General features: G+C 66.4%; 49 protein-coding genes and 4 tRNA genes. 45 read left to right on the forward strand and 8 right to left on the reverse strand.

What is annotated here, in order from left to right:
- Positions 1 to 368: 368 nt before the first annotated feature.
- Positions 369 to 686, reverse strand: coding sequence for a hypothetical protein (locus B0684_RS06825; RefSeq protein WP_018143988.1), 318 nt, complete (start codon positions 684 to 686; stop codon positions 369 to 371).
- Between the two features lie 251 nt (positions 687 to 937).
- Here B0684_RS06825 and B0684_RS06830 point away from each other — a divergent pair, with 251 nt between their 5' ends.
- The 17 genes from B0684_RS06830 to arfB all read left to right on the forward strand — a co-directional run bounded on the left by B0684_RS06830 (position 938) and on the right by arfB (position 20,075).
- A complete protein-coding gene (locus B0684_RS06830) occupies positions 938 to 1,798 on the forward strand; it encodes a CbbQ/NirQ/NorQ/GpvN family protein (RefSeq protein WP_018168425.1) in 861 nt (286 codons plus the stop codon).
- The gene (locus tag B0684_RS06835; RefSeq protein WP_018649749.1) at positions 1,795 to 4,350 is read left to right on the forward strand and encodes a nitric oxide reductase activation protein NorD; all 2,556 of its coding nucleotides are present in this window, start codon (positions 1,795 to 1,797) and stop codon (positions 4,348 to 4,350) included. Before B0684_RS06830 ends, B0684_RS06835 begins: the two co-directional genes overlap by 4 nt.
- Positions 4,347 to 5,564: an acetoin utilization protein AcuC gene (locus B0684_RS06840; protein WP_018176080.1), complete on the forward strand. Its 1,218-nt coding sequence runs from the start codon at positions 4,347 to 4,349 to the stop codon at positions 5,562 to 5,564. The genes B0684_RS06835 and B0684_RS06840 overlap by 4 nt, the downstream gene beginning before the upstream one ends.
- 303 nt (positions 5,565 to 5,867) lie before the next feature.
- A complete protein-coding gene (locus B0684_RS06845; protein ID WP_018168428.1) occupies positions 5,868 to 6,758 on the forward strand; it encodes a PEP-CTERM domain protein in 891 nt (296 codons plus the stop codon).
- Between the two features lie 246 nt (positions 6,759 to 7,004).
- Positions 7,005 to 8,171, forward strand: coding sequence for an aldo/keto reductase (locus tag B0684_RS06850; RefSeq protein ID WP_018176078.1), 1,167 nt, complete (start codon positions 7,005 to 7,007; stop codon positions 8,169 to 8,171).
- Positions 8,172 to 8,306: 135 nt separating this feature from the next.
- A complete protein-coding gene (locus tag B0684_RS06855; protein WP_018176077.1) occupies positions 8,307 to 9,890 on the forward strand; it encodes an endonuclease MutS2 in 1,584 nt (527 codons plus the stop codon).
- A 330-nt stretch (positions 9,891 to 10,220) separates the two neighbouring features.
- Positions 10,221 to 11,939 (forward strand): biosynthetic-type acetolactate synthase large subunit, encoded by a 1,719-nt coding sequence (gene ilvB / locus B0684_RS06860; RefSeq protein ID WP_018168431.1) that lies wholly within the window; start codon positions 10,221 to 10,223, stop codon positions 11,937 to 11,939.
- A gap of 22 nt (positions 11,940 to 11,961) precedes the next feature.
- Positions 11,962 to 12,456, forward strand: coding sequence for an acetolactate synthase small subunit (ilvN, locus tag B0684_RS06865; protein WP_018143980.1), 495 nt, complete (start codon positions 11,962 to 11,964; stop codon positions 12,454 to 12,456).
- A gap of 85 nt (positions 12,457 to 12,541) precedes the next feature.
- Positions 12,542 to 13,558 carry a ketol-acid reductoisomerase gene (ilvC, locus tag B0684_RS06870; protein ID WP_018176076.1) on the forward strand — a complete coding sequence of 339 codons (1,017 nt, stop codon included), beginning with the start codon at positions 12,542 to 12,544 and terminating at the stop codon, positions 13,556 to 13,558.
- 61 nt (positions 13,559 to 13,619) lie between these two features.
- A complete protein-coding gene (locus tag B0684_RS06875) occupies positions 13,620 to 14,294 on the forward strand; it encodes a phosphatidylserine decarboxylase (RefSeq protein ID WP_018168433.1) in 675 nt (224 codons plus the stop codon).
- Positions 14,291 to 15,121 carry a CDP-diacylglycerol--serine O-phosphatidyltransferase gene (gene pssA / locus B0684_RS06880; RefSeq protein ID WP_018176075.1) on the forward strand — a complete coding sequence of 277 codons (831 nt, stop codon included), beginning with the start codon at positions 14,291 to 14,293 and terminating at the stop codon, positions 15,119 to 15,121. Before B0684_RS06875 ends, pssA begins: the two co-directional genes overlap by 4 nt.
- Positions 15,122 to 15,125: 4 nt before the next feature.
- Entirely contained in the window at positions 15,126 to 15,869 is a 744-nt protein-coding gene (locus tag B0684_RS06885) for a uracil-DNA glycosylase (RefSeq protein WP_018168435.1), read from the forward strand.
- A 91-nt stretch (positions 15,870 to 15,960) separates the two neighbouring features.
- Positions 15,961 to 16,440 carry a ribosomal protein S18-alanine N-acetyltransferase gene (gene rimI, locus B0684_RS06890; protein WP_018168436.1) on the forward strand — a complete coding sequence of 160 codons (480 nt, stop codon included), beginning with the start codon at positions 15,961 to 15,963 and terminating at the stop codon, positions 16,438 to 16,440.
- Positions 16,441 to 16,614: 174 nt separating this feature from the next.
- Positions 16,615 to 17,421 (forward strand): tetratricopeptide repeat protein, encoded by an 807-nt coding sequence (locus B0684_RS06895; RefSeq protein ID WP_038084332.1) that lies wholly within the window; start codon positions 16,615 to 16,617, stop codon positions 17,419 to 17,421.
- A 130-nt stretch (positions 17,422 to 17,551) separates the two neighbouring features.
- Positions 17,552 to 19,144: a peptide chain release factor 3 gene (locus B0684_RS06900; RefSeq protein ID WP_018143973.1), complete on the forward strand. Its 1,593-nt coding sequence runs from the start codon at positions 17,552 to 17,554 to the stop codon at positions 19,142 to 19,144.
- A 192-nt stretch (positions 19,145 to 19,336) separates the two neighbouring features.
- A complete protein-coding gene (locus B0684_RS06905) occupies positions 19,337 to 19,651 on the forward strand; it encodes a hypothetical protein (RefSeq protein WP_018143972.1) in 315 nt (104 codons plus the stop codon).
- Positions 19,652 to 19,658: 7 nt separating this feature from the next.
- Complete coding sequence (gene arfB / locus B0684_RS06910) at positions 19,659 to 20,075, forward strand: alternative ribosome rescue aminoacyl-tRNA hydrolase ArfB (protein ID WP_018143971.1); 417 nt, start codon at positions 19,659 to 19,661, stop codon at positions 20,073 to 20,075.
- A gap of 239 nt (positions 20,076 to 20,314) precedes the next feature.
- On the opposite strand, the gene B0684_RS06915 is transcribed toward arfB, so the two are convergent.
- Positions 20,315 to 22,135 carry an ABCB family ABC transporter ATP-binding protein/permease gene (locus tag B0684_RS06915; protein WP_018176074.1) on the reverse strand — a complete coding sequence of 607 codons (1,821 nt, stop codon included), beginning with the start codon at positions 22,133 to 22,135 and terminating at the stop codon, positions 20,315 to 20,317.
- Between the two features lie 246 nt (positions 22,136 to 22,381).
- On the reverse strand, positions 22,382 to 22,843 hold the full coding sequence (locus B0684_RS06920) for a c-type cytochrome (protein ID WP_018176073.1): 462 nt from the start codon (positions 22,841 to 22,843) through the stop codon (positions 22,382 to 22,384).
- 199 nt (positions 22,844 to 23,042) lie between these two features.
- Between B0684_RS06920 and recQ the strand changes: the two genes are divergently transcribed.
- Both recQ and B0684_RS06930 read left to right on the forward strand, forming a co-directional pair.
- Complete coding sequence (gene recQ, locus B0684_RS06925) at positions 23,043 to 24,932, forward strand: DNA helicase RecQ (protein WP_018176072.1); 1,890 nt, start codon at positions 23,043 to 23,045, stop codon at positions 24,930 to 24,932.
- Between the two features lie 43 nt (positions 24,933 to 24,975).
- The gene (locus B0684_RS06930; RefSeq protein WP_018168443.1) at positions 24,976 to 25,731 is read left to right on the forward strand and encodes a DUF3581 family protein; all 756 of its coding nucleotides are present in this window, start codon (positions 24,976 to 24,978) and stop codon (positions 25,729 to 25,731) included.
- A 246-nt stretch (positions 25,732 to 25,977) separates the two neighbouring features.
- On the opposite strand, the gene asd is transcribed toward B0684_RS06930, so the two are convergent.
- The gene (gene asd, locus B0684_RS06935; RefSeq protein ID WP_018176071.1) at positions 25,978 to 26,832 is read right to left on the reverse strand and encodes an archaetidylserine decarboxylase; all 855 of its coding nucleotides are present in this window, start codon (positions 26,830 to 26,832) and stop codon (positions 25,978 to 25,980) included.
- Between the two features lie 78 nt (positions 26,833 to 26,910).
- On the opposite strand from asd, the gene prmB reads away from it, so the two are divergent.
- The 22 genes from prmB to B0684_RS07045 all read left to right on the forward strand — a co-directional run bounded on the left by prmB (position 26,911) and on the right by B0684_RS07045 (position 46,615).
- Positions 26,911 to 27,807: a 50S ribosomal protein L3 N(5)-glutamine methyltransferase gene (gene prmB, locus B0684_RS06940; RefSeq protein WP_018176070.1), complete on the forward strand. Its 897-nt coding sequence runs from the start codon at positions 26,911 to 26,913 to the stop codon at positions 27,805 to 27,807.
- Between the two features lie 87 nt (positions 27,808 to 27,894).
- On the forward strand, positions 27,895 to 28,938 hold the full coding sequence (gene ruvB / locus B0684_RS06945) for a Holliday junction branch migration DNA helicase RuvB (RefSeq protein ID WP_026313016.1): 1,044 nt from the start codon (positions 27,895 to 27,897) through the stop codon (positions 28,936 to 28,938).
- A complete protein-coding gene (ybgC, locus tag B0684_RS06950) occupies positions 28,935 to 29,354 on the forward strand; it encodes a tol-pal system-associated acyl-CoA thioesterase (RefSeq protein WP_018176069.1) in 420 nt (139 codons plus the stop codon). Before ruvB ends, ybgC begins: the two co-directional genes overlap by 4 nt.
- A gap of 32 nt (positions 29,355 to 29,386) precedes the next feature.
- Entirely contained in the window at positions 29,387 to 30,061 is a 675-nt protein-coding gene (tolQ, locus tag B0684_RS06955) for a protein TolQ (protein ID WP_018168448.1), read from the forward strand.
- A 3-nt stretch (positions 30,062 to 30,064) separates the two neighbouring features.
- Positions 30,065 to 30,517, forward strand: a complete 453-nt coding sequence (gene tolR / locus B0684_RS06960) for a protein TolR (protein ID WP_018143960.1) — start codon at positions 30,065 to 30,067, stop codon at positions 30,515 to 30,517.
- A gap of 11 nt (positions 30,518 to 30,528) precedes the next feature.
- Positions 30,529 to 31,542 carry a cell envelope integrity protein TolA gene (gene tolA, locus B0684_RS06965; RefSeq protein ID WP_018176068.1) on the forward strand — a complete coding sequence of 338 codons (1,014 nt, stop codon included), beginning with the start codon at positions 30,529 to 30,531 and terminating at the stop codon, positions 31,540 to 31,542.
- 34 nt (positions 31,543 to 31,576) lie between these two features.
- Positions 31,577 to 32,863 carry a Tol-Pal system beta propeller repeat protein TolB gene (gene tolB, locus B0684_RS06970; protein WP_018168450.1) on the forward strand — a complete coding sequence of 429 codons (1,287 nt, stop codon included), beginning with the start codon at positions 31,577 to 31,579 and terminating at the stop codon, positions 32,861 to 32,863.
- A gap of 46 nt (positions 32,864 to 32,909) precedes the next feature.
- Positions 32,910 to 33,464 carry a peptidoglycan-associated lipoprotein Pal gene (gene pal / locus B0684_RS06975; RefSeq protein ID WP_018168451.1) on the forward strand — a complete coding sequence of 185 codons (555 nt, stop codon included), beginning with the start codon at positions 32,910 to 32,912 and terminating at the stop codon, positions 33,462 to 33,464.
- Positions 33,465 to 33,479: 15 nt separating this feature from the next.
- On the forward strand, positions 33,480 to 34,322 hold the full coding sequence (gene ybgF, locus B0684_RS06980; RefSeq protein ID WP_018168452.1) for a tol-pal system protein YbgF: 843 nt from the start codon (positions 33,480 to 33,482) through the stop codon (positions 34,320 to 34,322).
- Positions 34,319 to 35,014, forward strand: coding sequence for a 7-carboxy-7-deazaguanine synthase QueE (gene queE / locus B0684_RS06985; protein ID WP_018168453.1), 696 nt, complete (start codon positions 34,319 to 34,321; stop codon positions 35,012 to 35,014). The genes ybgF and queE overlap by 4 nt, the downstream gene beginning before the upstream one ends.
- Before the next feature lies 1 nt (position 35,015).
- Positions 35,016 to 35,702: a 7-cyano-7-deazaguanine synthase QueC gene (gene queC, locus B0684_RS06990; protein ID WP_018168454.1), complete on the forward strand. Its 687-nt coding sequence runs from the start codon at positions 35,016 to 35,018 to the stop codon at positions 35,700 to 35,702.
- 124 nt (positions 35,703 to 35,826) lie between these two features.
- A complete protein-coding gene (locus B0684_RS06995; RefSeq protein ID WP_026304764.1) occupies positions 35,827 to 37,095 on the forward strand; it encodes a YeeE/YedE family protein in 1,269 nt (422 codons plus the stop codon).
- A gap of 139 nt (positions 37,096 to 37,234) precedes the next feature.
- Positions 37,235 to 37,310: transfer RNA gene (locus tag B0684_RS07000), tRNA-Lys, on the forward strand.
- Positions 37,311 to 37,432: 122 nt separating this feature from the next.
- A tRNA-Leu gene (locus tag B0684_RS07005) sits at positions 37,433 to 37,519 on the forward strand.
- 82 nt (positions 37,520 to 37,601) lie between these two features.
- Positions 37,602 to 38,909: a trigger factor gene (gene tig, locus B0684_RS07010; protein WP_018168456.1), complete on the forward strand. Its 1,308-nt coding sequence runs from the start codon at positions 37,602 to 37,604 to the stop codon at positions 38,907 to 38,909.
- Positions 38,906 to 39,547: an ATP-dependent Clp endopeptidase proteolytic subunit ClpP gene (gene clpP, locus B0684_RS07015; protein WP_018143951.1), complete on the forward strand. Its 642-nt coding sequence runs from the start codon at positions 38,906 to 38,908 to the stop codon at positions 39,545 to 39,547. Before tig ends, clpP begins: the two co-directional genes overlap by 4 nt.
- A 142-nt stretch (positions 39,548 to 39,689) precedes the next feature.
- Positions 39,690 to 40,970, forward strand: coding sequence for an ATP-dependent Clp protease ATP-binding subunit ClpX (gene clpX / locus B0684_RS07020; protein WP_018168457.1), 1,281 nt, complete (start codon positions 39,690 to 39,692; stop codon positions 40,968 to 40,970).
- A gap of 82 nt (positions 40,971 to 41,052) precedes the next feature.
- Positions 41,053 to 43,518 (forward strand): endopeptidase La, encoded by a 2,466-nt coding sequence (gene lon, locus B0684_RS07025; protein ID WP_018168458.1) that lies wholly within the window; start codon positions 41,053 to 41,055, stop codon positions 43,516 to 43,518.
- A gap of 260 nt (positions 43,519 to 43,778) precedes the next feature.
- Positions 43,779 to 44,051 carry an HU family DNA-binding protein gene (locus tag B0684_RS07030; RefSeq protein WP_018143948.1) on the forward strand — a complete coding sequence of 91 codons (273 nt, stop codon included), beginning with the start codon at positions 43,779 to 43,781 and terminating at the stop codon, positions 44,049 to 44,051.
- An 11-nt stretch (positions 44,052 to 44,062) separates the two neighbouring features.
- Positions 44,063 to 44,138: transfer RNA gene (locus B0684_RS07035), tRNA-Val, on the forward strand.
- A 36-nt stretch (positions 44,139 to 44,174) separates the two neighbouring features.
- Positions 44,175 to 44,251 (forward strand) — tRNA-Asp (locus B0684_RS07040).
- Between the two features lie 474 nt (positions 44,252 to 44,725).
- Positions 44,726 to 46,615, forward strand: coding sequence for a SurA N-terminal domain-containing protein (locus B0684_RS07045; protein ID WP_018176066.1), 1,890 nt, complete (start codon positions 44,726 to 44,728; stop codon positions 46,613 to 46,615).
- Positions 46,616 to 46,735: 120 nt separating this feature from the next.
- Here B0684_RS07045 and B0684_RS07050 read toward each other — a convergent pair whose 3' ends face one another.
- Positions 46,736 to 47,536 (reverse strand): enoyl-ACP reductase FabI, encoded by an 801-nt coding sequence (locus B0684_RS07050; protein WP_018143946.1) that lies wholly within the window; start codon positions 47,534 to 47,536, stop codon positions 46,736 to 46,738.
- 253 nt (positions 47,537 to 47,789) lie between these two features.
- On the opposite strand from B0684_RS07050, the gene B0684_RS07055 reads away from it, so the two are divergent.
- The 4 genes from B0684_RS07055 to B0684_RS07070 are packed head-to-tail and all read left to right on the forward strand — an operon-like array spanning position 47,790 to position 53,956.
- Complete coding sequence (locus B0684_RS07055) at positions 47,790 to 49,649, forward strand: peptide-binding protein (protein WP_018176065.1); 1,860 nt, start codon at positions 47,790 to 47,792, stop codon at positions 49,647 to 49,649.
- A 47-nt stretch (positions 49,650 to 49,696) separates the two neighbouring features.
- On the forward strand, positions 49,697 to 51,076 hold the full coding sequence (locus tag B0684_RS07060; RefSeq protein WP_018143944.1) for an ABC transporter permease: 1,380 nt from the start codon (positions 49,697 to 49,699) through the stop codon (positions 51,074 to 51,076).
- The gene (locus B0684_RS07065) at positions 51,069 to 52,337 is read left to right on the forward strand and encodes an ABC transporter permease (protein ID WP_018649751.1); all 1,269 of its coding nucleotides are present in this window, start codon (positions 51,069 to 51,071) and stop codon (positions 52,335 to 52,337) included. Before B0684_RS07060 ends, B0684_RS07065 begins: the two co-directional genes overlap by 8 nt.
- A 2-nt stretch (positions 52,338 to 52,339) precedes the next feature.
- On the forward strand, positions 52,340 to 53,956 hold the full coding sequence (locus B0684_RS07070) for an ABC transporter ATP-binding protein (protein WP_018649752.1): 1,617 nt from the start codon (positions 52,340 to 52,342) through the stop codon (positions 53,954 to 53,956).
- 150 nt (positions 53,957 to 54,106) lie between these two features.
- Here the strand turns inward: B0684_RS07070 and mutM are convergent, their stop codons facing one another.
- From mutM to B0684_RS07085, 3 genes are read right to left on the reverse strand one after another with little or no spacing between them, the layout of a single operon-like run.
- A complete protein-coding gene (mutM, locus tag B0684_RS07075) occupies positions 54,107 to 54,922 on the reverse strand; it encodes a bifunctional DNA-formamidopyrimidine glycosylase/DNA-(apurinic or apyrimidinic site) lyase (protein ID WP_019571183.1) in 816 nt (271 codons plus the stop codon).
- Entirely contained in the window at positions 54,915 to 55,865 is a 951-nt protein-coding gene (locus B0684_RS07080; protein WP_018649754.1) for a chorismate transformation FkbO/Hyg5 family protein, read from the reverse strand. Before B0684_RS07080 ends, mutM begins: the two co-directional genes overlap by 8 nt.
- The gene (locus B0684_RS07085; protein WP_018168465.1) at positions 55,866 to 57,080 is read right to left on the reverse strand and encodes an EAL and HDOD domain-containing protein; all 1,215 of its coding nucleotides are present in this window, start codon (positions 57,078 to 57,080) and stop codon (positions 55,866 to 55,868) included.
- Positions 57,081 to 57,378: the final 298 nt, after the last annotated feature.

Consider the following 57,378-nt stretch of genomic DNA (forward strand, 5'->3'; position numbering starts at 1 on the left):
CACCTTGTCGGCATTCTCCGGTCACCATGAAGACGCCCCTCCCTCGGCATCCCGGAAACCGCGCAGCGGTTATCCGGGATCGCCACTGCTGGAGATCACCCGGACGTCCGGGGGCTCGCCCGGGAGATCCCGGCTCTCCGCTTCGCTGCGGCAGGGATGACGAGGGGATATGCGGCGGGGATGACGAGGGGGTATGCGGCCGGGGATAACGAGGGGCATGCGGCCGGGGATGACGAGGGGCGTGTGGCAGGAGATGGCAAGGGACGGTTGTGGCTGGACCCGAAACGCGAAAGGCCCCGGGCAGGTTGCCGCGGGGCCTTTCGCTGTTGCCGTCCCCGATGGAGCGGGGCCGCGCTAGCCGGACTGGATCAGCCGATCCAGGCGTGTTCCAGCACGTCGATGCGGACCTTCTCGTGGAAGGTCTCGCCATTGCCCTCGATCACCAGGTCGCCAATGCGGGTGCCGGCGGTGTCGTAGCTGAACTTGCAGTCGAAGGTGCCCGGCAGGGACACGCTGCCCTCGCACAGGGTCTCGCCTTCTACGGAGAACGAGCACTGGGCGCTGCCGGAGCCGTTCAGCACGGCCTGCAGCCGGAATTCCTCGTTGACCGGACGACGGTAGAAGTTCGGGTCGCGGTTCGGGTTGTACTGCAGGTTGTTCAGCTTGACGAGCTTGACAAGTTTCATACCGGGTCCTCTATTGAAGCGCTGAATCCGAGTGACGGGCGCATCCGCAAGACCAACCCCGCAGCCGTGGGGCGTTTGGTTCATGCAAGTGCGCAGGTTCGATAGAATAGAAACAGAGAATGATACAACAAAGCCTGCGGGAACACGATTGGCGGCCCGCCCAACGCGCAGCAGGGTAACGCCGCCCCCGCGCATACACCAGTCCCGGCCCCGCGGTCAGTCCCGACCGCGCGGTCGACATCGGAGATCCCATGAAGAACCTGATCAACCGCATCCGCGGTGTGGAACGCGACGTCATCGAGAAACCGGGGGACGCGGGCGACGCCCCGTTCTACAAGCCCCAGCGCGACGAGATCGAGATCTTCAAGGCGGCCTACTCGAAGCGCCTGCCGGTGATGCTCAAGGGGCCGACCGGTTGCGGCAAGACCCGCTTCCTGGAGCACATCGCCCACGTCCTGGGCCAGCCGCTGGTGACGGTGTCCTGCCACGAGGACCTGACCAGCTCCGACCTGGTCGGCCGCTTCCTGCTGGAGGGCGAGGAAACCGTCTGGCAGGACGGCCCGCTGACGCGCTCTGTCAAGGAGGGTGCGATCTGCTACCTCGACGAAATCGTCGAGGCGCGCACCGACACCACCGTGGTGATCCACCCGCTGACTGACCACCGCCGCCAGCTCCCGCTGGACAAGAAGTCGCAGATCATCGATGCGCACGAAGACTTCATGCTGGTGATCTCCTACAACCCGGGCTATCAGACCGTACTGAAGGACCTGAAGCCCTCGACCAAGCAGCGCTTCGTCGGTATCCACTTCGACTACCCGGAGGAGGACGTCGAGCGCGAGATCGTGGCCAAGGAATCCGGTGGGCTGGACGCCGATCGCGTGGAGAAGCTGGTCGCCGCCGGGCGCAAGGCGCGCGCGCTGAAGGACCACGGTCTGGAAGAGGCCACCTCCACCCGTGCGCTGGCCTACGCCGGCGAACTGATGCAGGCGGGCTTGAGCCCGCGTGTCGCCTGCCGCGCCGCGATGATTGCCCCGATCACCGATGACCCCGAGCTGATCCAGGCGCTGGAAGAGATCTTCGACGCCCACTTCCCCGAGTCCGAAGCCGCGTGAGTGACCCCGCGACTCAAGGCGGCGCGAAACCGGAGGCGGAAGAACTCGTCGAGATCGAGGAGATCCTCCAGCACCTGGAGGACATCAGCTTCGTCGCGCACCGCGATACGAAGGAGGCCCTGCCGGCGATCCGTCCGTTCGGGGCGACCATCGCGCGGCGCTGGATCGAGACCGCACGCGACCTGTTCTTCCATGACCGCGAGGCCGGCAAGAGCTTCATGCGCCATTCGGCCCGGCTTGCCGAGCACATGCAGACGGTGGAGCTGTGGCTGGAGCAGGCTGCGCGCTTTCAGGAGTGGGTGAACTCCAATTACGCCCTGGAAGGCTTCATGGCGCAGGCCGACCGGGTGTACGCGGAGTGGGGCGAGGCCGGCGAGCGCGAGTGGGCCGAGATCGGCCTGCGCTGGTGCGCACGCAGCCTGCCGGATGCCCGTGCCTATTTCGAGGCCCCATTCGACAAGCTCTCGGGCGGACGCGGCATCGAGGGCCTGCGCGCCCTGATCGAGCCGGCCGAAAAGCTGTTCGACGAGCGTGGCCTGACCCTGGACGCCTACCTCGAGGGTGCCCCGATCGCGCGCAACCTGGTCGGTGACGCGGGGCTGCTTTCCTGGGCGCGGCGCGGGGCGGACTTGCTGAAGGCCGGGCGCTCGCGCGGCGAGGCCTATTTCCGCCTGGAGAGCGACGAGAGTCTGAAGCTTCTGCTGGAGGCGCTGCCGGGCTTCCGTCCACGCATGAACGGGCGCTTCCTGCGCCTGGTGTTGATGGCCTGGCTGGATGCCGATATCCCGCTGGCCGATTCCAGCTGGAAGCCGGGCGAGGGCCGCCCGATGCTCGAGACCGACGGGCGTCGCCTGTTCATGCCGGCGGTGATGGATTCGCGCGAGGAGGCGATCGTCGCCACCCAGCACGCGGCCGCGCATCTCGCCTTTGATACCTACGCGCAGTCCGACGTCGAGCGTCTGTTCGAGCGCGCCGGCGCCGAACATCCGCCGCTGGACGACAAGTCGCGCATCACCTGGCGCCCGTTGTTCGCGCCTTTCGAGGCGCGCATGTTCAGCTTCCAGGTGCTGTTTGACCTGGCCGAGGATTTGCGCGTGAACGCGCGCCTGGCCCCGCGCATCCCGAACTTCCTGTCGCGCCTGGTGGAACTCGCCCGCGCCCACGAGCGTCCGGAGGGCGCCGCCGGTATCTACTACGATTTCGCCCTGCGTGCCCACGAGGCCCTGCTGCGCGGCGAACCCCAGGACCCGCGCCTGGCGCGCATGCTGGAGCCGGACGCCGATATCGTCACTGCGTGGGCCGTGGGTGAGGAACTGTTCGCCGACGATACCTTCCCGGAGATCACGATCGAGGAGCGTGCCGAGGCCTATCTGCCGGGGCTGTCGCTGAACCAGTCGCTGCCGGTCTACCCGCAGCGCAAGCGCGACGGCAGTCTGGCCGACTTCCGCGATCACGAGGCCCACGACGAGCACAAGCTCGAGCACCAGAAACAGGAAGAACAACCCCAGCAGGCCCCGGAACAGGCGCAGAAGGACCCGGACGCGGATATCCAGACCCCGCAGCAGGAGACCTCCGGCACCGGCGGGCGCATCGGCACCGGCATACCGCAGCCGGCCCAGGTGGCCAAGCGCGGCGTACCCTATACGCCACGGAAGGACGGCATCCCGTATCCCGAGTGGGACTACCGCGAACAACGCTACATCTCCGACTGGGTGAACCTCTACGAGCGTGTGCTGGACGACGAGAACCCGGAGCTGGCGGCGACCATCCTGTCGGAGAACGCCGACACCCTGAAGCGTCTGACCCGCGGTCTGGAGATGCAGCGCCCGATGCGCCTGGCGCCGCAGCGCAAGCAGCTGGACGGCGACGAGCTGGATACCGAAGCGGTGATCGACTACATCGCCGACAAGAAGGCCGGGCTCTCGCCCAAGGCCTTCATCTACCGCCGCCGCGCGGTGCAGCACCGCGACACCTCGGTGCTGATGCTGGCGGACATGTCCACCTCCATCATGGCGCGCCACCCGAGTGGGCAGGGCAAGATCGTCGACCGCATCCGCGAGGGGATGATGCTGTTCGCCGAGGCGATCGAGAAGGTCGGCGATCCCTACGCGCTCGCCGGCTTTGCCTCCAAGCAGCGTGACCAGGTCAACTACTACTGGTTGAAGGATTTCAACGAGGACTTGAACGACACCGTGCGCGCCCGCATCGCCGGGGTGTCCGGGCGCCTGGCCTCGCGCATGGGGGCGGGCATCCGTCACTCGCTGGAGGCGTTCAAGCGCAACTCTAGCCAGCGCCGCCTGTTGCTGATCCTCACCGATGGGCGCCCGGCCGACTACGACGATGGCGGTGACCAGCGCTATCTGCACGAAGACACCCGCATGGCGATGAAGGAGGCGGTGGATGCCGGTATTCACCCCTTCTGCATCACCCTGGACCCGTCCGGGTCCGAGTACCTGCCGGCCATCTTCGGGCCCGGGCACTACACCATCATCGACCACGTGGACGAGCTGCCGCGCCGTCTGCCCGAGATCTACCTGAGGCTGCGCCAGTGAATGCCACCCCCGAAGCCATCGCTCCGGCCGCCACAGCCCCGGGGTCGGAGCGCGCGCCGGCCCGGCGCCACGCGACCCTGCTGCATGCGCCGCGCTATCGCGGGCACAGCTACGGCGACAACCATCCCCTCGGTATCCCGCGTGTCTCGCTGACCATTGACCTGATCGAGGCCTATGACGCGATCACCCCCGGGGAGATGGCCGTCACGCGCCGTGCGCAGCCGGCCGAGCTCGAATGGTTCCACACCCGCGAGTACGTATCCGCGATGCAGCGCGCCGAGGCGCTGGGTAAGGTCTTCCAGCGCTACCGCGACCGCCACAACATCGGCAACTTCGAAAACCCGTTCTTCGCCGGCTTCTTCGCCACCCCGGCCACTGCCACCTTCGGCTCCATCCAGGGCGCCGAGGTCGTGCTGGGCGGGCAGATGGCCTTTAATCCGGCTGGCGGCATGCACCACGCCGCTCCCGACCAGGCGCGCGGGTTCTGCTACTTCAACGACCCCGCGCTCGCGATCCTGCGCCTGCGCCAGGCCGGCCAGCGGGTGCTCTATCTCGACATCGACGCCCACCACGGTGATGGCGTCGAGGCCGCGTTCACCGACGACCCGGATGTCCTCACCGTCTCCCTGCACATGGACACCGAATACGGCTACCCCTTCCAGGGCGGGCGCATCGAGGACACGGGCCCGCTCGGCAATGCGGTGAATGTGCCACTGCCGAAGGAGACCAACGACACGGAGTTCCGCGCTGCCTTCACCCGGGTCTGGGACGCGGTACGTGATCGCTGGCAGCCGGACGTGATCGTCGTCCAGGCGGGCACCGATGCCCTGCTGCCGGATCCGCTCGGCAAGTTCGGGATCTCCACCCAGTGCTTCCTTGCCTGTATCGACGACGTGATCGAAACCAGCCCGCGCCACGCCGATGGCACGCCGAAGCTGCTGGTCCTCGGCGGTGGCGGCTATCACCCCCTCGCGCTCGCCCGCTGCTGGACCGGCGTCTGGGCCCTGCTGACCGGTCGCGACCTCCCCGCCGCGATCCCCGCGGCCGGCCAGGCCTTGCTGCGCGAGGTCGACTGGGACATGGACGAGGAAGAGGCGTGGTACGCGAACCTGTTCGTCTCCCGCCTGGACGCCGACCGTTCCGGCCCCGTGCGCCCCGAACTCGAGGACCGCCTGGAGCGGCTTTTCCATACACACCCGCTGTTGCGCGGGTAGTGAAGAGACGCTGACCCATCACCGGCCCGTGACTGCGGGCACAGACGATACCGAGCCTGGATTGTGGCTCCGCGTCTCCTGGGGCGCCCATCGGGTGTAAAGCTTTCCGACGGGGTTTCGGGCCGGTTTCCCGAAAAATGTCGGAATGGTTTACACGAGGTCCTTCGCGGCGAATCGGGTTTGCGAAAAACTCGCGATCAAACAGGTCTTTAGCGGCTTTGGCGCGTGTCTTGCTTCGTAGTTGCTCGAGAGGGCGAAAGGCGCCCTGAGCGGTCAACAGGCCGGGAGCCGGAGGTGAGTGTGATGCGCAAGTGGTGGAGTAAACAGGTGGTGGTGCTAGCGGGCGTAATGCTCGCAGGCTCGGTGGCGAACGCGGCCATTATCGAGCTTCCGGACGTCGACGAGACCTATGACGGGATCCCGGTCGCCATTCAGTACAACGATTTCTATTCTTACTCCGGCTCGTTGCTGAACCAGTGGGGTTTCCTGTCCAATGACCAGTTTACCGGGCAGGGCACCGGCACGCTGGATCTGATTGTGGGCACGGGTGCTGGTGGCGCGGATAACCAGGGTATCGGGCCCGGCGGCAGCTACAATTTCGAGGACCCCATGCCCTTGCCGGGTGGCGGTACGACCGACTTCACTGGTGACTGGGGGCTGGGCACCCAGGCCAACGGGCCTGTGCTGGTGGACAACCTCCTGGCGTACCTGGATGCGATTAACCCGGGGGCCACAATCCCCACGTTCATCTTCGATCACAACCAGACAGGCTCAGCCCCCGATCTGTGGGTCCAGGCCGAGGTCTTTATCTACGACCCCGTCACCGGGGAACGCGTGGCTCGCTGGATCTTTGACGACGGCAATGGCGGCCCGGTTCTCTCGCCCGGCGAGGTCGAGGTGATTGGCGATTCGGGCGAGGTGTACGAGGCCGATGCCAACAAGGGAAGCGGCAAGCTGGACTACATCGTGTTTGCCCCGACCATGGATCTCGGCCTGTTCTCCGGCGAAGGCTATCTGTTCGGGATCGATTTCTTTATGGACGACCTGAACAATGGCTTCGAGGAGCTTTATCTCAGCGGTCGGTTCGCCACCACGACCGAGGTTCCGCTCCCTGGGCCGGTCTGGTTGATCGGGCTTGGGCTCGTGATGCTGGGGGCCTTCCGCCGCTATCGGCATTCGGCCCCGGGCCTGTAGCCTCCGCTGCTTTCCTCTGCCGCCCCCTGGCTTCCGGCTCGGGTCGGCCTCTGCCCCGCGCCCTGGCACATGCCAGGGCGCGGCTGTTTGTGCGGCCGTACAATGCCGCCGGTAGTGGCCCGCTCGCGTTGCGGGTTTTCGCAAATCCCGTCCGCTGACGTACGATTCTCCCCCTCATCGGGTGGGTGAGGGTTCGGGGCTTCCCTGAGTCCGTCACCAGGGACCCGCGACCAATCGAGGAGACGCATGCAGCCCGTGCAGAAACTGATACCCGGATACGCCAATGCCAAGGCGACGCGTCGTTACGCAGAGCAGTTCGTGTCCGAGGGCAAGGCCGCCGAGGGGCATTACAGCGAGTTCTCGCGCGCGAAGATGCGCCTGTCGAGCCTCGGGATCGGCACCTTCGGCGGGGCAGCCACCGCCGAGGTCGACGCGCAGATCTCCGCGATCGTTGCGCGTGGCCTGGCCGAGGGCGTCAACGTGGTCGATACCGGCGCGCACTACCGCTACGGCCGGTCGCTGGCCGCGGTGGGGGCTGGCGTGCGTACCGCGCTGGAGGCCGGGGTTCCGCGCGAGGCGATGTTCCTGATCTCCAAGGGCGGCTTCCTGACCCTGCGCGGTGGGCCTCCGGAGGACATGGAGGCCTGGTTCCAGCGCGAGATCGAGGCCCAGGGCATGGGCACGAAGGATGATCTGGCCAAGGGCGCGCATCTGCTGACGCCGGAATACCTCCACTACCAGATGGAGCTGTCACGCTCGCTGATGGGGGTGGAGACGCTGGACGCGTTCCTGATCGACCAGCCCGAGGTGCACATCCACGAGATCGGCAAGGAGCCGACCAACCGCAAGCTGGAGCCCGTGTTCGAGATGCTGGAGCGGGCGGTACTCGAAAAGAAGATCCGCACCTACGGCATCTCCACCTTCGAGGGCTTCCGCGAGGAGACCGACGCGGCGGTGTTCCAGTCGCTCACCTCCATGCAGGGCCTGGCCGAACGCGCCGCGCAGACGGTGACCGGCGACGACCATGCGCGGCACCACTTCAAGATCGCCATGCTGCCGTTCAACCAGGTGATGCTGGAAGGCTTTACCCGCTTCAACACCGCGACCGGGCAGGGCAATGTGGCCAGCCCGCTGCAGGCCGCGCACCAGCTGGAGGTGTACATGATCGCCTCGCATTCCATGCTGAAGGGGCATCTGGCGAAACAGTCGGTGGAGGTGGTCGAGCAGCAACTGGCGAGCCTGCCCAACCCGGCGCAGCGCGCGTTGCAGTTCAACCGCTCCACGCCGGGTCTGGGCACCTCGCTGGTCGGCATGAGCACGCCGGAACACCTGGACGACATGCTGGCGGTGATGCGCGAGCCGATGATGGACAAGAAGGCCTATCTCGGCATGTTCAAGAAGGCCGAGGAGTAACCAGGATCCTCGCCCTTCCTTGTAGGAGCGTGCTTGCACGCGAAGCCCCTGCCAAAGCCGGATGCGGGCAGGGGCTTCGCCGGAAAGCCGGTTCCCACAAGGTTCCGGCAGAGATTTCATGTACAAGGGTATGCCATGCAGGTTGATCTGAAGGCCCTCGAATTCCCCGCGATCCAGCGTCTGCTGGAGCGCCTGACTGCCACGCCCTATGGCGCCGACGCCGCGCGCGGGCTGGAACCGGCGCCGAATCTGGATGCGGCGCGGGCGCTGCAAAAGGCGGTGACCGTCGCACGCCAGCGTCTGGATGCCGGCACGCTGCCCCGGCTGGGCCAGCTGCCGGATGTGCGTGCCGCGCTGCGCCAGGCGGCCAACCCCGGTTCGGCCTTGCCGGTACAGGCCCTGCACAATCTCCAGGTCATCATGCGCCAGGCTCGTGAACTGGCGGATCAGTTGGCCGACACCCCGGAGATCTATCCGGCGGATCTGAACAAGCTGTACCCACCCGAGGCGCTGGAACAGCGCCTGGCTGCCTGCCTGAACCCCGGCGGCTCGCTGCGCGAAGACGCCAGCGCCGAGCTGGTCGAGGCCTTCGGGCAGCGCGGGCGGCTGCGTGACGAGGTCGAGGCGGTGGTGAAAAAGCGCCTGGCGGACTCCGATCTTGCGCAGAAGGGCGAGGATGCGCTGAAGGTGCAGTGGCACCAGGAGCGCGCAGTCATGGTGCTGCGCGGCGACGCGGCCGGGGCGGTCAAGGGTGTGCGTCGGGGCACCGCGATGGGTGGGCGCGACCAGATCGTGGAGCCGATCGAGGCGGTCCCGTTGAACAACCAGCTCGATACGGTCAACAGTCAGATCAACACCGAACAGCAGCGTCTGTTGCGCGAGCTGACCGATGGGGTGCGCCAGCATGGCGAGCCGTTGGACCTGATGCTGACCGCGCTGACCTGGATTGATCTGGCCTCGGCCGCCGCACAGCTTTCGGCGCAGATGAATGCCCACGCCCCGAGGCTGGAGCCCGAGGCCGGCGTGGAGCTGATCGAGGCCTACCACCCGCTGCTGCTGTTGCAGTTCGCCGAGGGGAACGGCCCGCAGCCGGTTCCCCTGTCGATCCGGCTGGATGGCGAACAGCCGCTGTTGCTGATTACCGGGCCGAACACCGGCGGCAAGACGGTCGCGCTGAAGACCCTGGGCCTGCTGGTCACCATGGCCTGGTGCGGGCTGCATATCCCGGCCGAGCAGGACTGCCGCATCGGCCGTTTTGATCGGGTCATGGTCGATGTCGGTGACCACCAGAGCCTGTTCCACCATCTGTCGACCTTCGCCGGGCATGTGGAGGTGCTCAAGCGGATCCTCGACCATGCTGGCTCCGAAAGCCTGATCCTGCTGGACGAGCTGGGTACCGGTACCGACCCCGACGAAGGTGCAGCCCTCGCCATGGCGATGCTGGACGAGCTGCGCGCCCGCGGTACGCGCGGGATCGTGAATACCCACCTGGCACCGCTGAAGGACTACGCGGCGCAGCATGCGGGCATCGTGAATGCCTCGATGCAGTTCGACGCGGAGACCCTCTCGCCCACCTATCGGTTGCTGATCGGCGAGCCGGGGGTCTCCTTCGGGTTGACCATCGCCGAGAAGAACGGCCTGCCACCGCAGCTGGTGGCGCGGGCCCGCGAGCATTTCGCCGAGCTGCCCACCGCGCAGGCCGGGGGCGAGCACAGCTGACCTTGCCGCGCCCGCTCGGTTTGACGTCGGGGCCGCCCAAAAAGATCGCCACGTCGCTGCGCTCCTCGCGATGACGGTGCTCGCAACCCCGTCATTGCGAGGCCCCGCCAGGGGCCGTGGCAATCTCGCGGGACCGGCAGGCCGGCGGGGTCAGCCAGCCCCGTTTGCAGGTGGCTACATCGCTGGCTCCTCGCGACGTCTGCCGCGTGCCCATCCGCTTTATGGCGTGAAATGGGGGCGATTTCATATTAGGATGGTGGGCTATTTTGATTTGTGGTGCGTGATCACCCGACGATCGTGCACAAGCCCCCGGTAAGGAAGTCGACCACCATGTCCGAGTCCGCAAGCTCCGCCACCGCCATCACCGGCGCCGAAATCTTCTGTCGCAGCCTCCAGGCCGAGGGCGTCGAAGTCGTATTCGGGTATCCCGGTGGTGCGGTACTGCACATCTATGATGCGCTGTACCGGCAGGACAAGGTCTCCCACGTGCTGGTGCGCCACGAGCAGGGTGCGGTGCACGCGGCCGAGGGCTATGCCAAGTCCTCCTACAAGCCGGGCGTGGCCCTGGTCACCTCGGGCCCCGGCGCGACCAACGCGATTACCGGGATTGCCGATGCCTACATGGATTCGGTTCCGCTGGTGGTGTTCACCGGCCAGGTGCCGACCAGCATGATCGGCAACGACGCCTTCCAGGAAGTGGATACCGTGGGGATCACGCGTCCCTGCGTGAAGCACAACTTCCTGGTCAAGGACGTGAAGGACTTGGCGACCACGATCAAGAAGGCCTTCTACGTGGCGACCACCGGGCGCCCCGGCCCGGTGGTGGTCGATATCCCGAAGGACGTGACGGCCGATACCTGCGTGTTCGAGTACCCGGAGAGCATCCACATGCGCTCCTACAACCCGACCACGAAGGGGCATACCGGCCAGATCCGCAAGGCGGTGGACCTAATCCTGTCGGCCAAGCAGCCGATGATCTACACCGGCGGCGGCGTGATCCTGGGGCGTGGCTCCGAGGCCCTGACCGAGTTCACCCGCCAGCTTGGCTATCCGATCACCAACACCCTGATGGGGCTGGGTGGCTATCCGGCGTCGGACAAGCAGTTCCTGGGCATGCTGGGCATGCACGGCACCTACGAGGCCAACATGGCCATGCACCACGCGGATGTGCTGATCGCCATTGGCGCGCGCTTCGATGACCGCGTGACCGGCAACATCGAGAAGTTCTGTCCGCATGCGAAGATCGTGCATGTGGACGTCGATCCGTCCTCCATCTCCAAGAACGTGAAGGTGGATGTGCCGATCGTCGGCGAGGTGGAGCCGGTGCTGCGCGAACTGATCAAGGGCCTGAACGAGGCCGGCAGCAAGCCGGACGCCGAGGCCCTGGCCACCTGGTGGAAACAGATCGCGGAATGGCAGGCGCAGGACTGCCTGAAGTACGACCAGACCTCCGGGCTGATCAAGCCGCAGTACGTGGTGCAGAAGTTCTGGGAGCTGACCGAGGGCGATGCCTACGTGACCTCCGATGTCGGCCAGCACCAGATGTGGGCGGCGCAGTTCTATCGCTTCGACAAGCCCAATCGCTGGATCAACTCTGGTGGCCTGGGCACGATGGGCGTGGGTCTGCCGTTTGCGATGGGCGTGCAGTTCGCGCATCCGGAGGCGACGGTGGGCTGCATTACCGGCGAGGCCAGCATCCAGATGTGTATCCAGGAGCTGTCGACCTGCTTCCAGTACCAGCTGCCGCTGAAGATCCTGAACCTGAACAACCGCTACCTGGGCATGGTCCGGCAGTGGCAGGAGTTCTTCTATCAGGGCCGCTACGCCATGTCCTACATGGATGCGCTGCCGGACTTCGTGAAGCTGGCCGAGGCCTATGGCCACGTCGGTATCCAGATCACCCAGCCGGGCGACGTCGAGGGCGCGATCAAGGAGGCCCTGGCGCAGAAGGACCGCCTGGTGTTCATGGACTTCATTACCGACCAGTCCGAGAACGTGTATCCGATGATCCCGGCCGGTGCCGGCCAGAACGAAATGATCCTGGTCTGAGCCGGGTACAGGGAAGAGCCGTATGCGTCATATCATTAGTGTCCTGCTGGAAAACGAATCCGGTGCCCTCTCGCGGGTGGCCGGGCTGTTCTCCGCACGGGGTTACAACATCGAATCACTGACTGTCGCGCCGACCGACGACCCGTCGCTGTCGCGCATGACCATCGTCACCAGCGGTTCCGACGAGATCGTCGAGCAGATCACCAAGCAGCTGAACAAGCTGATCGACGTGATCAAGCTGCTGGACATGACCGCCTATCCGCACATCGAGCGCGAGATGGCGCTGGTCAAGGTGCGTGTGCCGGAGGCCGCCGAGCGCGAGGAGGTCAAGCGCCTGGCGGATATCTTCCGCGGCCGGATCATCGACGTGGCCCATGACAGCTACGTGATCGAGATCACCGGCGAGGGCTCCAAGCTGGACGCCTTCCTCGTGGCCCTCGACGCGTTTACTGTCCTGGAGGTCGTGCGCTCCGGCGTGATGGGCATCGCCCGGGGCGACGTCGCCCTGCAAATCTGAATCCCCGGGCCCGGCCCCCGTTGCGGGGGCGGGGCCCGTTTGTTTGCCATGGGCCCCGCTGGGGGCTGATATCAAGGAAATTGCGATGAATCTTTACTACGACAAAGACGCCGATCTCTCCATCATCAAGGGCATGAAGGTGGCCATCATCGGCTACGGTTCGCAGGGCCACGCCCATGCGAACAACCTGAAGGACTCCGGCGTGGACGTGACCGTCGGCCTGCGCGAAGGCTCCAGCTCGCGCGCCAAGGCCGAAGAGGCCGGCCTGACGGTGGCCGATGTCGATGTCGCGACCGCCGGCGCCGACCTAATCATGGTGCTGGCCCCGGACGAGTACCAGGCCGCGCTGTACCGCGATGTGCTGGAGCCGAACCTGAAGCAGGGCGCGACCCTGGCCTTCGCCCACGGCTTCGCGATCCACTACAACCAGATCGAGCCGCGCAAGGACCTGGACGTGATCATGATCGCGCCCAAGGCCCCGGGCCACACCGTGCGTTCCGAGTTCGTGCGTGGCGGCGGCATCCCCGATCTGATCGCCATCCAGCAGGACGCCTCCGGCAAGGCGCGCGATATCGCGATGTCCTACGCCTCGGCGATCGGCGGCGGGCGTACTGGCATCATCGAGACCAGCTTCAAGGACGAGACCGAAACCGACCTGTTCGGCGAGCAGGCCGTGCTGTGTGGGGGTGCCGTGGAACTGGTCAAGGCGGGCTTCGAGACCCTGACCGAGGCGGGGTATGCACCGGAGATGGCCTACTTCGAGTGCCTGCACGAGCTCAAGCTGATCGTCGACCTGATGTACGAGGGCGGCATCGCCAACATGAACTACTCGATCTCCAACAATGCCGAATATGGCGAGTACGTGACCGGCCCGAAGGTGATCAACGAAGAGTCGCGCTGGGCCATGCGCGAGGCCCTGCGCAACATCCAGAACGGCGAGTACGCCAAGCAGTTCATCCTGGAAGGCGCGATGAACTACCCGTCGATGACCGCCAACCGACGCCTGAACGCCGCCCACGAGATCGAGCAGGTCGGCGAGCGTCTGCGGTCCATGATGCCGTGGATCACGGCCAACCAGCTGGTCGACAAGTCCCGCAACTGATGCGAGGCCCTGCGATGGACATTCCGGTCTGTCGCAGGGCGTCCTCTCTCTCGAGCACCCGATGCTGTTTCCGCTAGCTCCCGAAGGCCGTCTGTTCGTCATCATCGCCGCGTGGATGACGGTGATTACGCTGCTGGTCGGGGAGGCGGAGCTGGGCCTGTTCATGGTGATCCTCACCGTGGCCCTGATGGGGCTGTTCCGGAACGTGCGGCGCAAGGCCCCGGCACCGGCCCTGGGCGTGATCGCCCCGGCCGATGGCACCATCGAGTCGATTACCGAGACCCGGGATCCGTTTACGAAAAAGCCGGCGGTCTGCATCCGCCTGCGTCAGCGCCGCCTGGGCGAATACAACGTGCACGCCCCGCAGGAGGCCGAAATTCGCGAACGGGTCTGGCCCGGCAAGGAGACCGACGAGGCGCCGGATGCCCAGTTGGAGGGGCGTCTGGCCTATGCGCTGGAGACCGACGAGGGCACCCGGCTGACCCTGGCACTCAGCGTCGATCACTGGCCCCGCATGGTGCGCATGCAGAACAACGTCCCTGGCAACCGCCTGGGACGCGGCAAGCGCATGGGCTTCGCCGGCTTTGGTGGTACCTTCGAGGTCTGGCTGCCGGTCGGCGCGCAGGTGATGGTCGAGCCGGGGCAGCGGGTCCTGGCGGGTTCGGCCTTGCTCGGCGGGTTACCCGAATCCGAGGCGACCGGGGACGACGAGAGCGCGGCGGAGGTGCTGCAATGAGTGCAGGGGACGAAGGCGACCGACGGACGGATCCCGAGCCGGACTACATCGAGGGCGAGGATACCGTCGCTGACGACCAGCCGCCCCATCGCCGGCGCCGGCGCGGGGTGTATCTGCTGCCCAACCTGTTCACCACCGGGGTGCTGTTCTCCGGGTTCTTCGCCATCGTCTCCGCGATCAACGGCGAATACATCACCGCCGCCATCGCGATTTTCGTGGCCATGGTGCTGGACACCCTGGATGGCCGCGTCGCGCGCATGACCGATACCCAGAGCGAGTTCGGCGCGCAGTACGACTCGCTGTCGGATCTGGTGTCCTTCGGTGTGGCCCCGGCGCTGGTGGTCTACCTCTGGCAACTGCACGACCTCGGCAACTTCGGCTGGGTGGCGGCGTTCTTCTTTGCCACCGCCGCGGCGCTACGGCTGGCGCGCTTCAACAGCCGGCTCGCGGTCAGCGACAAGCGTTTTTTCCAGGGGCTGCCAAGCCCCGCCAGCGCCGCGATCCTGGTGGGCATGGTCTGGGTGCTGGAGGACTGGGGCATCCCGGCGGAGCTGGCCGACCCCTATCTGGTGGGCATCCTGGTGGTCACCGTGCTCGCCGGGGCGGCAATGGTCAGCAACCTGACCTACTTCAGCTTCAAGGACATGGACTTCAAGCACCGGGTGCCTTTCCTGGCGATTGTCGGGGTGGTGCTGGCGCTGATGCTGCTGGCCCTGGATCCGCCCAAGGTCCTGCTGGCGGCCTTCGTCATCTATGCCCTGTCCGGACCGTTGCTGACCCTGGAGCGCTGGCGCCGGCATCGTCGCCGGGCGCCGTCGGGGGAGTAGCCGCGTGTTGCTGTCGGTGCGCCAGCGCCGCATCCTCGCGGACATGGGCATTCCGGTGTGGCGCTCGCGCATCGCGCTGGAGGACAAGACCGAGGCCGCGGCGCTTCCGGCGGAATCCGCCCTTGTGGCGGGCGAGCACGCCGAGGTCGTGGATGCCGGGGCGCCGGGCGCCGCGGTCGATACCCTGGACTGGGAGGCCCTGGAGGCGCGGGTGCGTGGCTGCCATGCCTGCGTCGAGCTGGCCCGCGAACGCACGCAGACCGTGTTCGGGGTGGGCGACCCGCGCGCGCGCTGGCTGTTCGTCGGCGAGGCCCCGGGTGCGGAAGAGGACCGCCGTGGCGAGCCCTTCGTGGGTCGTGCGGGGCAGCTGCTGGACAACATGCTGCTGGCGCTGGGCCTGGACCGGAGCCGCGATGTCTTCATCGCTAATCTGCTGAAGTGCCGCCCGCCCGGAAACCGTGACCCGAAACCCCAGGAGTCCGCGGCCTGCCGCGGGTTTCTCGATCGCCAGATCGAACTGATCCAGCCGGAGGTCATTGTGGCGCTGGGGCGTGTAGCGGCCCACGCCTTGCTGGCGACGGACGAGCCTCTCGGTCGGCTGCGTGGCACGGAGCAGCGCTACCAGGGCGTTCCTCTGATCGTGACCTACCATCCGGCCTACCTGCTGCGAAAGCCGGGTGACAAGGCCCGTGCCTGGCAGGACCTGCAGCGCGCCCGGACCTGTCTGTCAGAACCGCTCACTGATTGAGGGATTGGGAACCTTGGCCGAGTCGCCGGGTTCCGAACCAACGACACCTCGCCCCGTCCTTTCCTTCACTGCTGCTGGAGAAGCCTGCGTCATGAGTGCCGAACCCCGCGTCCAGCCCGAGTTGCGCCGCATGCAGGTGGCCGATGTGGAAGGCGTGATGCGCGTGGAGCGCGAGGCCTATGTGTACCCCTGGACCGCCCGCATCTTCGAGGACTGCCTGCGGGTGGGTTACGACTGCTGGGTGCTGGCGGTGGATGGTCGCCAGGTGGGGCATAGTGTGCTGACGGTGGCCGCCGGCGAGGCCCACCTGCTCAACCTTACGGTGGACCCGCGCTGGCAGGGCAACGGGCTTGGCCGTTTCATGGTCCGTCGCCTGTTTGACTATGTGTGCAGTCAGGACGCAGAGGCGTTGTTCCTCGAGGTGCGCCCATCCAATGTGGCGGCGGTGCAGCTCTACCGCTCCGAGGGTTTTGAGCATATCGGCACCCGTCCGCGCTATTACCCGCTCCCCAGCGGCCGCGAGGATGCCTGGGTGCTGACGCGTCGCTGCGCCGCGCCCGCCGGGTCTTGACTCGTCGGTTCAGCGCCGGAGTGTGAAGTCAGTCACAGCGTCGGGTGCAAAATCCGTAACCCGGTCGGGTTTTGCCGCCTTGGGTTCTCGTCCCGGGACCTCCGCGTTGTGACGGTCACCCCCCGGGTCTATGATCGAACTCGGTATTGGCCCCGACTCCGGATGAGGTAACCCATGTCCCGATCCCTACGTGCATTGTTTGTTTCGCTCCCCCTGGCGCTGCCGCTCCTGGCTACCGGAGGGCTTGCCCATGCCCAGCAGGCCTTCGGCTACGACGAGGCCGAGCGCCAGCAGGAGCTGCTGGAAGTCTGGTACGAGATCCGTGAAAGCAACGCACAGAAGGGCAATACGGCGGCGATGTTCGACGTGGGCATGGCGAACTACGCCGGGCGCGGCACGGCGGTGGACTACGATCAGGCCCTGCGCTGGTTTGCTCGCGCTGCGGATGCCGACCACGCCAGTGCGCATTACTATCTGGGTTACCTCTTCGCGACCGGCAAGGGCACCTCGGCCGACGCCGAACGCAGTCACGAACATTACTCACGCGCGGCGGAACTGGGTCATGCCGATGCCCAGTACTGGCTGGGCAGCCATCTGGCCAATGGCGAGCAGGATCCGGCCGCCGCACTCGAGTGGCTGGGCAAGGCGGCAGATCAGGGACTGCCTGCCGCGCAGTATTATGTGGGGCTGATGCACGAGAATGGTCAGGGCACCACGCGTGATCCGGCCGCCGCCGCGCGCTGGTATACCGCTGCAGCGGAGCAGGGCTACCGGCATGCCCAGATCGGGCTGGGTCGCCTGCACCAGAACGGTCGCGGGGTCGAACGTGATCTGGTGCAGGCGCATGTCTGGTACAGCATGGCGGACGACCGGGAACGCCTGGCCTCGCTGGAGACCCGCATGAACAACCGTGACCTGGTGACTGCCCAGGGGCGCCTCAAGGAACAGAACGCCGCGCTTCAGGCGGCCTCGGCGCGCTGATCGGGCAGCGCCGGAACCCATGCAAACGGCCCCGTTTTTCGGGGCCGTTTGCATGTTGGGCCCCCGGAAAGATGAACCGGACCCGCGCTTTCGCGTTAAACTTACGGGCTGATTCAAGCGGCCCGTATTCATGTCCTTTATCGAGGAAACCCGCCGACGCCGGACCTTCGCGATCATTTCGCACCCGGACGCCGGTAAGACCACCATGACCGAAAAGCTCCTGCTGTACGGCGGCGCGATCCAGCTCGCCGGTACGGTCAAGGGGCGCAAGTCAGCGCGCCATGCCACCTCCGACTGGATGGAGATGGAGAAATCGCGTGGCATTTCGGTCACTTCTTCCGTCATGCAGTACCCGTACAAGGGCCGCATGGTGAACCTGCTGGACACCCCGGGACACGCGGACTTCTCCGAGGACACCTATCGCACGCTGACCGCAGTGGACTCCGCGCTGATGGTGATCGACGCCGCCAAGGGTGTCGAGGAACGGACCATCAAGCTGATGGAGGTCTGCCGGCTGCGCGATACGCCGATCATGACCTTTGTGAACAAGATGGACCGCGAGGGCCGCGATCCGATCGAGTTGCTGGACGAGGTCGAGGAAGTGCTGAAGATCCAGTGCGCCCCGATCACCTGGCCGATCGGCTCGGGAAAGCGCTTCCGTGGCGTCTATCACCTCCGCCGCGACGCGGTGCATCTTTACGACCCCGAAGAGGGTGGCAAGAAGTCCACCGGCGAGATCATCGAGGGCCTGGACAACCCGCGCCTGGACGAGGTGCTGGGGCCGCAGGCCGGGGAGCTGCGCGAGGAACTGGAGCTGGTGCAGGGCGCCTCGCACGCATTTGACCCGGAGGCCTACCTGAGCGGTGCGCAGACCCCGGTGTTTTTCGGCTCGGCGATCAACAACTTCGGGATCGAGGAGCTGCTGGACGACTTCGTCGAGTACGCTCCCGGCCCGCTGCCGCGCCCGACCCACTCGCGCAAGGTAGAGCCGACCGAGGAGAAGTTCACCGGCTTCGTGTTCAAGATCCAGGCGAACATGGACCCGAACCACCGCGACCGCATCGCGTTCATGCGCATCTGCTCGGGCACCTTCGACAAGGGCGCCAAGCTGCGCCACGTGCGCATCGGGCGCGACGTGAAGATCCCGGACGCGCTGACCTTCCTGGCCTCCGACCGCGAGCATGTGGAGACCGCCTATCCCGGCGACATCATCGGCATCCACAACCACGGCACCATCCGCATCGGGGATACCTTCACCCAGGGCGAGGACCTCACCTTCACTGGCGTGCCGAACTTCGCCCCGGAGCTGTTCCGCCGCGCGCAGTTGAAGGACCCGCTGAAGATGAAGCAGCTCGCCAAGGGGCTGCAGGAGCTGTGCGAGGAGGGCGCAACCCAGCTCTATCGCCCGTTGACCAACAACGACCTGATCCTGGGGGCGGTCGGCGTGCTGCAGTTCGAGGTGGTCGCCGAACGCCTGCGCACCGAGTACAAGGTGGAGGCACAGTTCGAGAACGTGAACGTCCAAACGGCGCGCTGGGTCGAAAGCGATGATCCGAAGAAATTCGACGAGTTCAAGGAGAAGGCGGCGACCAACCTGGCCATCGACCACGGCGGCGATCTGGTCTATATCGCCCCGACCCGGGTGAACCTGCAGATGGCGCAGGAGAAGTGGCCGGAGATCCGCTTCCAGTCGACCCGCGAGCACGGCCAACCGACGGAGTAACCTCTGCGCTCCTGACTACTCCTAACTACTCCCTCGGCGCGCGGGACATTGGCCCGTCATTGCGCGGAGCGAAGCGACGAAGCAATCTCCCGTGGGCTATCGGATCTAGCTGGGGTGCGAGCTTCTGGAGGGTGCCGCGGCGCCTTCGGCGCCTCGCAATGACGTTGCATCTGGCCTGCGCAGGAGGTTTGCATGGCGTTGAATTTCCGATGGACCCCGGCCCTGGTGGTTGTAGTGCTGGCGCTGGGCGTTGGTGCCTGTTCGGTGCACAAGACCGAGACCCGGGGTGATGGGCCCGAGCCGCGTCCGGGCACGGTCGAGCAGATGAACCCGTTCCTGCATTTTCTCGAGAGCCGCCCGACACCCGCGGAATTCGGGCGCGTCTACCCCGACGTGATGCTGGTGCTGCCCGGCGACATCGTGACCCAGGAATACCGCACCGATCACAGCCGGTTCTTCGCCGATCTGGACGACGAAAATCGTATCCGTGGCGGCGAGTTTCGCTGATCCCGCGATGCTGCAAATCTCCAACAGCGTGAGCGTCCCCGAGCACGAGATCGAGCTGATTCCGATCCGTGCCCAGGGGGCTGGCGGCCAGAACGTCAACAAGGTCGCCTCGGCCATTCACCTGCGCTTCGATATCCGCGCCTCCGGCCTGCCCGATGTCTACAAGGAACGCCTGCTGCGCCGCCGCGATCAGCGCATCAGCAAGGAGGGCGTGATCGTCATCAAGGCGCAGCAGTACCGTACCCAGGAGGCCAATCGCGAGGACGCGCTCGAACGCCTGGCGGAGCTGCTGCGCGAGGCCGGCCGCCCGATCAAGGCGCGCAAGGCCACGCGGCCGACCCGCGCCTCCAAGCTGCGCCGCCTGGAGGGCAAGACCCAGCGCGGCCGCAAGAAGGCCCTGCGCGGCCGCGTCGACCCGGACTGATTCACTTTTCGGTTTACCACGAAGCGCACGAAGAAATGACGGAATTCAAGGGCGTATTCAGCACGGAGGACACGGAGAAATTCGAAAGGCTCTGATGTGAACGATCCGTCAAGGGTGCGGGGTGCCGCCAAGCGCACGAAGCAGCGGCGGTTAACCGGCAGTAACCCAGGCTGCAATCAATACCCGTATCTCACTCCCACTTCCCTGTTTTCTCTGCCCCCTCCGTGGTGAACAAGGGTTTAGTCCCCGGCGTTCGGGCTTGCGTTGGCGGTGGTGGGTTCGTGTTCCTGCTGGTGTTGCCACAGGCGGGCGTAGGCGCCGTTCCTGGCGAGGAGTTCGCGATGGGTGCCACGTTCGACCACGCGGCCCTGGTCCAGCACCACGATCTGCTCGGCGTCCTTCACGGTGGACAGGCGGTGGGCAATGACCAGCGTGGTGCGCCGCGCCGAGACCTCGTTCAGGGCCTGCAGGATGGCCTTTTCTGAGCCCGAATCCAGTGACGAGGTGGCCTCGTCGAACACTAGGATCGGCGGGTCCTTCAGCAGCATGCGGGCGATGGCGATGCGCTGTTTCTCGCCGCCGGAGACCTTGAGCCCGCGTTCGCCGACCACCGTGTCCAGGCCGTCCGGCAGGCGCTCGATGAAGTCGTCCAGGTGCGCCAGGTGGACCGCGCGCAAGATCGCCTCTTCGGACGCTTCCGGGTCCCCGTAGGCGATGTTGTAGCGAATGCTGGAGTTGAACAGCACGGTGTCCTGCGGGACCACACCGATCGCGCGGCGCAGGCTCTGCTGGGTCACCTCGCGGATGTCCTGTCCGTCGATGGTGATGCGCCCGTCGGTCACGTCAAAGAAGCGGAACAGCAGCCGGGCGAGCGTCGACTTGCCGGCCCCGCTGGGCCCGACCACCGCGAGCTTGTGCCCGGCGGGGATCTCGAGCGAGACGTCCGCGAGGATCGGGCGCTCCGGCTGGTAGTGGAAGGCGACCTGTTCGAAGCGCACCTGCCCGCTGGTGACCTCGAGATCCGGTGCGTCCGGGCGGTCCTCGACCTGCACGGGCTTCTCCAGCAGCCCGAACAGGCGCTCGATGTTCGCCAGCGACTGGCGGATCTCGCGATAGACGAAGCCGAGGAAGTTCAACGGCATGAACAGCTGGATCATGTAGGCGTTGACCATGACCAGGTCGCCCAGCGACATCTGCCCCGAGGCCACGCGGCTGGCGGCCAGCAGCATCATCACGGTGATCGCGCCGGCGATGATCAGGGCCTGCCCCGAGTTCAGCAGCACCAGCGACAGCACGTTCTTGGTGCGCGCCTGTTCCCAGGTGGCCAGGCCCTCGTCGTAGCGCCGGGCCTCGAAGCCCTCGTTGCCGAAGTACTTGACCGTCTCGTAGTTCAGCAGGCTGTCGATCGCGCGGGTGTTGGACTCGTTGTCGCGTTGATTCGCCTCGCGCACGAAGCGGGTGCGCCACTCGGTAATCCACACCGACCAGGCAATGTAGGCCGCCACCGCGATGATCACCGTCAGGGTGAATACCGGGCCCACCGCGATCAGCAGGATGACCGCGACCATCGCGATCTCGATGATCGTCGGCAGGATATTGAACACCATGAAGCGCAGCAGGAAGCTGATACCGCTGGTGCCGCGCTCGATGTCCCGGGCCAGGCCGCCGGTCTCGCGCGCCAGATGAAAGCTCAGCTCCAGCCGATGCAGATGTTCGAACACGCGCAGGGCCGCGCGCCGCATGGCGCGCTCGGCCACCCGCACGAAGACCGCGTCGCGCAACTCCCCGAACAGGGTGCCGCCAAAGCGCAACAGGCCATAGGCCACCACCAGTGCCACCGGTACTGCCACCAGCGCGTCGGTGCCGGAATCCTCGAAGTGATCGACGATGTATTTCAGTGCCAGCGGGACCAGCACGGTCGCCAGCTTGGCCAGGCCCATCAGCCCGAGGGCGAGGAACAGCCGCCCGCGGAACTCCGCGAGATAGGGGAACAGGGAGCGAACGATGCGCCAGTTAATCGCCTCGTCGGGCGCATCGTGCACGCTGGAATGACCGCGCATGGGGGAATCCGGGGCTGGGTAGGTCGCCTACCTTAGAGGCTTGCCGCTGGCTTCGCACGTGGGCGCGCGTTCGGTAGCGGCTTCCGGCCCCGGCGGGATCTGCTACGTCGCCGGAACTATCAGCGATGGATACGGTAACCCGCCCCGGTCCTGCTCGAGGTCGTGGTGGCGCAGCCTGGCGTCCAGGCAGGCGCACACCGTCTGGCGGACCGCATCCGAGCGAGGGGATGCATGTGCCGGCTCCGCTCAGTCGATGCCGACGGCGCGCTGTTCCTGGCGGATCCAGGCGATGATGTGGGCGGTCTCCTCGCCGGTGACGCCCGCCACCGGCGGCATGTCGCCGAACTCCCAGTGATGCTGGTGCACGCCCAGGGCCACCGCGCGATGGAAGGTGATGTCCGGGTGGTGCGAGGGCTCGTAGATGCGGTGGATCAGCGGCGGCCCCTGGTCGGTGCCGCGGGCATCCTCGCCGTGGCACTCCATGCAGTTGGACCGGAACAGCGAGCGCCCGGCTTCGGGGTCAGCGGCGAAACCCTCCGGCGGCAGGCTGTAGTCGAGCTGGGCCGTGGAGCCCGAGGCCGCGTTCGACTCGCTGGCGGGTGCCTGCGCGGCCGCGTCCCCGGTGTCCGAATCCGGGGCCTCGGAGCAGGCGGCGAGCGTCAGGAGCGCGAGACAGACAACGGGCAGGAGGCGGGTGGATGTCGGCATTGGGATTCCGGAAAAGGAGGGCTGGATCGGCAGTTTAGCGTGGCGAGTGTTATCGCGGAAAGGCGCAAAAGCCCGAATCAGCGTCTTCTTGCAGGTGTCGGTTGCGGGCGGCGCAGGGTGATTCCGACGCCTGTCGCTTGCAGCGGTGCCGGGCATTCGGCAGTCTTGCCCGCCTGTCATATTGTTTGGAGTGTATCCATTGGAACCCTCGGGTCTTGCAGCTGGAGAAGCGCAGGGAAGCGCTCCGGCGGCGGCGCTACTGGAGATCCTGCGCGAGACCTTCGGCTATACGGAATTTCGCGGCCAGCAGCAGGCGATCGTCGAACACGTGACCGGTGGTGGCGACGCGGTGGTGCTGATGCCCACCGGCGGCGGCAAGTCGCTCTGCTACCAGATCCCGGCGCTGGCACGGCCCGGCTGCGGCATCGTGATCTCGCCCCTGATCGCGTTGATGCAGGACCAGGTCGCCGCCCTGCGCCAGAACGGCGTGGCCGCGGCCAGTCTCGACTCCGGCCAGAAGGCGGACGAGGCGCGTTCCGTGCTGGCGGCCCTGCACGCCGGCGAACTGGACCTCCTGTACATGTCGCCAGAGCGGCTGTTTGCCTCGGGCATGCTGGAACGCCTGGAAGGCATCGACCTTGCCCTGTTCGCGATTGACGAGGCGCACTGCGTCTCGCAGTGGGGGCATGACTTCCGCCCCGAATACAGTCAACTGGCGGTGCTGGCCGAGCGTTTTCCACAGGTGCCGCGCCTGGCCCTGACCGCGACCGCCGACGGCCCGACCCGCCAGGAGATCCGCGAACGGCTGTGCCTCGATCAGGCGCGCGCCTTCGTCAGTTCCTTCGACCGCCCCAATATCCGCTACCGCATCGCCCAGGCAGACGGCGGCCGGGGCGGCTCGGCACGTGATCGGCTGCTGCGCTTCATCCGCGAGGAACACGCCGGGGAGGCGGGGATCGTGTATTGCCTGTCACGCAAGAAGGTGGACGCCGTGGCCGAATGGCTGGCGGAGCAGGGTGTCACCGCCCTGCCGTATCACGCCGGCCTGCCGGCCGCGACCCGCGCGGCGAACCAGACCCGCTTCCTGCGCGAGGAGGGGGTGGTGATGGTCGCCACCATCGCCTTCGGCATGGGCATCGACAAGCCGAATGTGCGCTTTGTCGCCCACCTGAACCTGCCGAAGAGTCTGGAGGGCTACTATCAGGAGACCGGCCGCGCCGGCCGCGATGGCCTGCCGGCCAATGCCTGGATGGTCTTTGGGTTGCAGGATGTCGTGACCTTGCGCCAGATGCTGGAGGGGTCGCAGGCCGGGGCCGAGCGTCAGCGCGTCGAACAGCAAAAGCTGGAGGCCATGCTGGGCTTCTGCGAGATCACCAGCTGCCGCCGCCAGGCCCTGCTGGGATATTTCGACGAGCACATGCCGGAACCCTGCGGGGCCTGCGACAACTGTCTGGAGCCGCCGGCGACCTGGGATGCCAGCGTGCCGGTGCAAAAGCTCCTGTCCTGCATCTATCGAACCGGCGAGCGCTTCGGCGCCGGGCATGTGATCGACGTGCTGCGCGGCTCGGCCAGTGAGCGCCTGACCCGTCTGGGGCACGATCGTCTGAGCACCTTCGGCATTGGCAAGGAACTCGACAAGGCGCAGTGGCGCGGCGTGGTCCGGCAGTTGCTGGCGCGTGGGCTGCTGCGCCTGGATGACGAGGGCTACGGCGGACTGAAGCTGGATCCGGCCTGCCGCCCGGTTCTGCGCGGCGAGGAGGGGATTCACCTGCGCGAGGAGGCGGCCCGTCCGGAGAAGGGGGCACGTAGCGCCAGCCCGGCACGGCGTGATACGGCCCGTACAGTCGCGGCGATGGACACCGAGGATCGCTCCCTGTGGGAGGCGCTGAGGGGCCTGCGTACCGAGCTGGCGCGGGATCAGGGGGTGCCGCCCTACGTGATCTTCAGCGATGCCACATTGCTGGAGATGGTGGCGGCCGCGCCGCGCACCCATGACGAGATGGCCGGGATCTCCGGGGTCGGGCAGCACAAGCTGGAACGCTACGGCGATGCCTTTATCAAGGCCATCGAGGGGCATTTCGGGCTATAGTGGTGCGAAAAACCACACCAAATGATGCGTTCGGGGAGACCGCGTGACCGATACCCGCTTCCTTGAGGATTTCTACCGCCTTCGCGACGGTCAGCTGGTCGTAACCCCGGAGCAGGGCAGCGACTTCGCCAAGACCCTCGCGGGCGACTTCAATCCGATCCACGATGCCGACAACCGGCGCTTCTGTGTCCCGGGGGATCTACTGTTTGCCCTGGTGCTGGACACCTACGGCGCGAGCGCGGACATGCTCTTCCGTTTCACCGGCATGGTGGGAGGCAATGTGCCCCTGATCTTTCCGGAAAACCCGGGCGCGGCCTTTGCCATTACCGACGAGAGTGGCAAGAGCGTAATCGAGGTCGAGCGTTCGGGGGCGGTGATCGACGAGCCCAGTGCGATCGGATCCCTGATCCGCAGCTATGTCGGCTTTTCCGGGCAGAATTTCCCGCACGTGCTGGTGCCGCTGATGGAGGAGCACGGCGTGATGGTGAACCCCAAGCGCCCACTGGTGATGTATGAGCGCATGGGTTTTCATCTGCCCGAGCCGCTGGCAGCCAGCGCCGGGGTGCCGGAGCCCCGTCTGAAGGATGCGGTGATGACGGTCAATGGCAAGCGCGGAGAGATTCGCCTGGACTACGAACTGGTCATCGACCAGTCGGTGGTTGCCGACGGCAGCAAGCACCTCGTGCTGAGCGGGCTGCGCGCGTTCGATGCCGCCGATGTCGAGCGGCTCGTCGCCGACTACGAAAGCTGGAAGGCCGCCTACTTCAATCAGCAGGGCGGGGCCCACGCCCAGGCCTGAGGTGCCTTGTTCACCACCACGCGCACGAAGACATGAAGAAGGGCCAGGTCCAAAGCGAAAAGCCTTTCCAGGTCGGCGGGAAGGCGGGGCGTTTTTGCTCCGGGGGCATTGAGGAGAACTGCGGACGACAGCGTCGCGCCAGGCACTGGGGCTGGGTGTGAGCGTTCAAGAACTCTTCTGATTTCCCGTCTTCCTGTGAATCGCCCTTGAACTTCTTCCTGTCTGCGTGTGCTTCGTACTGAAAACTCAGTAGAACTGGCCGAGCGCCGCGCGGACCTGGACTTCGGTCTCGGGCGTCAGGTGTTCCGCGAGTTTTAGTGGGTGATCGGGCAGTAGCAGCACGACCGATGAGCCCAAGTTGAAGCGACCCATCTCCGCGCCGCGCTCCAGGGTGACGGCACGGTCCGGATACTCGCTGACGCTGATCTCGCGACCATGGGGCGGGGTAACCTCGCCAGCCCATACGGTCTCGATGGAACCGACGTTCTGGGCGCCGATCAAGGCCATGGCCATCGGCCCCACCGGGGTGTCGAAAAAGGCGATCACCCGTTCGTTGCGCGCGTACAGCCGCGGCACGTGACGCACGATGCGCGGGGCGACCGAGAACAGCCGTCCGGGCACATGGATCATGTGGGTCAGGGTGCCGGTCAGCGGCATGTGCAGTCGGTGGTAGTGACGCGGTGACAGATACAGGGTCACGAAGTGCCCGTGACGGAAGGCCTCCGCGAGCTCGTCCTCCCCGCCCAGCAGTTCCCGGACCGTGTAGTGATGTCCCTTGGCCTGGAAGATCTGCCCGCCCTCGATGCGCCCGGCGGCGCTGACCCGGGAATCGGCCGGGCTGACCAGGGTATTTGCGTCCCCCTCCAGTGGCCGTGCGTCCTCGCGCAGGGCGCGGGTGAACAGCGCGTTGAAGCTGGGGTAGGTGGTCAGGTCCGGTTCCGCGGCCTCGTCCATGTTCAGGCCGAAGCGGCGCACGAAGGCGCGCAGCAGCGGTTGCAGCTGCGGCGACTCGATGCGCGCCAGACGATGCACCACGCGCGACAGGGCGTGCTGTGGCAGCAGGTGCGACAGGCGCGCCAGCCAGGGGTCGATCTTGCTCATGCGGGATCTCGTTCGGGCGTACACAGTGACATCGAGGCGGTATGATGACCGCCCCCGCACGCAACGGAAAGACCGGGCATGGATTCAACCACCGGATTGCGCACCTTGCGCGACTTCATTCGCTTCGGCGCCAGCCAGTTTCGCGGCGCCGGGCTGACCTTCGGCCATGGCACCGACAACGCCTTTGACGAGGCGGCCTGGCTGGTGCTGCACACCCTCCACCTGCCGCTGGATCTACCCGAGTCGTGGTGGGATTCGCGCCTGAGCGAGGCCGAGCGCACGCGGGTCGTGGCGGTGTTGCGCGAGCGCATCGCCACCCGCAAGCCGGCGGCGTACCTGACCCGCGAGGCCTGGTTTGCCGGGTTGCCGTTCTATGTCGACGAGCGCGTGCTGGTGCCGCGCTCGCCCCTGGCGGAGTTGATCGCCGCGGGCTTCGAGCCGTGGCTGGATCCCGATGGGGTGACTCGGGCCCTGGATCTTTGCACCGGGGGTGGCTGCATCGGTATCGCGATGGCGCTGGCCCTGCCGCAGGCGCAGGTGGACCTGGCGGATGTCTCGCCGGATGCGCTGGCGGTGGCTCGGATCAACATCGAGCGCCACCAGATGAGCGAACAAGTCCGCGCATTGCAGTCCGACGTGTTCGATGGGCTGCAAGCCGGTGACCGCTATGACCTGATCGTGTCCAATCCGCCGTACGTGGATGCCGAGGACATGGCGGCCTTGCCGGAGGAGTACCGCCACGAGCCGGCATTGGGACTGGCTGCCGGGGGCGACGGGCTGGATATCGTGCGCCGCATCCTGGACGGGGCCCGCGAGCACCTGACCGAGGACGGCGCGCTGATCGTGGAGGTCGGCAACAGCCAGGCCGCGGTGGAGGCGGCCTTCCCGGACCTGCCAATGATCTGGCTGGAGTTCGAGGCCGGCGGGCATGGCGTGTTCCTGGTCTACGCCCGCGACTTGCCCGCCAGCGCCTGACCACGCCGACCCGCGCCCGGACCCCGGTCCGAAAACCCGGCAGCAGGCCCTGTAAACGGCGCCGGTGGCGATGCATACTGCGAGGCTATGGAATCACGTCTGGTGGATATGCAGAGTCGGTCCGAGGAAGAGCGGGCGGAGGTCAGCCTGCGCCCGAAACGGCTCGCGGACTACACCGGTCAGCCGCGCGTGGTCGAGCAGCTGGGGCTGTTCATCGAGGCCGCCCGCGGGCGTGACGAGGCCCTGGACCATACGCTGGTCGCCGGCCCGCCCGGGCTGGGCAAGACGACCCTCGCGCATATCATTGCCAACGAACTGGGGGTGGGCCTGCGTCAGACCTCCGGCCCGGTGCTGGAGCGCGCCGGCGACCTGGCGGCGATCCTCACCGCGCTGGAGCCGCGCGATGTCCTGTTCGTCGACGAGATCCACCGCCTGCCGACGGTGGTGGAAGAGATCCTGTATCCCGCCCTGGAGGATGGCCAGCTGGATATCGTGATCGGCGAGGGTCCGGCCGCGCGTTCAATCAAGGTGGACCTGCCGCCGTTCACGCTGGTGGGGGCCACCACCCGCGCCGGGCTGCTCTCGGCCCCGTTACGTGACCGGTTCGGTATCGTCCAGCGCCTCGATCATTACACTGTCCCCGATCTCGCGCATATCGTGAATCGCGCCGCCGGCTTGCTGGGCGTGGGGATCGAGGCCGAGGGCGCGACCGAGATCGCGCGCCGCGGGCGCGGCACGCCGCGTCTGGCCAATCGTCTGTTGCGGCGGGTGCGCGATTTCGCCCAGGTGCGGGCCGATGGCGTGGTGACGCTCGATGTGGCCGCGCAGGCGCTGGACCTGCTGGCGATCGATGCCTCGGGGCTGGATGCCCAGGATCGCCGTCTGCTGGAGGTGCTGGTGGAGAAGTTTGATGGCGGCCCGGTCGGGGTCGAGAGTCTGGCCACCGCGATGAACGAGGACCGCGGCACGCTGGAGGATGTGGTCGAGCCGTTCCTGATCCAGCAGGGCTATCTGCAGCGCACCCCGCGCGGGCGCCAGGCGACTCGCCGCACGCTGGCCATGTTTGGTCTGGCGCGCACGGAGGAGGGTGACCTGCTGACGCCGATGGCCGAGGGCGCGCGCCAGCCATGACGACGGATTTCGCATGGCCGGTGCGGGTGTATTACGAGGACACCGATGCCGGTGGCGTGGTCTACCACGCGAATTATCTGAAATTCATGGAGCGCGCGCGGACCGAATGGCTGCGTGCGCTGGGCTTCGAGCAGGACCGGCTGCGCGCCGAGTACGGAATTGTGTTCGCCGTGCGGCGTCTGTCTGTGGAGATGCAGCGCCCCGCCCATTTCAACGAGGCCCTGACGGTGACCTGCCGGGTGCAGCGTCTGCGCCGCGCCAGCATCGAATTCGCGCAGGCGGTGCAGCGTGACGCGGCGGTGCTGGTGACCGGCGAGGTCGGCATTGCCTGTGTGGACGTGGCCCGGCAGGCGCCGGTGGCAATCCCCGATGAAGTGACGCACGCGCTGCGTGCGGCGGATGGAACAAAGGCATAACGGGAGATGGACAAGTGACAGTCGACTTTTCAATGTACCAGCTGATCATGGACGCGAGTCTGATCGTGCAGCTGGTCATGGTGATCCTGGTGGTCGCCTCGGTGCTCTCCTGGCTGGTGATTATCATCAAGGCGCGTTCCCTCAACGCGGCCCACCGCGCCAGCGATGAATTCGAGGAGCGCTTCTGGTCCGGCGCCGATCTGTCGCATCTGTACGAGGGGGTGCGGCGCAAGTCGGAGATGTCCGGCATGGAGCATGTCTTCTCCTCGGGCTTCAAGGAATTCCTGCGGGCCCGCCAGCACGGCATGGCGCCCGGCGAGCCCGCGCACCGCGCGATGCGTGTGGCCATCGCGCGCGAGACCGACGAGATGGAGCGCTACCTGCAGTTCCTCGCCACGGTCGGTTCGACCAGCCCGTACATCGGCCTGTTCGGGACGGTGTGGGGCATCATGCATGCCTTCCTGGGGCTGTCCGGGGTGCAGCAGGCCACACTGGCGATGGTGGCCCCCGGGATTGCCGAGGCCCTGATCGCGACCGCGCTTGGCCTGTTCGCCGCCATCCCGGCGGTGATCGCCTACAATCGCTTCGCCGGGGATGTTGACCGCGTGGCCTCGCGCCTGGAGAACTTCGGCGACGAGTTCGTAGCCCTGCTGAATCGCCAGGGGGCGGGCAAGCCTGCCGAGGGTGCCGCCGGGGCGCCGGCCTAAGCCATGGCCGAGTCGCGTCGCAACAGTCGCCGCCTGCGGCGGCCCATGTCGCAGATCAACGTCGTGCCGTTCATCGACGTGATGCTCGTTCTGCTGATCATCTTCATGATCACCGCGCCCATGCTGCAGCAGGGCGTGGAGGTCGACCTCCCGGAGGCCGATGCCGAGGCCATGGAAGAGGACCCGCAGGCGGCCGAGCCGCTGGTGGTCACGGTGGATGCCGGCGGCGCCATGAGCCTGAACCAGGGGCCCTATGTGAACGAGCCGCTGGCGCCGCAGGAGATGACCGAGATCGTGCGCGAGTTCCTCGCCGAGAATCCGGGTACCCAGACCTTCGTGCGCGGTGACCGCAATGTCGATTACGGCCGCGTGATCGATGCCATGGTTGCCCTGCAGCGTGCCGGAGGCGGCCGGGTCGGGCTGATCACCGAGCCGCCGCGCGACAACCAGGACTGAGCCGCCCCGCCGTGTTCGAGCTCCTGCGCCGTCATCCCTTGAGCCTGGTCCTCGTCCTGCTTCTGCATGGCGTGTTGTTCGCGGCGTTGTTGCTGAATGTCAGCCTCGTCTCGCCGACCTCCACCCGTGCCGCTGTCGAGATCGCGGTGCAGGAGGATATCGAGGTGATCGACGCGGTCGCGGTGGATGCCGAGACCTTCGATCGTATCGAACACCAGCGCGAAGTCGCCGAGCAGGAGCAGGTCGCCGAACAGCTGCGCGCCGAAGAGGAACGCCGCCGCGCCGAGGAACAGGCCCGGCGCGAGGAAGAGCGCCGCCAGGCCGAGGAGCAACGCCGCCGCGAGGAACAGGAGCGCGCGCGCCAGCAGGCCCTGGAGGATGCCGAACAGGCCCGCCGCGAGGCCGAGGAGGAGCGGCGCCAGGCGCGCGAGGAGGCCGAGGCCGAACGCGAGCGTATCCGCCAGGAGCGCGAGGCTGCGGAACAGGCCCGGCGTGAGGCCGAGGAGGCGCGCGAGCGTGAGGCGGCGGAACGGCGGGAGCGCGAGGAAGCGGAGCGTCAGGCGCAGGAAGAGGCGGAGCGCCGCGAGCGCGAGGCGGCCGAACGCCGCGAACGGGAAGAGGCCGAGCGTCGCGCCGAGCAGGAGCGCGAACTGGAAGAGCAGCGCCGCCGCGAGGCGATGGAGCGCGAGCAGGAGCGCATGGCCGAGGCGCAGGCCCGGCGCGAGGCCGCGGAACGCCAGGCACAGGCGGATCGCGAGCTGAACGAATGGCGCGCGCAGGTGCAGTCAGTGGTGCAGCGACGCTGGCGCCAGCCATCGGGGCTGGATGCCTCGGATCGTGCCATCGTTCTCGTGCGCGTCAACGAGACCGGGCGTATCATCAATTTCGACATCGAGAGCTGCTCCGGCGGGCCCGCCTTCTGCGACTCGGTCCGTCAGACCATGGATCGCCTGTCGTCGCTGCCGCGCCCACCGGATGCGGATGCCGTGCGCGGCGGGGTGCTCATCCGCTTCGAGCCCGACTGACCGGGCCGGCGCAAGCCGGTCCACGAGGAAACACATGCAACGAATGATTCATACGATGCTGCTGGGGTTGGCGCTGCTTTGGTCGGCGCAGGCCCAGGCGGTACTGGAAGTGACGGTAACCGAGGGGGTGACGGGTGCGATCCCGGTGGCCGTGGCTCCGTTCACCTGGGATGGCGACGGGCGTCCGGGCGAGGATGTGGACCAGATCCTGGCCGCGAACCTGACCCGGAGCGGGCTGTTTGACGTCGAACGCGACGGTTTGCCCCAAGCACCCTCGGGCCCAGCCGACTTCCTTGCTCAGCCCTGGGCCGAGGCGGGTCTGGAGTATCTGGTGGTCGGCTCGATGCGCCCCGACGGCGACAACGTGATGGTCGAGTTCCACGTGTTCGACGTGCTGGCCGAGGAACGCCTGGGCGGCTGGCGTATCCCGGTGCCGGCGGACATGCTGCGCCGCGGCGCGCATCGCGTGTCGGATATCGTCTACGAGCAGATCACCGGAGACCCGGGTGCCTTCAGTGCGCGTATCGCGTTTGTCAGCGTCGAGCGCCGCAACGACTCGCGCGAGTTTCGCCTGGAGGTCGCGGACTCCGACGGCGCCAATCCGCGTACCCTGTTCCGGTCTGAGGATCCGATCATGTCGCCGGACTGGTCGCCGGACGGTCGTGAGCTGGTCTACGTCTCCTTTGAGAATCGCCGCTCCGAGGTGTTCCGTCAGAATGTGGAGACCGGCGAGCGCAACCGGATCGCGAGTTTTACCGGCATTAACAGCGCCCCGGCCTGGTCCCCGGACGGCCGCCAGCTGGCGCTGAGCCTTTCGCGCGACGGCTCGCCGAATATCTACGTGATGGATCTGGCCTCAGGCGATCTGCGTCAACTGACGCGCTCCAGCGCGATCGAGACCGAGCCGGTCTGGTCGCCCGACGGCGACACCATCTACTTCACCTCGGATCGTGCGGGCGCGCCGCAAATCTATGCCCAGCCGGCCAGCGGTGGCAATGCGCGCCGTCTCACCTTCGAGAGCGGCTACGCGGCGGCGGCCACGATTTCCCCGGATGGCCGCTCATTGGTGTACGTCCATGGGGGCGATGGCGGATTTCAGCTGGCGCGTCTCGATCTGGATGATCGCCGTGTGACGCGCCTCACGGACGGGCGCGATGCAGAGTCGCCAAGCTTTGCACCCAATGGCAGCATGATCCTGTATGCCATGACGGATGGGGGGCGAGGCGTGCTCGGCTCGGTCAGTCGCGACGGCCAGGTGCACCAGCGGTTGGCCGCCCGCGAAGGCGAGGTGCGCGAACCTGCCTGGTCGCCCCTGAACTGATGTCCCCGGACCTATTTACTGTCCCTTTTTCGAGGAAACGAAAGCCATGAATAACCTGTTTCGCCTGGCCCTTGCGGCTGTCGTCATTGCGGCCCTGTCGGCCTGTGCCACACCAACGCGCGATGCCGAGGATGCCGAACGAGCCGCCGAGCGCGAGGCGGCCGCCGAACAGGCGCGTGCCGAACGCGAGGCCGCCGAGGCCCGCGGCCTGGGTCGAGATCGCGATTTCGACGCGGCGGCCCTGGACGACCCGGAAAGCCCGCTGGCCGAACGCCTGGTGTATTTCGAGTTCGACCGCGACGAGGTCAAGTCCGAATACATGCCGATGCTGGAGGCGCATGCCGCCTATCTCTCGCAGAATTCGGGTGCGCGCCTGCGTCTGGAAGGGCATACCGACGAGCGCGGTACGCGCGAGTACAACCTGGCTCTGGGCGAACGCCGGGCGCAGTCGGTGCGCCGGGTGCTGAATCTGAACGGCGCCTCGGATGACCAGCTCGAGGTCATCAGTTATGGTGAAGAGATGCCGGTGGCCTTCCAGCAGAACGAGGAGGCCTGGGCCAAGAATCGCCGGGTCGAGCTGGTCTACGAATCCCGGCGCTAAGCGACGGGAAGCCAGATGCAATCAAAGCTCGACAAGTCTTGCGGAAATGCCCCCTCGGGGGCATTTCTGTTTCGGTGCCCGGGACGTCCGGGCCTTCTTCTTGGCGCCATTCTGGCCGTAACCTTTGCCCTGGCCCCGCTGGCCCTGGTGCCGGGCACGGCCGGGGCCCAGGACGGTACGGTGTTCGCCACCCAGTCGCAGATCCGCCAGCTCGAACGCCGCCTCGAGCGCGTCGAGCGGGTGCTGGATTCCAGTGCGATGAACGAATTGTTGCAGGTCTCCGAGTCGCTGAGTCGGGATCTGCGCGAACTGCGCGGCGAGGTGGAAACCCTGCGCCACGAGGTGAACCGTCTCAGCACCCGCCAGCGTGATCAGTTCCGTCACCTGGATGAGCGGGTGGGCGCGTTCGAGAGCGGGGCGGTAGCCACGGATGCCGCGCCGCGGGAGGAGGTGGTTGAACTGGACCTGCCGGAAGCGGACGAGCAGGCCGCCTATCAGTCGGCGTTTGACGACCTGATGGCCGGGGATTACACCACGGCCATGCGCAAGCTGGAACAGTTCATCGAGGACTACCCCGAGGGCAACTTCACCGCCAATGCCTGGTACTGGCTGGCCGAGGCGAAATACGCCAGCGGCGAGTTCGAAGCAGCGCTGGAGGATTTCGAGCGGCTGCGCGAGGATTTCCCCGAAAGCGACAAGGGTGGCGATGCCCTGCTGAAGATTGGCTACGCCCACTACGAACTGCAGAACTTCGACGCGGCGCGCGAGGCGCTGGAGGCGGTACGGGCCGACTACGGCGGGACCACCCTGGATCGCCTGGCCCGTGAGCGCCTGCGGCGGATCGAAGACAGCCAATGACCACGGACACGCTGCGCGATGCCCGGGGCGCCGGGGTGATCGATCCGGCCGCGGTGCGGCTGAGGATCACCGAGATGTTCGTCTCCCTGCAGGGGGAGGCGGCGCAGGTGGGCTGGCCCACCGCCTTCGTGCGCCTGACCGGTTGCCCGCTGCGCTGTCGCTGGTGTGACAGCGAATACGCCTTCGAGGGTGGCGAGGCCCTGATGCTGGCGACGATCCTCGACTGGGTCGGGCGCGCCGGGGTTCGGCATGTCTGCGTGACGGGCGGCGAGCCGCTCGCGCAGCCGGGCTGCCTGCCGCTGCTGGAGGGCCTGTGCGATGCCGGTTTCAGCGTTTCGCTGGAGACCAGCGGGGCGATGGCGATCGCGGGTGTCGATCCGCGGGTGGCCATCGTGATGGACTGGAAGGCGCCAGCGTCGCAGGAATCCGCTCGCAACCACCCCGAGAACATCCCTCGACTGAGGGCCGGCGACCAGCTGAAGTTCGTGCTGGCCGGGCGCGAGGACTTTGACTGGGCGCGAGCCGAGCTGGAGCGTCTGGGGCTGGCCCCGGAGGTCGAGGTCCTGTTCTCGCCGGTGTACGGCGAACTGGAACCGAGGGCCCTGGCCGACTGGATCATCGCGGAACGTCTCCCGGTTCGCTTTCAGATGCAGCTGCACAAGCTCCTCTGGGGCGACCAGCCGGGGCGCTGACATGAGTGAGCGCGCGGAGAAGGCCGTGGTGCTGCTCTCGGGCGGGCTTGACTCGGCGACTTGCCTGGCCATGGCCCGCGCCGAGGGGCTGGACTGTCACGCCCTGTCGATCGACTACGGTCAACGCCATCACACGGAGCTGGACGCTGCGCGGCGCGTAGCCGCCGCCCAGGGCGTGACGGATCACCGCGTAGTGGCGGTGGATCTGAGCGCGATTGGTGGGTCCGCACTGACGGACGCCGCGATCGCCGTGCCCACGGCACCGACCGAGGGCATCCCCGTGACCTACGTGCCGGCACGCAACACGGTGTTTCTGGCGCTCGCCCTGGGGTTTGCCGAGACCCTGGACGCGCGCCTGCTGTATGTGGGGGCCAATGCGGTGGACTACTCCGGCTACCCGGATTGTCGTCCGGCCTTCATCGAGGCCTTCCGCGACCTCGCCCGGGTGGCGACCCGCAGCGGGGTGGAGGGCACGCCCTGGGAGGTGCGGGCGCCGCTGATGCACTGGTCCAAGGCCGAGATCATCCAGGCCGGGGTCCGCCTCGGGGTCGACTACAGCCAGACGGTCAGCTGCTACCAGGCCGACGCCGACGGCCGCGCATGCGGGCGCTGCGACAGCTGCCGCATCCGCCGCGAGGGCTTCGCGGCCGCCGGTGTCCCCGACCCGACTCGCTATGTCCCCGACTGAGCCGCGGCCCCGGAATGCCTCGGGCAGGAATGAAAGCGGGCTCGATCTCGTCTAGCGTCCGATGTATGCTGCGCACCCCATGGGTGCAGGCGTGCCCTGAAATCTTTCATCGAGAGGATACGTGATGGAATTCTCCAGTTTTTCGACTGCCGCAATGGCGTTCCTGGGTGGGGCGTTCATCCTCGCCTTCATCATGGGAGCCGTGGCGAACAAGACCAACTTCTGCACCATGGGCGCCGTGTCCGACTGGGTGAACATGGGCGATACCGGACGCATGCGTTCCTGGTTGCTGGCGATTGCCGTGGCCATGCTGGGCGTGGCGATCCTCGAGTTCTTCGGCGTGCTGAGCGCGGATGGCTCCTTCCCCAACTATCGCATGACCGAATTCCAGTGGGTCGAGCACGCCTTGGGCGGCTTCCTGTTCGGGATCGGCATGACCTATGCCTCCGGCTGCGGTAACAAGACCCTGGTGCGCGTGGGCGGCGGCAACATCAAGTCGCTGATGGTACTGATCGTGATCGCGATCATCGCCTTCTACATGGTTCGCCCGCTGCCGGGTACCTCCGACACCCTGTACTCCCTGCTGTTCATGGACTGGACCACCGCGCTGGCGATCTCCACCCCGGCGGGCCAGGATCTGGGCACGCTGGTGGCCGGTGAAGAGAACGGCCTGACCGCGCGCCTGGTGCTGGGTCTCGTGATCGGCGTGCTGCTGCTGGCCCTGATCTTCAAGGCCGCGGACTTCCGTCGCAGCTTTGACAATATCCTGGGGGGGCTGGTGATCGGTCTGGTGGTGCTGGGCGCCTGGTGGCTGACCAGCAACATCCAGGTCGATGACGGCATGGACACCTACACCCCGCAAGCCTATGTCTCGGACTGGGACTTCGTGGCGGATGCCGACGCGGGTGAGCGCCCGGCCGAGAGTGCCCCCTGGGCCAACCAGTCGTTCACCTTCATCAACCCGATGGGACAGAGCTTGCGCTACGTGTCGACCGGCTTCGACAGCACCGTCCTGTACTTCGGCGTGATGGCGCTGGCCGGCGTGATCCTGGGTTCCTTCTTCTGGGCCCTGGTCACGCGTGCCTTCCGCTTCGAGTGGTTCGCTTCGGTGCGCGACTTCGTGAACCACTTCATCGGCGGGATCCTGATGGGCTTCGGCGGCGTTCTGGCGATGGGCTGCACCATCGGCCAGGGCATCACCGGGATCTCCACGCTGGCCCTGGGCGGCTTCCTGACGTTCGTCATGATCGTCTTCGGCGCGGCGCTGACCATGAAGATCCAGTACTACAAGATGGTCTACGAAGACGAGGCCAGCTTCGGCAAGGCGCTGATCACCTCGCTGGTGGACATGAAGCTGCTGCCGGGCGGCATGCGCAAGCTGGAAGCCATCTGATGGCATAGCGACGGGGGCGCGTCTTGCGTTTTCCCCGTCGCGCCGTAAACTACGCGGCACTGGAGGCCCGGCGATCCCGGGCCTTCGACTTTGCAACGGCCAGGGCGATCCAGATGTTCGCTCCGGGCCGAACCGAAAAGGGTCGTTAGCTCAGTTGGTAGAGCAGTTGGCTTTTAACCAATTGGTCGTAGGTTCGAATCCTACACGACCCACCATTTTCTCCGGTCCCCGCACCGGCACAAGGGCCCGTCTATACGGGCTCTTTGTGTTTGTGGGTGGGGAACACGCTAGAATGCGCGGCTAACGCGCGAACGCAACAAGAGTTTTCTGCAAGATCGCGAAAGTGGCGGAACTGGTAGACGCGCTGGGTTTAGGTCCCAGTGGGGTAAAACCCGTGAGAGTTCGAGTCTCTCCTTTCGCACCACTGTCTGCATTCCGACCAGCCATGAAGGTTACCACTGCGATCGGCAGGGATGACCGATTACCGAACTATGACGAGGCCCTCCATGCAAGTTTCTGTTGAAGCCACCGGCAACCTGGAACGCAAGATGACCATCCAGGTCCCCTCCGAGCGGATCGATACCGAGGTCGACAATCGCCTAAAGTCCCTCGCCAAAAGGGTCAAGCTGGACGGCTTCCGCCCGGGCAAGGTCCCGCTGAAGGTCGTGCGCCAGCGCTACGGCTCCGGGGTGTACCAGGAGGTGATGAGCGAGGTCCTGCAGGAAAGCTACCGCGAGGCGGTGCAGCAGGAGGGCCTGGAGCCGGCCGGTAACCCGAGCATCGAGCCGACCAATCTGGAAGGCGACGACGCGATCGAGTTCACCGCCAGCTTTCAGGTGTTCCCGGAAGTGGCCGTGGCTGACTTCAGCGGCGTCGAGATCGAACGCCCGGTGGCCGAGGTCGGGGACGAGGACATCGATCGCGTGATCGACTCCCTGCGCGAGCAGAACAAGGAGTGGGCCGAGGTCAAGCGCAAGGCCAAGAAAGGCGACCGGGTGACGCTGGACTTCGTCGGCAGCCTGAACGGCGAGGAGTTCGAGGGCGGCAAGGCCGAAGACTTCCAGATCGAGCTCGGCGCCGGGCGCCTGATCGAGGGCTTCGAGAAGCAGCTCACGGGCGTGAAGGCCGGCGAGGAGCCGACCATTGATGTGACCTTCCCCGATGACTACCCGGCGGAGAACCTGAAGGGCCAGACCGCGCAGTTCGCGCTGACCATCAAGCAGGTCGAGGGGCCGAAGCTGCCGGAGGTGGATGAGGAGTTCGCCAAGAAATTCGGGATCGAGGACGGCTCGGTCGAGAAACTTCGCGCCGATGTGCGGTCCAATATGGAGCGGGAACTGCGCCAGGCCCTGAAGGGCCGGGTCAAGCAGCAGGTACTGGAGGCCGTGGTCGACAAGCACGACTTCGATCTTCCGGATGCCCTGGTGAAGTCGGAGGTCAACCGCCTGCGCGAAGAGGCCGAGAAGCGCTTCGGCGGCGCCGAGCAGACGCAGCCGCTGCCGGACAGCCTGTTCGAGGAAGAGGCGAAGCGTCGCGTGCGTCTGGGTCTGGCGCTGCGTGCCATCATCGAACAGAAGGGGTTCGAGGTGGACGCCGAGCGGGTCGAACGCGATCTCGAGGAGATGGCGGCGACCTACGAGGATCCGGAAGAGGTGAAGCAGTATTACCGCTCCAATCCCCAGGCGAAGAGCAACCTGGAGTCACTGGTGCTGGAAGATCAGGTGGTTGACTGGGTGCTCGAGCAGGGCAAGGTCACCGAGAAGGAAACCAGCTTCCAGGACGTGATGAATCCGAACAAGGAGTCGACTGAATGAGCCACGATATGGCCGACCAGGGCGCACAACACGCCCAGGGGCTGAACCTGGTACCGATGGTGGTCGAGCAGACCGCCCGCGGCGAGCGCGCCTACGACATCTACTCCCGCCTGCTGAAGGATCGAGTGATCTTCTGCGTGGGTCCGGTCGAGGACTATATGGCCAACGTGATCGTGGCCCAGCTGCTGTTCCTCGAGTCGGAAAACCCGGACAAGGAAATCAGCCTGTACATCAACTCTCCGGGTGGCGCGGTGACCGCCGGCATGGCGATCTACGACACCATGCAGTTCATCAAGCCCGAGGTCAGCACCCTGTGTGTCGGCCAGGCGGCCAGCATGGGCGCGTTGCTGCTGGCGGGCGGTGCCGCCGGCAAGCGGCATGCCCTGCCGCATTCGCGCGTGATGATCCATCAGCCGCTGGGCGGCTTCCAGGGCCAGGCCTCGGATATCGACATCCACGCTCGCGAGATCCTGAAGATCCGCGATGAGCTGAACCGCGTGCTGGCCCATCATACCGGCCAGTCGATCGACAAGATCGCGGAGGACACCGATCGTGACCGTTTCCTGACCGCGGTCGACGCGAAGGAATATGGCCTGATCGACCACGTGCTGACCCATCGCGACTCCGCGAGCGATTGAGTCCGCGTTGTTCGCAAGCCCGCCCCCGAGCACCGTTTCGGGGCGGGGGCGTCAATACCGGACTTCCGCTTGGCTCGTTTGCAACTGCCAGGCAAACGGGGCATGTTCTGAAGAACACTGAAATCGCAACCGAGGCAAACGGATGAGCGACGAAACCACCCCCCCCGCCGACGGCAAGCTCCTGTACTGTTCTTTCTGCGGAAAGAGCCAGCACGAGGTGCGCAAGCTGATCGCCGGGCCATCCGTATTCATCTGCGACGAGTGCGTCGAGCTGTGCAACGACATCATCCGTGAGGAGATGCAGGAAGTGGGTCACGCCGAGCGTGATTCCCTGCCGACCCCGCACGAGATCCGCGCGATCCTCGACGACTACGTGATCGGCCAGAACTCCGCGAAGAAGATCCTCTCGGTCGCGGTTTACAACCATTACAAGCGCCTGCAGGCCCGGGCCGGCAAGGACGATGTCGAGCTGTCCAAGTCGAACATCATGCTCATCGGACCGACCGGCTCCGGCAAGACGCTGCTGGCCGAGACCCTGGCGCGGGTGCTGAATGTCCCGTTCACCATCGCCGATGCCACCACGCTGACCGAGGCCGGCTACGTGGGCGAGGATGTCGAGAACATCATCCAGAAGCTGTTGCAGAAGTGCGACTACGACGTCGAGAAGGCCGAGAACGGCATTGTCTACATCGACGAGATCGACAAGGTCTCGCGCAAGTCGGACAACCCGTCCATCACCCGTGACGTCTCGGGCGAGGGCGTGCAGCAGGCCCTGCTGAAGCTGATCGAGGGCACCACCGCCTCGGTGCCGCCGCAGGGCGGGCGCAAGCACCCGCAGCAGGAATTCCTGCAGGTCGATACCAGCAATATCCTGTTCATCTGTGGCGGTGCTTTCTCCGGGCTGGAGAAGGTGATCCAGCAGCGCGCCGAGAAGGGCGGGATCGGCTTTGGCGCCGAGCTGCGCACCACCGAGGCGGCCAAGTCCGGTGGCCAGTGGTTGAAGCAGCTGGAGGCCGATGACCTGGTGCGCTATGGCCTGATCCCCGAGTTCGTCGGCCGTCTGCCGGTGCAGGCGACGCTGGACGAGCTGGACGAGGACGCACTGATCACGATCCTGACCCAGCCGAAGAACGCCCTGATCAAGCAGTATGCGCGTCTGTTCGAGATGGAGGGCGTGGAGCTCGAGTTCCGCGACGATGCCCTGTCCGCGATCGCCCACAAGGCGATGGCCCGCAAGACCGGTGCGCGCGGTCTGCGCACCATCATGGAGAACATCCTGCTCGACACCATGTACGAGCTGCCTTCCATGGAGGGGGTCAGCAAGGTGGTGATCGACGAGGCGGTGATCCGTGGCGATGCCGAGCCGTACCTGGTCTACGAGAACGACTCGTTCGCCAAGAAGCAGGCTGCCGCGGATTCCTGAGCGGAAGTGTCGCGGCGCCCTTGAAACGGGCGCCGCCGCCCCCACTTCCTCCTGTACATTCGTCCAGCCCTTAGGGGGCAACATGACCGATACCCACTCCTCCCAGAACGAGGTGGACTCCCCCGTCAAGCGCGTCGCGGTGCTGCCGCTGCGCGATGTCGTGGTCTATCCCCACATGGTCATCCCGCTGTTCGTGGGTCGCGAGAAGTCGATCCGGGCGCTGGATTCGGCCATGGCCGAGAACAAGCAGGTGCTGCTGGTCGCGCAGAAGAGCGCGGAGGTCGACGAGCCAGAGGCCGGCGATCTGCATCAGATTGGCACCCTGGGCAATATCCTGCAGCTGCTGCGCCTGCCCGACGGCACCATCAAGGTGCTGGTGGAGGGCGCCCAGCGCGCCCATGTGATGGATATCTCCACTACCGGCAATGTCGAGAAGGAAGAGGACTACTTCGTCTCCGACATCCGGCTGATCGACGAGGAATACGACACCGAGGACAAGGAGCTGGAGATCCTCGGCCGCTCCGCGCTGAATCAGTTCGAGCAGTACATCAAGCTGAACAAGAAGGTCCCGCCGGAGATCCTGACCTCGCTGGCCGGGATCGACGACACCTCGCGCCTGGCCGACACCATTGCCGCGCACATGTCGCTGAAGCTGGAGGAAAAGCAGGAAGTCCTCGAGATCGCCAATGTGCGCGCGCGTCTGGAGCACCTGGTCGCCAAGATCGAGGGCGAGATGGATGTGCTGCAGATCGAGAAGAAGATCCGTGGCCGCGTGAAGCAGCAGATGGAGAAATCCCAGCGCGAGTACTACCTGAATGAGCAGATGAAGGCCATTCAGAAGGAGCTGGGGGATCTCGAGGACGCGCCGAACGAGCAGGAAGACCTGGCCGACAAGATCGAGAAGGCGGGGATGCCGGAGGAGGCCAAGAAGAAGGCCACCGCCGAGCTGAACAAGCTGAAGATGATGTCTCCGATGTCGGCCGAGGCCACCGTCGTGCGCAGTTACATCGACTGGCTGGTCAACGTCCCGTGGAAGAAAAAGACCCGCGTCAGCAAGGACCTGACGCGCGCCGAGAAGATCCTCAACGAGGACCACTACGGCCTGGAAGAGGTCAAGGAACGCATCCTCGAGTATCTCGCGGTGCAGTCCCGCGTGCGCAAGCTGAAGGGCCCGATCCTGTGCCTGGTCGGCCCGCCCGGGGTTGGCAAGACCTCGCTGGGGCAGTCCATCGCGCGTGCGACCAATCGCAAGTTCATGCGCATGGCGCTGGGCGGCGTGCGCGACGAGGCCGAGATCCGCGGCCATCGCCGGACCTACATTGGCTCGCTGCCGGGCAAGATCATCCAGAACCTGGCCAAGGTCGGTGTGCGCAACCCGCTGTTCCTGCTGGACGAAATCGACAAGATGGCGATGGACTTCCGCGGTGACCCGGCCTCGGCGATGCTCGAGGTGCTGGATCCGGAACAGAACCACACGTTTAGCGACCACTACCTGGAGGTCGATTTCGACCTGTCGGACGTGATGTTCGTGGCCACGGCCAACAGCATGCACATCCCCGGGCCGTTGCTGGACCGCATGGAGGTCATCCGCCTGTCCGGCTACACCGAGGACGAGAAGGTCCACATCGCGCACAATTACCTGCTGACCAAGCAGATCAAGGCCAACGGCCTGAAGCCGGCCGAGATCCAGATCTCCGATTCGGCGGTGCGCGACATGGTGCGTTACTACACCCGCGAGGCGGGCGTGCGCTCGCTGGAGCGCGAGATTGCCAAGGTCTGCCGCAAGGTGGCCAAGCAGCGTCTGCTGGCCAGCGACAAGGAGCGGGCACGCACCACCTCGGTCACACCCAAGACGCTGGAGAAATATCTCGGCGTGCGTCGCTTCCGCTTCGGCCTGGCCGAGGAAAACGATCAGGTCGGTCAGGTCACGGGCCTCGCCTGGACCGAGGTCGGCGGCGAGCTGCTGACCATCGAAGCCAGCGTGGTCCCGGGCAAGGGTAAGACCCAGCAGACCGGCAAGCTCGGCGATGTAATGCAGGAGTCCATCCACGCCGCCCTGACCGTGGTTCGCTCGCGCGCCGAGGCCCTGGGCCTGGAGGAGAACTTCCACGAGAAGAAGGACCTGCACATCCACGTGCCGGAGGGCGCGACGCCGAAGGATGGCCCGTCCGCGGGCATCGGCATGTGCACCGCGATCGTCTCGGCACTGACCGGTATCCCGGTGCGTGCGGATGTCGCGATGACCGGCGAGATCACGCTGCGTGGCCAGGTTCTTCCGATCGGGGGCCTGAAGGAGAAGTTGCTGGCCGCCCACCGCGGAGGGATTCGCACCGTCCTGATCCCGGAAGAGAACGAGAAGGATCTGGTCGACATCCCGAAGAACATCAAGCAGAAGCTGGATATTCGTCCGGTGCGCTGGATCGACGAGGTCCTCGAGCTCGCGCTGACCCACATGCCGGAAGGCAAGGCCGGGGAAACGCCGGAGAAGGTCGAGGAAGTCGTCAAGCCGGCCAAGGAATCCGGTCGCCGTCGGGTCCGGCATCACTAAGCATCTGTAATTGGTGCGAAACCGCGGCCGCTGGATTCATCGGCGCCCGCGGTTTTTTGTGTGTTGGTTCAAGCCGGCCCGAGGGCCCCGCCGGGCGGGCGTTTGACACTTTTTCGGGGGGCTTGCTATAACCCCATGCGCATCATCTGATTTCGTGCCGAGGGCAGTCGCGGGGCCATGGAGAAAAGGTCCCCGGCTGGTGTAAGCTAGGCCCCGTCCGGCAGAAAGCCTGAGTCACCACTGAGATAAGGAAGCGCTTCATGAATAAATCCGAATTGATCGACGCGATCGCGGCGGAAGCCGATGTTCCCAAGGCCCAGGCCGGCAACATCGTGGATGCCTTGGTGAGTGTGGTCGGCGATACCCTCGCCAAGGGTGACCAGGTCTCCCTCGTGGGCTTTGGTACCTTCCTGGTGCGCGAGCGCGAAGCCCGCACCGGCCGTAACCCGCGTACCGGTGAGAGCATTCAGATTGCCGCGTCGAAAACGCCTTCGTTCAAGGCTGGTAAAGCGCTCAAGGATCGAGTAAACTAGCGCGCTTTATGGGGTGCTTAGCTCAGTTGGTAGAGCGTCGCCTTTACACGGCGAATGTCGGCGGTTCGAACCCGTCAGCACCCACCAAGTGCAACCCTGACCCTGGTTGCGCTGCACGAATACGGAGCGGTAGTTCAGCTGGTTAGAATACCGGCCTGTCACGCCGGGGGTCGCGGGTTCGAGTCCCGTCCGCTCCGCCATCTTTGAGAAAGGCGCCCTTGTGGCGCCTTTTTCTTTGTTGGCTACCACGGAGCGCTCGAAGCCACGTCTTTGGGCCAGACCAAGGTCCACAGTAGTCGATCGGAACGTGGGAAGGGCGGAACAAAGCCCGAGAGGCATTTCCGGGAGTCCGGGGCCGGGCACTGTCATCGCGCGAGCGCATCGAATGCGAGGTCCGATCCTCCGGGCCGACGGCTCCGAGGTATGTCCCCAGCGATCGGCGCCGGCACGAGAGTGCGCAAGGCTTCATGCGAGGAGACCAGTCCAGTTTCGCCCCGCCTCCCATCGAGTCTTCTGATCTTCCGGTAGACGCTCTTGGTCGGGCCCTTCTTCTTGCCAGCGCGCGCTGCGTGGCAGACACCCGAGCCCAGGCGCAGACGCGCGCGGGCGTGCCTGCTACCATCGGCCGCTGATTCCCGTTTTCCTCCTAATTGCCGGAGTGAGCAGAGACCATCATGTTGCAAGCGATTCGTGACCGGGCGAGCGGCTGGCTCGCCTATGTGATCATTGGCCTGATCACCATCCCCTTTGCCCTGTGGGGCCTGGGCGAGTATTTCGGCGGGGCGGGCCCGCTGGTCGCCGCCGAGGTGAACGGCACGGATATCGCGGTGCGCGACGTGCACCAGGAGGCCCGCGCCCAGCGCGACGAGATGGCGCGCATGTTTGGCGGCGAGATCCCGGATGACGTCCTGGACGAGCAGGGCATCCGCCTGCAGGCGATGGAGACCCTGATCCGCCAGGAACTGCTGCGCCAGGCGGCCGATTCCGCCGGCTTCAAGGCGGCGGGCGACAGCGTGTTGCGCGAGATCCGCGGCATGCCGGTGTTTCAGGAGGAGGGCCGCTTCAGCCGCGAACGCTACAGCCAGTTGTTGAATGCCCAGCGCATCAGCCCGGCCGACTTCGAGCAGGACATCGCCCGCAGTATTGTGATGTCGCAAATTCAGCGTGGCATCCAGGCCACGGGCGTGGTGCCGGAAGCCCTGGTGGAGGATTACAGCCGCCTGCGCAACCAGACGCGGGTTGCGAGCTGGAAGGTCTTCGCCGCAGACGACTTTGATCGTCCGGATGTGGTGGATGACGACGCGATCCGCGACTACTACGACGCCAATCCGGAAGACTTCACGACCACGGAACGGGTGCGGGTGAGCTATCTGCGCCTGGACCCGGAAGGCCTGGAGGCCGGGGTCGATGTCACCGAGGATCAGGTGCGCGAACACTACCGGGTCAATCGCAGTCGCTACGAAGAGCCGGAACTGCGCGAGGTGCGCCAGATCCGCATCCAGGATACCGACGAGGATGGCGAGGCGCGTATCCGTGAACTGCGTAGTCGCCTGGATGATGGCGAGGACTTCGGCGACCTGGCGGAGGAATACTCCGAAGACAGCCTGACGGCCGACCGTGGTGGCAGCCTGGGCGAGGTCGCCCGGGGCGATCTGGATTCCACCCTGGAGACCGTCATTTTCACCCTGCCGAAGGACCTCATCAGTCAGCCGGTACGAACGGATCGTGGCTGGTTCATCCTTGAGGTGACCGCGATCCAGGAATCCCGGGCGCAGCCGTTCGAAGAGGTGCGCGAGGAGGTCGAGCAGGATCTGCGCGACCGGACGGCCGAACAGCTGCAGATCGACGCTCTGGACGACCTGATGGCACTGGCAATCGAGTTTCCGGACACTCTGGAGCCGGCCGCCGACGCAACGGGCCTGGAGGTCCAGACCAGCGACTGGTTCTCCCGCGGCTCGGGCGATGGCATCGCCCGCCATCGTTCCATCCGCGATGCGGCGTTTGACCCGCGGGTACTGGAAGACGGCAACAACAGCGAGGCGATCGACCTGCAGGACCGTTCCACCGTGATCCTGCGTGTCGATGAGCACGAGCCGGCCGAGGTGCGCCCGCTGGCGGAGGTGGAGGACGAGATCCGCGAGCGCCTGCAGCGTCAGGCCGCCGCGGATGCCGCGCGTGAGGCGGGAGAGGCCCTGATCGAGCAACTGCGCGAAGCCGATGACTGGACCGCCGAGGCCGTGGAGAACGGAGAATGGAGTCGGTCGGTCGAGATCACCCGTGAACGGACGGGCGATCTGCCAACCGGGTTGCAGGACCACCTGTTCCGGCTGCCGGCGCCAGGCGAGGGCGCGGTGGAGATTGCCGGCGCCCGGGTCGGGGATGGTGACTTCGCGGTGACCGTGCTGGAAGCCGTACGCATGGGCGAGGACGCAGTGGATGCCGCGGCGCGCCAGCAGGCGCGCGACCAGATTGGCAACGCCTACGGGAGTGCCGAATTCCGGTCCTATCTCGCATGGCTGGAAGAGCAGGCGGAGATCAAGCGCTTCCCCGACGCGCTGGACTAGTCGCCGCAGAACCGTGAGGGGGCGCTTGGTGCGCTCCCGACCACGAAAAAGCCCGGCCCGCTTGCGCGGTGCCGGGCTTTTTTCTGGTACCCGGGATCGCCCGGGTACCGCAGGGTCGCCTTATGTTTCGAGGCCGATCTCGGCGGCGCCCAGGCCGACCGTGTTGTAGCCGGAGTCGACGTACATCACTTCGCCGGTGATCCCGGAGGCAAGGTCGGAGCAGAGGAAGGCGCCGGCGTTGCCGACCTGATCCGTGGTGACGTTACGGCGCAGCGGCGCGTTGGCCTGGACGTGATCCAGGATGCGCTTGAAGTCGCCGATGCCGGAGGCCGCCAGGGTGCGGATCGGACCCGCGGAGATCGCGTTCACCCGGGTGCTTTCCGGCCCCAGGGTGTAGGCCAGGTAACGCACATTGGCCTCCAGGCTCGCCTTGGCCAGGCCCATCACGTTGTAGTTGGGCATCGAGCGCTCGGCACCCAGATAGCTGAGGGTGAGGATGGAGGCGTCGCGGTCCTTCATCATGCCGCGCCCGGCCTTGGCCAGCGCGGCCAGGCTGTACGAGCTGACATCGTGCGCGATGCGGAAGCCGTCGCGGGTCATGTTGTCGAGGAAGTCCCCCTCCAGCTGCTCCTTGGGCGCGAAAGCGACCGAGTGCACCAGGATGTCGACGCCGTCCCAGTAATTGTCCAGGTGCTCGAAGACCTGTTCGATCTCGCGATCGTCCTCGACGTTACAGGGCACGAGGATGTCGGAATCGAAATCCGCAACCAGCTTCTCGACGCGATCGCGCAGGCGTTCGTTCTGGTAGGTGAAGGCGAGTTCGGCGCCCTCGCGATGCATGGCCGCGGCAATGCCGTAGGCGATGGAACGGTTGCTGGCCACGCCGACGATCAGTGCGCGTTTGCCCTTGAGAAAACCCATGTAAAACTCCTTGATTCTGATCCGTGCCGACGCACCCGGGCGGGTCGTCTCGACGGCGCCCGACCGCGAGCGGAACCGGGGACGGACGCGACTGTCTTCGGGATCATACCGATGTGCCGCAAGTGCGGCCAGCACCCGATGAGCCGGAGGGAGCGGCTTGCTATAGTGCGAACACTTGCGGTCTTCAGGGCCGCCCACCCGGCGCCCCGGAATCGGGCCTGCCGGACTGCCACCGCAGCAACCCGGAGGCCTTGTGAGTCGTCATTTTGGTTGGATCGTGACCCTGATCGTGCTGGGTATCCTGCTGTTGCTGGTGATGGTCCAGATCGACCGCCAGTGGCAACGCATGGCCTCCATGCAGAGCACCATGACCGAGCAGGCCCGGGATCTCCGTGCATTGCGGCGCAGCCTGCAGGGCCTGGAATCCGACCTTGCCTCCGGGCGCTTCGCCGGGATGGATGGCGAGCGTGCCGCGCGGGCGGACGATGTCCCCTCGGCGTTCCGGCGAGCGGCGCGGGCGGCCGAGCAGGAGGACTACGCCGAGGGTGACTGGCTGGTGCAGGCCTTTGGCACGGGCCTGGCGACCATCACGCCGTATGTCTCCTCCGATGCCTATGCCTCCGAGGTGCAGAACTACGTGCTGGAGTCGCTGGTGGTGCGCGACCCGGAGACGCTGGAGTGGCAGGGGTTGCTGGCCGAATCCTGGGAGTTCGACGATACCGGTACCGAGCTGACCTTCCGCCTGCGCCCGGGGCTGCAGTTCTCCGATGGGGAGCCGCTGACGGCCGAGGATATCCGCTTCACCTTCGATTTCCTGATGACCGACGCCATCGCGGTGCCGAGGGCGAGGGCCTTCCTGGAGAAGATCGAGGCGGTCGAGGCCGTCGACGAGCGCACGGTGCGGTTCGTGTTCGAGGAGCCATACTTCGACGCCATGCGGGTGGCGGGTGGCCTGGATGTCCTGCCGGAACACTTCTATGGGCGCTACCTGGAGGATCCGGAGACCTTCAACGAGTCGCGCGGCATCCTGCTGGGGTCCGGACCCTACCGCATGGAGGATCCGACCGGCTGGACCCCGGATGCCGGCCGTATCGAACTGGAGCGCAACCCGCGTTACTGGGGGCCGGTGGAGCCGCCGCTGGATCGTTTGGTGTGGCGGGTCATTCAGAATGACAGTGCGCGTCTGACCACCTTCCGCAATCGGGATATCGACGTCTACGGGGCGCGCCCGCGCGAGTATGCCCGGTTGCGCGACGACGAGGCCCTGCGCGAGCGCGCGGATACCCACGAGTACATGAGCCCCACGGCCGGCTATTCGTACATTGCCTGGAACCAGCAGCGCGATGGCGAGCCGACGCGTTTCGCCGATCCGCGGGTGCGCCAGGCGATGAGCTACCTGACCGACGTTGACCGGCTGATCGAGGAGGTCATGCTGGGGTATGCGGAGCGCGCGATCTCCCCGTTTTCACCGCGCAGCGATCAGCACAATCCGGATCTCGATCCGATCCCCTATGATGTCGAGCGCGCCCTGGAGCTGCTGGCCGAGGCCGGCTTCCGCGAACGCAATCGCGATGGCGTTCTGGTCAACGAGGACGGCGAGCCGTTCTCCTTCGAGTTGTCGTATTTCCAGGACAACGAGGACACCCGCCGCATCGCGCTGTTCCTGCGCGACCTCTTTGCGCGGGCCGGGATCGAGATGCGCCCGTCGCCGACCGAGTGGTCGGTGATGCTGGAACAACTCACCCGCCAGGATTTCGATGCCATCACCCTGGGCTGGACCAGCGGTGTGGAGGTGGATATCTACCAGATGTTCCACTCCAGTCAGGTGGTTTCCGGTGGCGACAACTTCATCCACTACCAGAATCCCGAGCTGGATGCGGTGATCGAGGCGGCGCGTGGCGAGGTGGACGAGCCCGCGCGCATGGAGCTTTGGCGCGAGGCCGAGCGCATCCTGCACGAGGACCAGCCGTATACCTTCCTGATGCGGCGCCAGACCCTGGCCTTCATCGACCGACGCATCCAGAACCTGGAGCAGACCGCGCTGGGGCTCAACCTGGGGGCGGTGCCGCTGGAGATCTACGTCCCGTTCGAATCGCAACGGTACGGGCAGTAGCCGGCGATGCCCATGGAAGCTGAAGCGGCAGGGGAGCGCCGCACGCGATGCTGACCTACATCCTGCGCCGCATGCTGCTGATGGTGCCGACCCTGTTCGGGATCACCGTGGTCGTGTTTGCGGTGATGGCGGCCGCACCCGGTGGGATCAGCGCCCTGACGCTGGTCGAAGGCCAGGGCCTGGAGCCCCAGGCACAGAAGGCGATGGAGGACTACTACAACCAGCTCTACGGGCTGGATCAGCCGGCCCCGGTGCAGTTCGGGCGCTGGCTGAACAACATCTCGCCGATCGGATTTGCCCAGGACGCGGACGGCTCGCTCACCGGCTGGCCACACTTCAAGGTCCCCAATCTGGGCACCAGTTTCCGCTATGGCCGGCCGGTGATCGATCTGGTGGCCGAACGCTTGCCGATCACGTTGCTGCTGAACGTGCTCTCCATCCCGCTGATCTACATCGTCGCGGTTGCGGTGGGGGTGCGCGCGGCCACCCAGCATGGCCAGGCCTTCGATTCGCAGTCTGGCGTCGTGCTGCTGGCCCTGTGGTCGGTGCCGACCATGCTGGCCGGCGTGTTGCTGATCGGCTTCTTTGCCTCCGACCAGTTCTGGCAGTGGTTCCCCACCGGGGGGCTCAGCCAGCGCGCGGCGCTGGACATGACTTTCCTGCCCACGGTGGAGGTGGTCTGGGCGTTGCCGTTGTTGCTGATACTGCCGTTTCTGGGGGTGGCGCTGGGGATCTACCTTGCGCGCTACCTGCCCGCCCGTATCCGCGGCGGGGTCGGGGCAGCACTCGGGGCCGTCTGCGGCTGGCTGATGTTCCGCGATCTGGCACCGGCCGGGATGGTCAGTACCGCAGTGGCCGTGCTTCTCGGGGGCGGAGTGGGCTGGATGATGGCGCACAGTGATTGGGGCGTCCTGCGCGGGTTTTATCTGGGCACCCTGGGGCTGGGTGCCGGGCTGGCGCTGGCGCTGGGCCTGGCGCCGGGCCATATGGTGCCGGGCTTCCTGCTGGACCGGGCCTGGCACCTGGTGTTGCCAGTGCTGTGCCTGTCCTACGGCGGGCTGGCATTCCTGGCCAAGCTTTCGCGTTCGGCGGTGCTGGAGAACCTGACCTCGGATTACGCGCGTACGGCGCGCGCCAAGGGGGTGGCCGAGCACGACGTGCTGTGGCGTCACGTGTTCCGCAATTCCCTGCTGCCCCTGATCACCGTGTCGGCCACGCTGCTGCCCTCGCTGCTGGCCGGCTCGGTGATCGTGGAGGCGATCTTCTCCATTGATGGCATGGGCAAGCTGGCGGTGGAGGCCGTGCAGACGCGCGACCGCGAGCTGGTGCTGTCGATTACCCTGATCTCGGGCGTGCTGACCCTGGTGGGCTATCTGCTGGCGGATCTGGCCTACGCCATCGTCGATCCGCGGGTGAGCTATGACTGAGACCGCGCACAACGCGCAGCAGGCGGATCGCCGCAGCCGTTCCTGGGCCCGGCGCGTGGTGGGCGAGATCCTGCTGCGCTGGGGTGCCCGCCTCGGGATTGGCTGGATCGCGCTGCTGACCCTGGTCGCGGTCCTTGCGCCAGTGCTGGCGAATTCCCACCCGCTGCTGGTGCAGACCGCCGACGGCACGTGGGCGCTGCCGTTTCTGCGCTACCTGACGGCGGCGGACGTCACCCTGTTTGGTTTGCTGGTGCTGGCTCTGATCTTCTGGCGTCTGCCTGGGCGGCCGTGGCGGCGCTTCGGTCTCTGGGCGGTGCTGGGCGCGGTGCTGGGCGTGGTGGCCTGGCAGACGGTGTCGCCGCCGTCGCTGGTGATTCACGAGCAGTACCGCGAGGCCGAGGTGATGGGCGAGTATCAGCGGGTAATCCGTGCGCCGATCCCGTACTCGCCGCGCGACTACCTGCGCGATTACGCCGATACCGGGCTGGAGGCCCCGCGCGAGTCCCCGGATCGGGTGCACTGGTTCGGTACGGACGATACCGGCGCCGACGTGCTCTCGCGCATGATCCACGCCACGCGCATCGCGCTGTCCATAGGCTTCATCGCGACCGGGATTGCGCTGGGGATCGGGGTGATCCTGGGTGGGCTGATGGGCTATTTCTCGGGGATCGTGGACATGATCGGGATGCGCCTGGTGGAGATCTTCGAGGCCATCCCGACGCTGTTCCTGCTGTTGACCTTCGTCGCCTTCTTCGGCCGTTCGCTGTACCTGATGATGCTGATCATCGGCCTGACCTCATGGTCCGGCTACGCCCGTTATGTGCGTGCCGAGTTCCTGCGCCTGCGCCAGCAGGACTTCGTGCAGGGGGCCATCGCCTCGGGGCTGTCGCTGCCGTCCATCCTGTTCCGGCACATGCTGCCGAACGGCATCGCCCCGATCCTGGTCGCGGCCAGTTTTGGCGTCGCCTCCGCGATCCTCGCCGAGGCGACCCTGTCGTTCCTCGGCCTCGGACTGGTGGATGACCCCTCCTGGGGCCAGATGCTGAACCAGGCGGTGCAGAGCTCCACCTTCAACTGGTGGATGGCGGCCTTCCCCGGGGGCGCGATCTTCCTGACCGTGTTCGCCTACAACCTCATCGGCGAGGCCCTGCGTGACGCAGTGGACCCGCATGCCCGCTCCGCGGCGCGCACCGCCAATCGCGATGATGGTGCACGCCCGGCGGCCGGTGCCACCAGCGCCACCAGTGGCGGGGTGCGTTGACCATGCTGGAGGTGCGCAATCTGCAGATTCGCCACCGCGACGGCGAGGCGGCGCTGGTGGAGGATGTGAGCTTCGCCATCCGCGAGGGCGAGCTGTTTGCCCTGGTCGGGGAGTCGGGCTCCGGCAAGTCGATCACGGCGCTGGCCATCATGCGTCTGCTGGATGCGGGCTTCGAAAGGCCCTCGGGCGAGGCCTGGCTGGCCGGACGCGAAGGCCGCCAGGAGTTGCTGGGGCTTCCCAGCGCGGTGATGCAGCATGTGCGCGGCGACCGCGTCGGCATGATCTTCCAGGAGCCGATGACCTCCCTGAACCCGGTGCTGAAGGTGGGCGATCAGATCGAGGAGGTGCTGCGCCTGCATCGCCCGCAGATGAGTCCGGAGCAGCGCGCGGCGCGCACCCTCGAGGTCTTGAGCGAGGTGCAGTTGCCGAACCCCGAACAGCGCCGCGACGAGTACCCGCACAAGCTCTCCGGCGGCCAGCGCCAGCGGGTGATGATTGCCATGGCCCTGGTCGCCGAACCGGATCTGCTGATCGCGGACGAGCCGACCACCGCGCTGGACGTAACCATTCAGGCCGAGATCCTGAAGCTGATCGACCACCTGCGCGAGAAGAACGGCATGGCGGTCCTGCTGATCACCCACGACTTCGGCGTGGTGGCCTCGGTGGCTGATCGCGTGGCGGTGATGCGCCAGGGGCGCCTGGTGGAGCAGGGGGAGTGCCTGCCGCTGTTGCGCGCTCCGCAGGACGCCTACACCCGCAAGCTGATCCAGGCGCTGCCGGAGAACCTGCCACCGCTGCCGCCGGTGCCGGGCGCGGGGCGCGAAGCGCTGTTGCAGGTGTCCGGCCTGCAGGTGCACTTCCCGGTGCTGAAGGGCCTAATGCGTCGCCAGGTGGATGTGGTGCGGGCGGTGGATGACGTCAGTTTCGAGCTGGAGAATGGCGAGGTGCTGGCCGTGGTGGGGGAGTCCGGCTGTGGCAAGACCACCCTGGGCCGCGCGATCCTGCGCCTGATCGAGCCGACCGGTGGCGAGATCCGCTACCGGGGCGAGTCGTTGACCCACATGGCACGCAAGCCGTTGCGCCGGCTGCGGCGGCACCTGCAGGTGGTGTTCCAGGACCCGGCCTCGTCGCTGAACCCGCGCCTGAACGTGCTGACGCTGCTGACCGAGCCGATGGCGGTGCATGGCATCGGCGCCAATCAGGACGAGCGAATCGCCCTGGCCGGGAAGGTGCTGGATCAGGTGGCGTTGCCGGAGGACACCCTGTGGCGCTATCCGCACGAGTTCTCCGGTGGTCAGCGCCAGCGTATCGCGATCGCGCGGGCCCTGGTGCTGGACCCGGACGTAATCATCTGCGACGAGGTGACCAGCGCGCTGGACGTATCCGTCCAGGCAGAGGTGCTGCAGATCCTGGGCCGGCTACGCGCGGAGCGACGTCTGGCGATGATCTTCATCACCCACGACATGGGCGTGGTCGAGTACTTCTCCGACCGCATGCTGGTGATGCACGACGGGCGCATGGAGGAGATCGGCGCTACCGCCGAGGTGCTGGCCAATCCGCAGGCCGACTACACCCGCCACCTGCTGGATGCCGTGCCGCGCGTCTCGCGTTATCTGTAAGCCCGCCCGCGCTGTGCGGTGCATGGCCGCCGTCTGGCGGTTGCGGGTCGCTTACCGTAGCGAATCCTTTCCTGGTGTTCTCTGCGTGTGTTCCGTGCCCTGTGCGGTGAACAACGGCCTTTCCGCTCTGCTGACCCGTGTGGGGTCGATCTACTTCTGGCAGGCGGGGCAGTAGCTACTGGCGCGCTGGCCGATGCGGCGCGTGCGCAATACCTCGGCGCAGACCGGGCAAGGCTCGCCGGCGCGGCCGTAGACGCGCAGCGACTGGCGGAAGTAGCCGTGGGTGCCGTCCTCGTGCAGGAAGTCGCGCAGGGTGGTCCCGCCCTGTTCAATGGCCGCCGCCAGCACCGCCTTGATGTGGCTTGCCAGGCGCTCGTATTCGGCGCGCGTGACGCGTCCGGCCGCGCGCCCGGGCCGAACGCCGGCGAGGAACAGGGCCTCGGTGGCGTAAATGTTGCCTACTCCCACTACGATGGCCTGGTCCATGATGAAGGCTTTGACCGGGCCCCGGCGGCCGCGGCTGCGGCGGGACAGATAGTCGCCGTTAAATTCGGGGTCCAGGGGCTCCGGGCCGAGGTTGGCCAGCAAGGTGTGGGATAAGCCGCCCTCGGGGAGCGGCAGGCAACAGCCGAAGCGGCGCGGGTCGTGCAGGCGAACCTGGTAGCCGTTGTCCAGGTGCAGGGTCAGGTGATCGTGCCGGCGCAGCGGCGTCTCGGGCGTGCAGTGGCGCAGGCTCCCGGACATCCCGAGATGCAGCAGGAGGCCCGTACGATCGGTCTCCAGCAACAGGTACTTGGCGCGCCGGGTCAGGCTGCGGACCCGGGCGCCGGCCAGTTGCTGCACCAGCTCCGGCGGCACCGGCCAGCGCAGGCGCGGCTCGCGGACCTCGAAGGCCGTGATGCGGCGCCCGGCCAGCAGGGGGGCGAGCCCGCGCCGGGTGGTCTCGACCTCGGGCAGTTCAGGCATGCACGCCCTCGATTTCCAGCAGCAGCTCGCGCCGGCAGACGTCGCCGCGGACCCACTGGACGATCGGCCCCGGATGGGCGTCGTGGTAGTGCTCGGCGAGGACCGCGGCGACCTTGGGCCGGTCTTCCGGATGTCGCAGGTAGACGCGCAGCCAGGCCGGGCGTGGCAGTTCGTGGCCGGCGGTGTCATGCAGGGACCGCAAGTTGGCCAGGGTCTCGCGTGTCTGGGCGACGACGTCGTCGGGGTGACGGCTCTCGTGGCCGACGATGCTGGCGGTGCCGGAGAGCAGGATGAGTGGGCCGTCCGCGGTTTCCAGGCGGGTCGCGCGGGCGAAGGTCGGGCTCTTCGGGCTGTAGCGCGCCGGGTAATGATAGGCGCTGACCTGACGCGGGTTCTCCAGGGACTCGGCCGGGGTGCGAGTGGCGATCAGGTAGATGACCAGCTGGCGCTGGTCGCTCCCGATGGCCGTGGCGGCGGGCATGCTGGCCAGCGGGATCTCCAGGGTCTCAAGCGCGGTGGCGCGGCCCATGCAGAAGGCCTGATAGCGTTCCAGCCCGTCCTCCTCGGCATGGATGTCGCCAAAGTAGTTCCATACGCGTGCCAAATGCTCGAAGCCGCGCGCTCGGCAGGCGGCCAGCAGTGCGCGGTAGGCGTGTTCGGTCTGCTCCCGGAGGCCGTTATCCGGTCCGCTCCAGGTCGCGAAGAGGACGTCCTTGTGCTCCAGCAGGCGGACGGGCCCCTCGTGGATCGGCGTTGGCGTGCCGCTGGCGGTCCAGTACTCGACATAGTGATCCGGCGCCAGGGGGCGCAGGCCCGGGCGGATCTCCAGGTGGCCGGGCCCGCTGTCGATCCCGGCGGGTTCGCGCAGCCGGATGTGCATTCCCGTTTCGGGGCCGGCGGCGGCTTCCGGCATGAGCTGGCTGCGCAGGGTAAGGGGGGGCATCTAGTTCTCCGCCAGCGAGGCGAGCAAATCTTCGGTCCAGCGTACGGCCTCCAGGTAAAGGCGGCTGGAGACCGGCGCCGGGACCGGGGCATTCGTGTTGTCCAGCGGGGGTGTCGGGCCTTCGAAGGCGGCGATGGTCGCCAGCAGCGGTGCCAGCGGTCCTGCGCCTTCCATCAGGGCCTGTTCCATTTCGGTGGACAGGTGGAGTTCGCCCAGGATGTGTCGCAGCGGTACCCCCAGCACGCGATCCATCCCGGAGAGCATGCCGAGGGTGAAGTAGCGTTCGCACTCCTCGGGGTGCAGGCCCAGGGCGCGCGCCATCAGCATGCCCATACGGGCACGGATCATGACCTGCTCGAGCCCGTGGGTGGGATTGCCGGTACCACGCAGTACCATCAGCATCGCCAGGCGTTTGATGCGCCCCTGGCCCAGGCGCAGGATCGCGTTGTAGAGCGAATCGGTCGGGCGAGAGCCGCGATAGGCCGGGCTGTTGGCGATGCGCAGCAGCTGGATCGCGAGCCCGGGCTCGGCGGCGATCAGTTCCTCCAGCTCGGCCGGCGTCGGATCCGGCGCCTGTAGCGCCCGCAGGAGGCGCAGCAGGGCCACTTCCAGGCTCTCCAGGCGCTGCCCCTCGATCACGTGGGGGAAGGACAGGTGAAAGCCCTGGAACAGGCTGAAGCCAAGGGCCTGGCAGCGAGCATAGGCCTCGGCCGTTTCGACCTTCTCGGCCAGCAGTTCCACGTCGAAGGCGCCCAGGGTGGTGACTTCCTGTTCCAGGCGCTGGCCGCCCAGGGCGAGCACATCGAGCTTGACCAGATCCGCCAGTTCGACCAGCTCGGAATGGCTCTCCTGAAACTGGTAGTCATCCAGTGCGATGCGAAAGCCCCGGCCCTTCAGTCGGCGTACCGCGGCGATGACCTCGGCGTCGATCTCGATATCCTCGAGGATCTCCAGCACTACCTGTTCCGGTGGCAGGCTGGTGATGACCTCGTGTTCGAGAAAGCCGCGGGTGAGATTGACGAAGGCCAGGTGTTCGCCGACCAGGTGTTGGAGACCGATGTCGATGAAGGCGCTGCGCAGGAGATCGGAGGTGGCCAGGTCGCCGTCGGTGACCGAAGCGGCATCCAGGTGCCCAGCGCGAAACAGGAGCTCGAAGCCGACCAGATTCTCCTGATCGTCAAAGATGGGTTGCCGGCCGACAAAAATTGGTTGCATGCTTGCGCTAGGGAAACACTGATTAATGTACACGCTCGCGCTCGAGTCGCTTTGGTGTGCGAACAAGACGCGGCGACTGCCGTGCGGTCACTCTGCACAAGGGAGCCGCAACGCCGTGCGCACGCCCGTTTTCGTCAACAACGGGCGTGCGAGCCTCGGCGTTCAATAACTTGCGGGGTTGGCGCCCCAGGTTCCCCGATCCTGCGTTGCGCCGCTTGCGGGTGGAGTCACTCCCCGCTGCACGACGCGCCGGGTCTCGGAAAACCTGGGGTACCAACGCGAGCGTGTACATTAATCA

The organism is Thioalkalivibrio versutus (assembly GCF_001999325.1).
GTDB lineage: Bacteria > Pseudomonadota > Gammaproteobacteria > Ectothiorhodospirales > Ectothiorhodospiraceae > Thioalkalivibrio > Thioalkalivibrio versutus.

Excerpts from the sequence above, each read along its gene's own strand:
- B0684_RS06825 (WP_018143988.1), bottom strand. The coding sequence starts at position 686 with ATGAAACTTGTCAAGCTCGTCAAGCTGAACAACCTGCAGTACAACCCG.
- B0684_RS06830 (WP_018168425.1), top strand. The coding sequence starts at position 938 with ATGAAGAACCTGATCAACCGCATCCGCGGTGTGGAACGCGACGTCATC.
- B0684_RS06845 (WP_018168428.1), top strand. The coding sequence starts at position 5,868 with ATGCGCAAGTGGTGGAGTAAACAGGTGGTGGTGCTAGCGGGCGTAATG.
- B0684_RS06850 (WP_018176078.1), top strand. The coding sequence starts at position 7,005 with ATGCAGCCCGTGCAGAAACTGATACCCGGATACGCCAATGCCAAGGCG.
- B0684_RS06855 (WP_018176077.1), top strand. The coding sequence starts at position 8,307 with ATGCAGGTTGATCTGAAGGCCCTCGAATTCCCCGCGATCCAGCGTCTG.
- ilvB (WP_018168431.1), top strand. The coding sequence starts at position 10,221 with ATGTCCGAGTCCGCAAGCTCCGCCACCGCCATCACCGGCGCCGAAATC.
- ilvN (WP_018143980.1), top strand. The coding sequence starts at position 11,962 with ATGCGTCATATCATTAGTGTCCTGCTGGAAAACGAATCCGGTGCCCTC.
- ilvC (WP_018176076.1), top strand. The coding sequence starts at position 12,542 with ATGAATCTTTACTACGACAAAGACGCCGATCTCTCCATCATCAAGGGC.
- B0684_RS06875 (WP_018168433.1), top strand. The coding sequence starts at position 13,620 with ATGCTGTTTCCGCTAGCTCCCGAAGGCCGTCTGTTCGTCATCATCGCC.
- pssA (WP_018176075.1), top strand. The coding sequence starts at position 14,291 with ATGAGTGCAGGGGACGAAGGCGACCGACGGACGGATCCCGAGCCGGAC.
- rimI (WP_018168436.1), top strand. The coding sequence starts at position 15,961 with ATGAGTGCCGAACCCCGCGTCCAGCCCGAGTTGCGCCGCATGCAGGTG.
- B0684_RS06895 (WP_038084332.1), top strand. The coding sequence starts at position 16,615 with ATGTCCCGATCCCTACGTGCATTGTTTGTTTCGCTCCCCCTGGCGCTG.
- B0684_RS06900 (WP_018143973.1), top strand. The coding sequence starts at position 17,552 with ATGTCCTTTATCGAGGAAACCCGCCGACGCCGGACCTTCGCGATCATT.
- B0684_RS06905 (WP_018143972.1), top strand. The coding sequence starts at position 19,337 with ATGGCGTTGAATTTCCGATGGACCCCGGCCCTGGTGGTTGTAGTGCTG.
- arfB (WP_018143971.1), top strand. The coding sequence starts at position 19,659 with ATGCTGCAAATCTCCAACAGCGTGAGCGTCCCCGAGCACGAGATCGAG.
- B0684_RS06915 (WP_018176074.1), bottom strand. The coding sequence starts at position 22,135 with ATGCGCGGTCATTCCAGCGTGCACGATGCGCCCGACGAGGCGATTAAC.
- B0684_RS06920 (WP_018176073.1), bottom strand. The coding sequence starts at position 22,843 with ATGCCGACATCCACCCGCCTCCTGCCCGTTGTCTGTCTCGCGCTCCTG.
- asd (WP_018176071.1), bottom strand. The coding sequence starts at position 26,832 with ATGAGCAAGATCGACCCCTGGCTGGCGCGCCTGTCGCACCTGCTGCCA.
- prmB (WP_018176070.1), top strand. The coding sequence starts at position 26,911 with ATGGATTCAACCACCGGATTGCGCACCTTGCGCGACTTCATTCGCTTC.
- ruvB (WP_026313016.1), top strand. The coding sequence starts at position 27,895 with ATGGAATCACGTCTGGTGGATATGCAGAGTCGGTCCGAGGAAGAGCGG.
- ybgC (WP_018176069.1), top strand. The coding sequence starts at position 28,935 with ATGACGACGGATTTCGCATGGCCGGTGCGGGTGTATTACGAGGACACC.
- tolQ (WP_018168448.1), top strand. The coding sequence starts at position 29,387 with ATGTACCAGCTGATCATGGACGCGAGTCTGATCGTGCAGCTGGTCATG.
- tolR (WP_018143960.1), top strand. The coding sequence starts at position 30,065 with ATGGCCGAGTCGCGTCGCAACAGTCGCCGCCTGCGGCGGCCCATGTCG.
- tolB (WP_018168450.1), top strand. The coding sequence starts at position 31,577 with ATGCAACGAATGATTCATACGATGCTGCTGGGGTTGGCGCTGCTTTGG.
- pal (WP_018168451.1), top strand. The coding sequence starts at position 32,910 with ATGAATAACCTGTTTCGCCTGGCCCTTGCGGCTGTCGTCATTGCGGCC.
- ybgF (WP_018168452.1), top strand. The coding sequence starts at position 33,480 with ATGCAATCAAAGCTCGACAAGTCTTGCGGAAATGCCCCCTCGGGGGCA.
- queE (WP_018168453.1), top strand. The coding sequence starts at position 34,319 with ATGACCACGGACACGCTGCGCGATGCCCGGGGCGCCGGGGTGATCGAT.
- queC (WP_018168454.1), top strand. The coding sequence starts at position 35,016 with ATGAGTGAGCGCGCGGAGAAGGCCGTGGTGCTGCTCTCGGGCGGGCTT.
- B0684_RS06995 (WP_026304764.1), top strand. The coding sequence starts at position 35,827 with ATGGAATTCTCCAGTTTTTCGACTGCCGCAATGGCGTTCCTGGGTGGG.
- tig (WP_018168456.1), top strand. The coding sequence starts at position 37,602 with ATGCAAGTTTCTGTTGAAGCCACCGGCAACCTGGAACGCAAGATGACC.
- clpP (WP_018143951.1), top strand. The coding sequence starts at position 38,906 with ATGAGCCACGATATGGCCGACCAGGGCGCACAACACGCCCAGGGGCTG.
- clpX (WP_018168457.1), top strand. The coding sequence starts at position 39,690 with ATGAGCGACGAAACCACCCCCCCCGCCGACGGCAAGCTCCTGTACTGT.
- lon (WP_018168458.1), top strand. The coding sequence starts at position 41,053 with ATGACCGATACCCACTCCTCCCAGAACGAGGTGGACTCCCCCGTCAAG.
- B0684_RS07030 (WP_018143948.1), top strand. The coding sequence starts at position 43,779 with ATGAATAAATCCGAATTGATCGACGCGATCGCGGCGGAAGCCGATGTT.
- B0684_RS07045 (WP_018176066.1), top strand. The coding sequence starts at position 44,726 with ATGTTGCAAGCGATTCGTGACCGGGCGAGCGGCTGGCTCGCCTATGTG.
- B0684_RS07050 (WP_018143946.1), bottom strand. The coding sequence starts at position 47,536 with ATGGGTTTTCTCAAGGGCAAACGCGCACTGATCGTCGGCGTGGCCAGC.
- B0684_RS07060 (WP_018143944.1), top strand. The coding sequence starts at position 49,697 with ATGCTGACCTACATCCTGCGCCGCATGCTGCTGATGGTGCCGACCCTG.
- B0684_RS07065 (WP_018649751.1), top strand. The coding sequence starts at position 51,069 with ATGACTGAGACCGCGCACAACGCGCAGCAGGCGGATCGCCGCAGCCGT.
- B0684_RS07070 (WP_018649752.1), top strand. The coding sequence starts at position 52,340 with ATGCTGGAGGTGCGCAATCTGCAGATTCGCCACCGCGACGGCGAGGCG.
- mutM (WP_019571183.1), bottom strand. The coding sequence starts at position 54,922 with ATGCCTGAACTGCCCGAGGTCGAGACCACCCGGCGCGGGCTCGCCCCC.
- B0684_RS07080 (WP_018649754.1), bottom strand. The coding sequence starts at position 55,865 with ATGCCCCCCCTTACCCTGCGCAGCCAGCTCATGCCGGAAGCCGCCGCC.
- B0684_RS07085 (WP_018168465.1), bottom strand. The coding sequence starts at position 57,080 with ATGCAACCAATTTTTGTCGGCCGGCAACCCATCTTTGACGATCAGGAG.